The organism is Komarekiella delphini-convector SJRDD-AB1, from assembly GCF_014831675.1.
Taxonomy (GTDB): Bacteria; Cyanobacteriota; Cyanobacteriia; order Cyanobacteriales; family Nostocaceae; genus Komarekiella.
This window is the reverse complement of record NZ_VJXY01000010.1, coordinates 44,185-101,855: the sequence shown is the minus strand read 5'-3', so window position 1 is coordinate 101,855 and position 57,671 is coordinate 44,185. Positions and strand designations below refer to the sequence as shown.

Here is a 57,671-nt window from a genome sequence, read left to right as displayed (position 1 = left end):
TGGATGATTGCTGCGGGAAATGCTATAAGAATTCCTGCGGGAGCGGTGTTGTTTCATGCTGGCAGACCCGTTGACGCTCTCTATATTTTATTGGATGGGAAGATGGTGGCTTCAAGCGCTGAGGATATGGACAATCCTCTGACGCGTGCCTTTTCAAATTTGGAAGAGACAGATCGTATAGAACGAGAGTTTGCTAAATTATCGCGGGGTGACATAGTTGGTGAAACACCCTTTGTGGAAGCAAGTCCACCTGCAATGACGATTCGGGCGGTTGAGGATGCGATCGTGCTATCGATTCCTCGGTGGCGACTGGCGGCCAAATTGCTGCATGATGTTGGGTTTGCTGCTCGATTCTATCGAGTGTTAGCAATTTTGTTAACAGACAAACAGCAAGCAATAATTAATCGGTTGGGTTACGGCAGAATTACGTATAGCTCAGGTCAATCTTTGGATGAACGCTTGACCTATGAGGATGAACTGAGTTCTGGCTTTTTGGCTCAAGTGACGCTGGCGGGTACGCGATTTGACTGGATGCTCAAACAAATTCGCGGTAGTTGAAGATAGGGCATTGGGAATTGGGCATTTGTCATTTGTCATTGGGCATTGATTATTTATTCACCTTATCCCCAGTCCCCAATCCCCAGCCCCCAGTCCCCAGTCCCCAGTCCCCAACCCTCAGCCGCTATTTTTATGCAAATTTCTATAACTTGAATGGAGTCAGTATGGTTTCGACCAACAAAAATAACTTATTCCGAAAAGAAGCACTTGATCGTTTATCTTCCCCGGAGCGACTCGATCAGCTGATGCAGGTGGTTCAGCCGCAGAAGTGGATTCCGTTGGCCGCGATGGGATCTCTGATTGCTGTTGGACTTGCGTGGAGTGTTTTTGGTCGCATTCCCATTACTATTGCTGGGCAAGGCGTGGTGGTTTATCCTAGCAAGGTTACGGCGTTTCAGTCCCCTAGTTCGGGGCAGGTTCTCATTCTTTATGTTCGTCCGGGCGATCGCGTCAAGAAGGGGCAGGTACTCGCAACAATTGACCAAACTGAACTTCAAGAAAATTTGAAACTGGCGCGGATTAAGCTTGTTCAACTTCAAGAACAAGACCGCGATGCCAATTCTCTGCAACTTCAGCGAACGGTTTTAGATAAAGGTGCGATTCATCAACAACGTCAAGCGCTCCAGCAAACTTTAAAGACAACCCAATCGGTAACGCCAATTCTGCGCGATAAAGGTCTGGAGTCAATTCGCAAAGAGCGTCAGTCTTTACAGGAACAGTTGCAGACGACGCGGGATTTAGTACCCACTTTCAAAGATCGATTTGAACTACGTCAGCAGTTACGCCGAGAGGGAGCTGTTTCGAGTGATACTGTCCTTCAGGCGCAACAAGAATTTCTCAACAGCAAAAGCAGAATCAACGAAATCGAATCGCAACTGAAACAACTTGATGTCAAAGAAGCGGATGCAGAACGACAATTCTTAGCAAATTTAAATGCAACCAAAGAACTGCAAGCTCAGTTAGCAACACTGGATACTAAATTAGCTAGTCAAGCAGAACAAGATTTAGGTATTTCTACTAATCGTAAAAAAGAAATTCAAGAGACAGAGCGAGCGATCGCTCAATTAGAATCACAATTAAAAGGAAAAAACCAGGTTACTAGCAATTTCAACGGACGAGTTTTAGAAGTTTCTGCTGTTCCTGGACAAACGCTGGCAGAAGGTGCTCGCATCGGTACAATCGAAGCTCAAGACTCTGCGAATAAGTTAGTCGCTGTAGCATTCTTCCCGGTGAGCGAAGGTAAAAAGATTCAAAAAGGCATGGAGTTGCAAGTCACTCCTTCTACCGTTAAAAGAGAACGGTTTGGGGGCATTGTAGCGAAGGTAACAAATGTCTCTGCATTCCCGGTAACACAAGAGGGTGCATCGAGCGTTGTGGGTGGTCTGGAAGTTTTGCAAGGATTAACCACAGAAGGGCCACAAATTCAAGTTTTTGCTGAACTCCAGCCAGACCCTTCGACTAAAAGCCGTTTTAAGTGGTCGTCGTCTAAGGGGCCAGAAACCGAAGTTACCTCTGGAACCACTACCTCAGTGCGCGTCAAAGTCGATGAACAATCTCCGATTTCCTTTGTGTTTCCAATTTTGCGATCGTGGAGTGGAATGTACTAATTATGCGGCGAATTCAATCCCAAATTGGGCGTACATTTAGACAAATTCGGCGGGTCATCAGCCGTCCTGATCGCCGCCGTCGGACTCCCACCGTCTTACAAATGGAGGCAGTGGAATGTGGTGCAGCAGCACTGGGTATTGTTTTAGGGTATTATGATCGCATTGTGCCCCTGGCAGAACTCCGCCAAGCTTGTGGTGTTTCACGAGATGGAAGTAAAGCCTCAAATATTATCAACGCTGCTCGCAGATATGGGTTGCAGGCCAAAGGTTTTAAGGTCGATTTGGATGGGTTACATAAACTGGAATGTCCTTATATTGTCTTTTGGAATTTTAACCATTTCCTAGTAGTCGAGGGATTTGCCAAAGACAAGGTTTATCTTAACGATCCTGCTACCGGGCCCCGGACGATTTCGCCAGCAGAATTCGATCAGTCCTTTACTGGGGTGGTGCTAGTTGTTGAACCGAGTGCAGAATTCCAGCCAGGAGGACGTAAACCGAGCCTGACAGTAGCGTTATGGGATCGATTGCAGAGTTCGCTTGGGGCACTTGTTTATTGTGTAATCGCCGGATTGCTTTTAGTAATTCCTGGATTAGCCATCCCTGCATTCTCCCAAGCATTTGTTGATAATGTCTTGATTGAAGGCAGAAATGATTGGTTACGTCCTTTAATTCTCGGCATGATTCTCGTAGCAATATTGAATGGTTTTCTAACGTTGCTTCAACTTCAATTTCTGCGTCGCATGAAAATTAAGTTGGCAGTGGGGATGTCCAGTCGATTTTTGTGGCATATTCTGCGACTGCCAGTCAGTTTTTATGATCAGCGATTTGCGGGAGAAATCAGCAGCCGTGTCCGTCTCAACGACAGCTTAGCAAATCTGCTTTCAGGAAGATTAGCAACCACGGTTATCTCAGCCGTTACCGTTGTCTTTTATGCCGCAGTAATGCTGCAATATGATGTCGTTCTCACCTTAATCGGCATTGGCTTTGTTGTGGTGAATGTCAGCGTGTGGCGATGGGTTTCGCGGCAGCGCGTCGATGCGAATCTGCGATTAATGCAAGAACAGGGCAAAGTCAGCGGGGTAGCAATTTCTGGGCTGCAAAGTATGGAAACGCTCAAAGCATCCGGGTTAGAATCAGAATTCTTTTCTCGCTGGGCAGGCTATTACGCCAAAGCGATTAATGCCCGTCAGGAAATGGATACGACTAATCAAACTCTGGGCGTATTGCCGTCATTTCTAACCTCGATTACATCCATGCTTTTATTGGCGGTAGGAGGGTTACGGGTGATGGATGGCGCACTTAGTATTGGGATGCTGATTGCCTTTCAAGCCTTGATGCAAAGGTTTCTAGAGCCTGTGAATAATCTGGTAGGTCTAGCGGGTGAACTCCAGGAAATGGAAGGTAATCTGAGCCGACTGGATGACGTGTTACGCAATGCGATCGATCCTGCTGTGGAACGAGAAAGAAGTATGCCACCAACTCATACCCTTCCTGCTGCGAATGTGCGGCTTCAGGGCTATGTTGAACTCCGCAATATCACCTTTGGCTATAATCGCTCTGCACCTCCCTTAATTGAAAATCTCAATCTTTCACTTAAACCCGGTCAACGAGTTGCTCTGGTGGGTGGCAGTGGTTCTGGCAAATCAACCGTAGCCAAGCTGGTGTGTGGATTATACGAACCGTGGGCAGGGGAGATTTTATTTGATGGTCAACCCAGAGCAGATATTCCGCGACCAATTATCACCAATTCAGTTGCGCTAGTTGAGCAAGATATCTCGCTATTTGCAGGAAGTGTGCGCGACAATCTCACCCTTTGGGATTCGACTGTTCCCTTTAGTAACTTGGTTCGCGCTTGCAAAGATGCCGCCATTCAAGATGTCGTGCTTTCGATGCCCGGAGGCTACAACGCTGACCTTGCAGAAGGAGCAACTAATATGAGTGGTGGGCAGCGACAGCGATTAGAAATTGCCCGGACTCTAGTGAACAATCCGGCGATTTTGGTAATGGATGAAGCCACTAGTGCCCTCGATGCTGAGGCAGAAAAGATCATCGATCAAAAACTCCGGGAGCGCGGCTGCACTTGTGTAATTGTGGCGCATCGGTTGAGCACCATTCGGGATTGTGACGAAATTATTGTTTTTGAGCGCGGCAAGGTGGTGCAACGGGGTACGCATGAGGAGTTACAGCAGATGGAAGGTAAGTATTTGCAATTAATTCGCAGTGAAGGGGAAGCACTTCAGGAGGCATAATACTAATTCGTAATTCGTAATTCGTAATTAAGAAAGTTAGGTTTTATCTAGGTTTGCGGATTTGAAGGCGAAATAAAAAAGTACGATAACTCAATCTTTCTCTCTGCGACTCTGTCTTGAAAAGTTTCCTAGGTCGGGCTAACCCTCCTTCAGAACTTTTCGCTGCGTCTGTGCGTGAAATTTTTCATATTTTTATAGAGCAGGAATAGATTATGTTAGATCAAATTCGGATTGTCAGCCTGCCGGGTGAGTACTATAAATTCAAAGGCAATGAGCCAATTATTCTCAATGACCCGGAGACGATTTGGGTGGTGAAATCGGGTTCTTTGGCGCTGTTTGCGATTCCTATGAAGGAGGGGATTGCTGAAGGTACTCGCCGCTATTTATTTACTACCAGAACGAGACAGGCTATGTTTGGCATCGCTGGCGATTCTGAGCCGATGCCTTATCAACTGCTGGCGGTGTCGATTGAAGAAACTGAACTTCTCAAAGTCTCGGTTAAAGATTTTCGTGAATTTATTGCGGATGGTAGTGGCGAAGCACTGACTTTAGTTGAGGGATGGATTGAGCAACTGGGATTGGCGTTGTCTTCGATTATTCCACCTGTGCTACCGTTTCTAGAGGAAGGGGTTCGCTATTTCTCGCTCACCAATGGTCAGGTTTTCCAACCGCAGAGAGAGCTGGTATCTTGGGTGGAAATTCAGCAAGGGTATGCAACCTGGATGGGGTTTGAGGAACTGTTGCTGATGCCGCAATCAGGATTGCTGCCGTTGAGTGCAGATATGTGGTTTCAAGCCGAGGATGCAATCGAGTTGGAAACTCTGAGTACGGCTGAGATCGATAATCCTGATACTTTGCTCACGGGGATCTTCCGACTTCATGTCTACTTTCTTCAAAGCCTGAATCTTCTGGAACAGCAAGAAAAAGAGGCAGAATCACACCGCTTTCAAGAACGGCAACAGCTCAATCATCAAGTGATGGAGGAGACGCTGGGTGAGTTATCTTCGTTGCTGCAATCTCGGCAAATTGCCACTTCTGCTCAAGTTGGAGCTAATGACCCTGACCAAGCTTTACTCGTGGCTGCGGGGGCAGTTGGGCGGACTTTGGGCATAACGATTCGACCGCCAGCGAAGTCTGAAGACCTGAAACGAGTTCAAGATCCTCTACAAGCGATCGCCCGTGCTTCTCGTTTACGAACTCGAACGATCGCTTTGCAAGGTCAGTGGTGGAAGAAGGATTGCGGTGCGATGCTCGCTTACACGATGGAGGATAACCATCCTGTGGCGCTGTTGCCTGTATCTGATACGCGTTATGAGATTTTTGATCCAATTGAGCGATCGCGCACTCTGGTTAATACTAAAAGTGCTACTAAACTCGCGCTGACTGGGTACACTTTCTATCGCCCGTTGCCAGATAAAGTCCTCACTACGTTCGATCTGCTGAAATTTGCCCTGCAAGGACACTACAAAGAATTAATGATTGTCCTAATTGCGGGTGTGGCAACAACTTTATTAGGGATGATCACCCCGCAAGCTACCGCCGTGTTGATTGACAGTGCGATTCCTGATGCTAATCGCGGTTTATTGGTGCAAATTGCCTTGGCGCTGCTAGCAACTGCATTTGGCAGCACTTTGTTTCAACTTGCTCAAGGTTTCGCTATCATGCGCGTAGAAACCTTTGCCGATGCTTCGACCCAAGCAGCAGTCTGGGATCGACTGTTGAATCTCAAAGCATCGTTCTTCCGTCAGTACTCAATTGGAGACTTGAACTCACGCGTTAGCGCTATCAGTCAAATCCGCCAAAAGCTCAGTAGCACGGTTCTCAGAAGTATTTTTACCAGCTTGTTCGCCCTGCTTAACTTAGGACTGCTTTTTTACTACAACGGTTCGCTAGCGTTAATTGCTACTTTTGTCGCATTTATAAACATTACTATTACTCTTGTTTCGGGAATTTCCACTCTGCGTAAAGTTCGTCCTTTACTAGAGTTACAGGGACAACTCTTTGGGGTGATGGTGCAGTTAATCAACGGCGTTACCAAACTCCGAGTAGCTGGAGCTGAAGCCCGCGCCTTTGCTTTTTGGGGAAAACAGTATAGCCAGCAAATCAAATGGATGTTGAGTACCCAAGGTATTGAAGATTTTCTAGCTGTAGTTAATAAAATCTTACCTGTATTAACCACAGCGACACTCTTCTGGTTTGCAGCAAGTTTACTTGAGCAAGCCCCTTCACAAGATGGCGGTTTATCTACAGGTGTATTTTTAGCTTTTAATGCGGCATTTGGGACGTTTATCAGTGGAGCCACCAGCCTCAGCAGCACGATTATCGATGTCCTGAAAGTTGTGCCGTTGTGGGAACGAGCGCAGCCTATTCTTGAAGCCAAGCCGGAAGTAGACTCTGAAAAAGCTGATCCAGGTCGGCTTTCCGGTCGCGTAGTTGTCGATCATGTGATTTTCCGCTATCGAGATGACGGGCCACTAACGTTGGATGATGTCAGCATTCACGCTGAACCTGGCGAGTTTATCGCTTTTGTGGGAGCTTCTGGCAGTGGAAAATCAACGCTGTTCCGGTTATTACTAGGGTTTGATGTTCCCGAATCTGGCACGATCTACTACGATGGACAAGATTTAGCGGGGCTGGATGTTCATGCGGTGCGGCGGCAATTAGGAGTTGTGATGCAAAATAGCCGCTTGACATCTGCGTCCATCTTCGAGAATATCGCCAGTGGGGCGATGATTACGATGGATGAAGCTTGGGAAGCGGCGCGGATGGCTGGCTTTGCCGAGGATGTCGAATCAATGCCGATGGGAATGCACACGGTGATTAGTGAGGGGGGAACCAATATTTCTGGCGGACAACGGCAACGGTTATTGATTGCCCGATCGCTAGTATTAAAACCCAAAATCTTGTTATTTGATGAAGCCACCAGTGCTTTAGATAATCGCACCCAAGCGATCGTTAGTCAAAGCTTGGAGCGTTTGAAGGTAACACGGATTGCGATCGCTCATCGTCTAAGTACGATTCGTAACGCTGATCGCATCTATGTATTTCAAAACGGTCGTGTGGTACAAGAAGGCAATTTTAATCAACTTGCCAATCAAGCGGGATTGTTTGCCCAACTTATGGCACGGCAAAAGCTTTAAATTTGAGCGAATGTTAGCAACGCATGGGAAACGGATGAAACAAATCACAGAATTAAACCGTGCTGTTCATTCGTTTCATTTCCTTTCAAGCTTATAGCATTTCCTAATCTGCTGAGGTACTAATTCATCTGTGTTTAACCGTGTTCGTCTGTGGTTAATTACTTCTTTCTATACCTCACTGAAGCGAGAAACGTTATATATGACAAAAGTCATAGTAAAACATAGTTTTAGAATAACGAAAGTTGTAGATAAGTTCCCTATTTAGTTGAAGCCAAACCATGACCTTATTCAGAAGTTTATCCTAGATAAAATCTCTACAATAAAACTATTATAGTTGAGGATAGATTGATGAATTCACTACTTTTGTCTCAGAAAACTGATTTATTATTACCCATCAAACAATGGCTTGAATCAAGAGAAATTAGCCAGCCAAACGTAGCTCGATTACTGTGTAGAATAATTCCTGCTAGTTGTCCATTTGAGCAAGAAATTAAGCTCTTTAATCGCACGATCGCTTACATTCCACCACTCTGTAAACTGAATCCTTTTTATGACCAAATCGTTGCAATTCGCTTCAAGTCTCTCTGTTACTTAGCTAACGAGTGTAATGAGGATATTACACTTTACTGTTAAAGGATAAATCATTATGTCGGTTACTTTTTCCGAAATTATTAAGCTCAATTTTAGCCTCGTTTTTTCTTTGCTGGCGTTGAGTACGTCTAATGTTAGTGAAGAGACTGCGATCGCCCAATATACCCAAAATGCAAATTCATCTCTTATACCGAATAGTCTCAAAGTCCCAAGCGGTCAGCAACTTCTTTTAAAATCATCTGCCAAGGGTACACAAATCTATGTCTGCAAAGCGAAATCAGCAGAATATCCTGTTGAGTATGAGTGGACGCTTAAGGCTCCCGATGCCGTTTTGCTGAATGAGCAAGGGCAAGATTTGGGCAAGCATTATACAGGCCCGACGTGGGAAGCGAAAGATGGTAGCAAAGTTGTAGCAAAGGTGAAATCTAAGGCAAATGCACCACAAGCCAGTGCAATTCCTTGGCTCTTGTTAGAAGCGCGCTCGCATGAGGAAAATGGTATCTTCCACCGAGTCAATTGGATTCAACGGATCAATACTGTTGGTGGGAAACCTCCTATACAAGGGTGTGATCAGTCCTCTCAAAACCGCGATATCCGCGTCAACTATACGGCTGATTACTTATTTTATGGAGGCGAAACCACTAGCAGTTTGTTTCAGAACAAACATTACTGATGATCTAATAGAGTAGAAACTTAGTTTAGCTGAAGTTTCTCTATTGGTGTTCAGGATTAAGTTAGTGTGAGATTGCCGATGAGGCAATGTTTTAAGGTTGGTAGTAGGATGATCGCAGATCGCTTAAAAGTACCCTTGTGGGTAATAGCAAAACTAAGGCACGTTTTGCATACTAGAGTCTGCTGCTGAACGAGACAACCGCTGACTGGATCTCGAAGAAATGGACTGTAGGGGATGTTTGCACAGATGTCTTACCATGTTCGCAATACTACTCAAGATGACATTCCAGACCTGGAAAAATTGCTAGTAGCCTTTATGCAAGAAACGTTTCAGCGAACATGGGGAGGAACAACCCAAAAACTTGCACAAGACGGTTTTGGTGCTGAATTTGAAATGGTGGTTGCAGAAGCTAAAAATCAACAGTTAACCGCGTTTGCAGCCTGGGCATCATCCTATGATCTGCACTACTGCCTGAAAGGTGGTGAGGTGATTGACTTGTTTGTTGATCCTGCCTATCAGGGGTGGGGTGTAGCAACAAAGCTAATTTTTGCGATCGCCACTCAAATTCAGCAGCAGGGCGGCTTGTACATTAAAGGACAGGCATCGAGAACCCAAGCGTTCAACGTCTCTATCAGCGGTGTGCGCGATGTTTTCCGGGAGCCGATTGTTATGTGTCTGGACGCGCTTTTCGGCGACTGGCAGAGCTATCAGGTCAAAGTCTGCGCGACGTAGTGAGAAACCTACCGGAATCGGCATGGAACTACGAGCCTTAGACAGAGCGCCTCTTGATGAATAAAGACGGAGTGTGAGCGATGTCAGCACTAGAACCAATAGAATTTGATTCAAATCATCCGAATTGTTTACCGGATATCTTTGAGCCAGCACCCATTCTCGCAAGCCACAGCGCCGGATGGAGCAACATCACCTTGGAAGCTCATCATCTACCACCGGGAGAAACTCCCGAATACTGTCTCGATCACTACGTTGTCAGCATAAATATGGGGCAAAGACTTCAGATACAGCATGTTGTAGAAGGGAAATCCCATAAAGCAACCTACTTGCACGGTACGGTTGTGATTTGTCCAATCCACAGTCCTCACTTTTTCTGCTGGAACCAAGAGCTTCAAACGCTCTCTCTGAACCTGAAGCCAGAGTTATTGAGCCGAAACGCGATCGAGCTACTGGAAACGGATCGCGTAGAATTAATCTCTCACTTTGCCATTCAAGATAAACTAATTCACCAAATTGGATTGGCGCTTCAGGAAGAATTGCGATCGCAATTCTGCGGCGGTCGTTTGTATGCCGAGACGATGGCAAATGCGCTTGCGGTTCATTTGCTGCGGCATTATGCCACCCAGCAATTCAGCACCCCAGTTTACACAGGCGGACTTCCTCAGCATCGATTGCAGCTTGTGACAGATTATGTCAACGATTATTTGGAGCGTGAGTTAAGTTTGAATGAACTGGCGGCGATCGCCCACTTGAGCCAGTATCATTTCTCTCGCGCCTTCAAACAGGCTACGGGGCTGAGTCCCCATCAGTATTTAATTCAACAACGAGTAGAACGGGCAAAGCAATTGTTGAAGCAAAGTGAAATGACCATTGCAGAAGTGGCGATCGCCTGTGGTTTTACTCACCAAAGTCATCTGCATCGTCACTTTAAACGCTTGACAGGCGTGACCCCTAAAACCTGGCTTAACTCATAGCAAAACTGTGCAAAAAAAGCAAGATAATGCAAGACATCCAAGGGGAGAATTTGCCAGTGTTAAGTCAGACTGAAAACTAAGGGTACTTAAAAGCACGCAACCTAACACTAATAATTGAAACAAGATGGAGGATTTGAAGATGCAAATTCGAGAACTTGAACTTTGGCAAGAATTAGACAACAAACAAGCCGAAAAGATTTCCGGCGGTAGCGAAGGTTGCCTAGCTTGGAGCATTGGATTTTCTGATGTTGTGCGTCCAACCAGTTCACAGGCTCCAGGCACGATCTTGCCAGCGAACGGAAAGATTAGAGGAACCTTACTGTTCTGAGCGATACTCATAACCAGTATTGAGCAGTATTAAATGCGGCTCTCTAATTTAGCTGTTTTTTTAAGTAATTTGCGATTTTGTCAGCTCATTTTGAGGTCATTCCCAATGTCCCCTCCTGTTTTCGCTACAAAGATTTCAATGGCTGGACACCAAGAACTCTGGGTAGAAACATTCGGAGAGCCTCAGATTTGTATCGCTGTTTTAGATGGTTGGGTGGATCAATCCCACCCAAGCCTTGTGAGTGCAAAGCTTACTCCACTAGAGCCGCTAACCCCAAATATTTCTGCTCAAGGTTCGGCAGCCCAACACGGTACTCACGTTACGAGCATTATCTTTGGACAACATCATGGGTCAGTTCAAGGAATAGCGCCTCAATGTCGGGGTTTATTGATTCCTATCTTTACCGATGGCAAGGGAGATGCGATTGCGCCTTGTTCTCAACTGGATCTCGCCAGAGCAATCCTTTTAGCCGCCAATCATGGTGCTCATATTATCAACATCAGTGGCGGACAACTGACCCCCAGTGGAGAAGCCGATCCGCTCTTAACTAACGCTGTTCGTCATTGTACAAACCAGAACATCCTGATTGTGGCGGCGGCTGGTAATGATGGCTGCAACTGCTTACATATTCCTGGTGCGCTGCCCTCTGTTTTGGCGGTGGGTGCCATGAACACTGAAGGATTGCCATTGGATTTCAGCAATTGGGGTGAACAGTACCGTACACAAGGGATTCTGGCACTGGGTGAAAACATCCCCGGAGCCGCTCCTGGAGGAGGCATTACAACTAGTAGTGGAACAAGTTACGCCACGGCGGTTGTCTCTGGCGTTGCGGCTTTGCTGCTGAGTCTTCAAGTTAAACGGGGTCAAGCTCCCAATCCTCAAGCGGTTCGAGATGCCATTCTACGGAGTGCGATCGCCTGTGATGACCAACCTGCCCCTGATTGTCGCCGTCTTTTAGCGGGTCGTCTCAATGTCAAAGGAGCCATGTCGCTCATTCTTCAACCAGGAGAAACCATGAATGAAAATATAGAATTAGCAACGGTTCAATCCGCACCGATTGGGGAAACAAATCTGCCGCCACCGCCACAACGACAAAACCCTGCTGTTCAAGCAGCAGCCTACAGTGCCCCAACTTCTGAAGTCGCTTCTCAGGTGGTGCAACCTTTACTTTCATCACCTCAATTGAAAGAACAGGTAAACTCTGGTGGAATACAACCTGCAGCTTGTAGTTGTGGTGGTGGCAACGGCACACCTGTACAGTTAGTCTATGCCCTAGGACAATTGGGGTTTGATTTCGGCACAGAAACCCGCCGAGATTCTATTCAACAGCACATGGGTGCAGGGGCAAATCCTCAAGATCACCGACAACTGTTGGCGTATCTCGACAGAAATCTTTGGGATACGGGAGCGATTATTTGGACGCTGAACTTGGACGCGACACCCATTTATGCAATACAACCTCAAGGAGCTTATGCTGAACAGGCTTATGAACGGTTGCGTCAGTTTCTCACAGAGCAATTGACAGAAGGTGTTGAACGGATTTCGATTCCGGGTGTGGTCGTAGGAAAAGTCATGCTAATGTCGGGTCAGGTAGTGCCTGTGATTCTGCCCACGCTTCGATGTATGTATAGCTGGACAACAGCAGCATTAATCGAAGCTGTTTGTGGAACTCCCCCAGCTGAGTCTGCATCAGAGCAAGACCGAGGTGTGTATGGGCAGCGATCGCAATCCGTCATCAACTTCTTGGAGCGGGTTTACTACGAGCTTCGCAATCTCGGCATGACTCCTCAAGAGCGAGCGATTAATTATGCGGCAACCAATGCCTTCAACGTCGAACGCATCTTCGAGTCCGCTATTCAGGAAGAAATGGATCTCGACACCATTGAAGTGGAACGTAGTCCGTTGTGTCGCTCTGGTTCTGAGTGCTGGGATGTCAAGCTGACATTTTTTAATCCCAGACGAGTGTTTGAACAAGCTCGAAAAGTATATCGATTTACTGTTGATGTCAGTGATGTTTGTCCGGTAAGTGTGGGGAGAGTGCGATCGTGGTTTGTGAGATAAAAGAGTTTATTTGAAGAGTAACGATTATGCGATGACTAAAAACAAATTTTTGATTTTTAGGAGGATAAAAAATGAAGCTTCCCTATCAATGTTCAGGTAAAATTCGTAGCAGTCTAACCAACCTCAATACCAATCAAAGAGTGAAAACAGGTTTAGGCTCCAGCCGATTCTCTCCCGAATTTCCGTTAGCAATTCCGCCCTACCGTCCATCAGCAGCTTTCGAGGTGACATGCAATCACTCACTGCCAGGAACCGTTTGTCATGACTTCTACTATTTCACTTGGTGGTGTACTTATAGCGCTAAAGGAGGCTTATCGAACAATCCTGATGGCAGTGTGACGTGTTCTATACCTTAAAAGGTGTTGTCAAATTAAGATGGCATAAAAAGCTAAGCAGTTGAGGCAAGCTAATTCATTGAGCCTATGGTTTTAGGAGGATATTAAAAGATGAGACTCCCTAATCAATCTCCAGGTTTGTCGAAGTCTATGTTAAGCATGACATCAAACAAATCTACAGGTATTACCCCTCTGCAAGTTATTCAATTCTTACCGTCTGCTGCATTACCTGAGTCTTTTTGGCTTTGCTACTGGTCTTGCCTATTTACTAGCGGTAACCGTATTCATTGCTTCACAGGGTGTTTGCCTATACAGTGGTTCTCTTTTCGCCCGTAATATTCAGCTTTCAGTAGCTCTGGACAGGACTAAGGATATTTATTAGGTGAGTGTGGGGAGAGTGCAAATCACGATTGCACTGTGAGAAATTTCCATAGTTTCATGGTAGTGGCGCAACCACAATAAATTGAGGAAATTTAATGCTTAAGGGAGAGAAAAACAATGAGAATTCCAAACCAGTCAGTGAATACTATCTGTGATGCTTCCATCAGCTCAAAAACTTCAATGGCTGCTTATGGTAGGGAAATTTCCCCTGCTCAAGGTAGGCAAACTATTACCACTCTTAGACAACTTACTACTCTAAATCCATTGCCTAGCAACCCTCTAGGGGGAGTGAATGATTTTGCTATCGAGGAGCGTGGCAACAAGATATTGTGCTGCGCTAGTGTCAACCCAGAAACTGGTACTGGAACAGGCTGTGCTTTCTTAGCACCTGGAAAGACATGTTATGGAGATATGATCGCTTGTACTTGTGAAGTACTCAATTCAGATGGGAGTGGGAGATGCTGCGATTAATTTAGAGTTGTAGCTGAATGTTAGGGTGACCTCGCAAGCCTTATCTGGACTCGCTGCTACTACAAAATCTGGTACAAGTGACAAATCTTTGTGAGCTGCTTCGCAGATTTCATGCCGTTAGGTGTGAGTGGCGTAGTCGGACATTAATGATCTCGTACCTGAACCAATTCGTTTTAGGAGGATGAAGAGATGAGACTTCCGCAAAATTCACAAGGCATCCAACGTAGTGTACTTGGAAATCCGAGTAATCGAGAGATACATCCGTCTCAGTATGTGTCTTATATTCCCCGTTCTGCCTTTTTTCCTGGGGTAGATGGGACTCTTCTATGGATTGTTGCCAACTGTACGTTTTTCGGTTCAATGATCTGTTGTCCCATGAGGGATTCTTCTGTACGTTGTTTCCCTAGAAGTTGACATTTGCTCTGTAACAGTTGGGGATATGGTTCTGTGTGGTAGCGACTGCGGGTTATCTCCACAACAGCAGGGTGGGCACTACCTCTAAATTTGGCACTCTACAGTGAGTTGATATTCGTTCACAAATATTTGCAGTTGTTTTCACAGTAGCCGCAACTCAAAAACCTTAATTTTAGAAAGAGGACATAATGAGACTTCCAGTTCAGTGCAGTTATGTTACCCACAGCACAAGCAAAATGCCTTCCCATGCTGGTATTTCTGCATCTAGAGTGTGCCATGTAGGTACAGATTGTTGCTCAGTTACTTATTGCCCGGCAGGCTTTAGCTGTCACCAGACCACAGCATATATTGGTGGATTTCTCTTTGCTCTCTCGTTTTGCATAGCTAATAGATTTAGGCTAGGTACTTGAGTAACTGTTGTTTAACCCTCACACCAAGTTCTTGGTGCATAAAGCGGCAAAACCTTGGACTCCAGATAGTTCAGTTAAAATGTGCGATCGCCTTAACAAGAGTAGAACTTACGCACTGAATCCTGAAACCTAGATCCCCCCTAGCCCACGCCAGTCGCTCATGGGGAGCCACCCCCTTGCGGAGGTTCCCGACGCTCAATGACTCGCTCTAAGCGTTGGCGCAGCCTCAAAGTAGCGAAGCCTCTGTCTACGACACGCTACGCGAACGAACAGAAGGCTTTACGCTGCGCTATCCGTTGTGGGGAGTGGCGTGGAAACCCCCTTGGCGCTAGCCTCTCCCTTTGGGAGAAGACCGCGCTGGCTCCCCTTAAAAAGGAGGGAACTTCTAAAGCTCCCTTTTTAAGGGGGTTGGGGGATCTGAGTGCGTAAGTCCTGAAGAGTATAAATATTGAGGATGTAATTGGGTTAACACAATAGCTTGGTTGTGGATTGCGATAAGTTCCTATAGCTGCCCAGATAATTTGTTTTCTTCATTGAGAGCAGTATTTGCATAAATGGCAAGTTGCGATCGATTTTTGAGATTGAGGCGGCTAAGAATACTTGTCACATGAGTTTTTACAGTTCCTTCGGTAATGTAAAGCTGTTGGGCAATTTCGCGGTTTGTTGCGCCAACGCCAATCAAACGTAAAACTTCTTGTTCTCGTGCAGTGATTTCCGATGGCTTTGATGAGGCGGAGTCTTGATTAGTTGGAGTTGAAGCAGCTTTCGTAGCCAACAATTTATCAAATAACCCTGGCCCAAATTGAGTATAGCCATAATGTCCAAAGCGAATCGCATCTGCTAACTCACGTGAGGGCATATCCTTGAGCAAATATCCTTTTGCGCCTGCCCGCATTGCCCCTGTCAGATAAGAGTCATCATCAAATGTGCTCAAGACGAGAACTTTAACATTGGGAAAGTTTTGCACAATCAGTTTTGTTGCGGTTCGTCCATCCATTTCGGGCATCCGAATATCCATTAGCACCACATCGGGCTGGAGTGCAGCAACAAGCTCTAGTGCAACTTTGCCATTCTCGGCATCACCAACGACTTGCAAATCAGGCTCCTGTTCTAGTATTGCTTTAAGTCCTTGACGAATGAGGCTCTGGTCGTCAACGATTAACAGGCGAATTGGAGAAGATTCATCATTTTTCATCGGGATTACCTCATATTAATTCGTAATTCGTAATTCGTAATTCGTAATTTGTAATGGGCTGCGCTGTCGTAATTGAGAAAGTCTGATTTAATCTGGGTTCTTACATGATTGTATTTGTGGTTTTATTTTGGAAAGTTGGTTTAACTTATCAAAATTTAAAGGTGTTTGCATCGAATGAATGTCACAACTTAAGCATGAAATTTATCATGAGGTCAGATGAAATTAAATTAGTGGCTTTATATTAATTACAAATTCCGAATCTCAAATTCCGCATTTATAACTCAGTTATTTCACGGTTTACGATTGGGCGTTCTCTAGCCAGCACCTCCTGCAATCAATTGCAAAATCTCTTGTCATTTGTTTTTTGTCTTTTTTATCCCCGACTACTTCCCGTGATTTTCTCTGGGAAAGTTAACGACAATCTGACAGCCAGCACCCGGTTTACTGACAATTTCTAGCTGTCCGCCTACCGTAGCTGTTCGTTCTTGCATTCCTTGGAGTCCGTATCCCGCCACGGCTTGATCTGACTGAAAGCCTTGGCCGTTATCTTGGAGTGTCAATGATAGTCCTGTAACCGCTGTTTGAATTTTGATCTTAACGCTCGTGGCTTTGGCATGTTTATAAATGTTGGTTAGTCCCTCCTGGATAATGCGATACACTACATGATTTACTGAGTCGGAAAGCGGTTGTGATAAATCAATTTGGCAGTCTGGTAAGATATCGGTGAGGTGATAGAATTCCTCTGCAAGGTTGACGATCGCACCTTCGAGTAATTGTCCGTGGAGTGGGTCTGAACGAATGGCGGAAACTGATTCCCGCACTGCTTGCAGAGCTTCGGAACCCAGTTTTTTCGCCTCTACTAAAAACGATCGCGATCGCTCAAGATCAACTTGCCAAAGTGTCAGCGCTGTTTCCATTTGCACATTCAGCGCTACAAGAGAATGTCCTAGGGAGTCGTGGATATCACGCGCAATTCGATTGCGTTCTTCTAACGCCGCCATTTCCTCGATGCGTTGATTCAGTGCTCGTTCTTGCTCAAGCGATCGCCTCAGATCTGCTTCTGTTTGCTGCAAGCGACGATTTTGCTCTTGGAGTTGCAGTTGTAAGCGGCAAAGTTTGAGTTGATGCTCAATCCTGGCCAAAACCTCCTCAATCTGAAAAGGTTTGTGAATAAAATCAACGCCTCCAACCGAGAAGGCTTTCACCTTATCAAATACCTCATTCAAAGCGCTAATAAAAATGACGGGAATCTCCTGGGTTTGGGGATTAGACTTTAGGCGCTGACACACCTCATAGCCGGTCATTCCGGGCATATTGATGTCCAGCAGAATCAAATCTGGAGGTTGAGCCTGTATGCCGATCAAGGCGATCGAACCATTGGTGACACTCCGAACTTCATAACCTTGTTCATCAAGCATTGCTGATAAAAGGCGGAGATTATCTAGAGTGTCGTCAACGATCAGAATATCTCCCTTGGTTGATTGGGTGAATTCCATACTTCTCAAAGGGCTAAGAGAATCGTCAATTATTACGCTATTGCTAGGACATTCTACAAAAATTGTGGATGATGAGTGATGCAAAATCAAAGCTGTGCAATAAATCTATTGATGATGTTAGTTATTTCCAAGGTACAACGCGTATAAATAAATCGATGAGAATAAACAATTCTTTGTTAATATTGGGCATCAAGCATAAAACTTTATTAGTAAATTAATAATTTACATTCCTTAATATGGTTTATTTTATTTCCGTCTACCTAGTGAAATTAATTTTATAAGCAGCGATTTCCAACAAATTTATAACGTAAAAAACATTACTTTTGACCGCTGTATATAATCTTTGCCACGTTTGTAGAATTAAGTTTTAACTCTATTGTTGGATATTTTCCTACTTTGCTATTACCCATGAGGGTAATTTTATTTGAAACAGATCATCCTCTATATTATGCTAAGCCTCATTGGAATTGAAAAGCTTCTGGGTCAGCATTAGCACCCTAGCATTGCTGTTTAATTTAAGGAGTTCGGACATGCGTCCTCTCACCCATCAGGTTTTAAAGCTTGCTAAAAGTGTGCCTTTGCGCCATATTCTTGTGGTACCTTTTATACTGCAAATTTCTCTAGCCGTGGGGTTAACTGGGTGGCTATCAATTCAGAATGGGCAAAGAGCAGTTAATGAGGTAGCAATTCAACTCCGCAGTGAAATCACGGCTCGAATCCAACAGTATCTTCAAACCTATGTTGAAACGCCTCATAAAATCAATCAACTGAATGCTAATGCGATCCGGCTGGGCGAAGTTAATGTGCAAGATTTATCAGCATTAGAACGACACCTTTGGTATCAACTTGAGACGTTTGACACAGTGACGGCGGTTTATATTGGGTCAGAATATCGAGAACATGTTGCAGTTGAAAGAGCGGATGATGGTCGGTTTCAGGTGAAACTTTCGGGGAAGTCCACCGGGGATGAGATACGGATTTATGCAGCACAGCAACCGGGACGTTACACTAAACTTTTGAGATCCAGACCCAATTACGATCCTCGAACTCGTCCTTGGTATCAATCAGCAGTCAAGTCTCAAACAGCCAACTGGGGCGGAATTTATAAACTGTTTGCTACACCCAGATATGTACTCAATGCCAGCTTGCCAATCTATGACGATCGCAATAATCTATTAGGCGTTGCTGCCGTAGATTTTTCACTGACTGGGATTAGTCAATTTCTGCGGAGTTTGGAAATCGGGCGATCGGGCGAAACCTTTATCCTGGAACGGCGCACAGGATTGCTGGTTGGTAGTTCCGCCACTCAACAACCTTACGTGATTGAAAATCCCACAGCGCCTTTTACATTACAGAATCCCATCCGAGTCCAGGCGATCGCAAGCAATGATATTTTGACACGACGCACCACCGAATATTTGCTGCAACGCTTTGGAAACCTAACCCAAATTGACAAAAAACAACAACTAGATTTTGACATTCAGGGCCAACGGCAATTTTTACAGGTTGTGCCCATGAAAAATGATCAAGGCTTGGACTGGTTGATCATTGTCGTTGTCCCGGAACGGGATTTCATGGATCAAATCAATGCCAATACTCGCACAACAATTGTGCTTTGTCTGATTGCGTTTGCACTCGCAACTGGATTGGGCATTTTTACGGCTCGCTGGATTACGCAGCCGATTTTGCAACTGGGGAGCGCAGCCAAAGCGATCGCCGCCGGAAACTTAGACCAAAGAGTTTCTGTGAACAACGCAATCGAGTTAAACGAGTTAGCGCAGTCTTTTAACCAAATGGCGCAACAGTTGCGTGAATCTTTTTTAGCCCTAGCACAAACCAACGAGAGATTAGAAAGCCGAGTTAAGAAACGCACGACAGAACTCGACGAGAAAAATGCCCAACTTCAGCGGGAAATTCGGGATCGTCAAAAAGTAGAGGCGGCACTGAAAACATCGGAGGCAGAACTCCGATTAATGTTCGCTGCTATGACCGACATGGTAGTGATTTTTGATGCGGAAGGTCGTTACCTAAAGTATGTGCAAACCAAGTATGTGCTAACACAATCCTTCGCTTACAAACCTGATGTAGATCGTCTTGGCAAAAAAGTTCATGAAGTTTTACCTAAAGAAATTGCCAATCTAATAGTCGATGCCATTCAGCAAGCGTTGGAACTGAAAGAGGAACCCAGAAACCTTGATGGCACTCGCAAGAATGTTTTTGTTGAATACCACTTGTCGATCAAGAATCGAGAAACTTGGTTTTTGGCTAGTGTCTCGCCGTTATCTGACCGGACAGTGCTTTGGGTTGCTCGTGATATCACCAAGCTCAAAAAAACTGAAGTCGCGCTTAAAAAAGCCAAAGAAGCCGCAGATGCCGCCAACCTTGCTAAAAGTCAGTTTCTCTCTAACATGAGCCATGAACTGCGAACTCCCCTCAACATCATCCTCGGCTTTACCCAATTGCTGCTGCGGAATCGATCGCTTAACTCGCAGCAGCAGGAATACTTGGATACCATCAACCGCAGTGGCGAAGACTTGCTGACCTTAATCAATGATGTGTTGGAGATGTCCAAAATTGAAGCGGGTCGAGTCACACTCAACGAAACAAATTTTGACCTCTACGGGCTGCTTGATCGCCTCCAGCAGATGTTTGGTCTGAAAGCTCAATCAAGAGGTTTACAGCTCATTTTTGAGCGCTCAAGTACAATTCCACAATACATCTGTGCCGATGAGAGTAAATTACGCCAGGTTCTCGTTAATCTGTTAGGAAATGCAATTAAGTTTACACAGGTCGGTCAAGTGACGTTGCGGGTGGAAACTCTTAGCCAAACCATCACGCCTGATCATTGTGTTACTCTCCGCTTCAGTGTTGAAGATACGGGTTGCGGCATTGCTGCTACTGACTTTAATCGTTTATTTGAACCGTTTGTGCAGACGGAGGCAGGGCATAAAGCTCAAGAAGGAACTGGACTCGGATTACCCATTAGCCAGCGATTTGTCCGGCTCATGGGTGGAGAGATCACGGTGAATAGCACATTAGGAGAAGGCTCAACTTTTACGTTTGATATCCAAACTCGTGCAGTAATTCTGGATACCTTGCCAATGCCTGCACCGAGTCGGCAAGTCATTGGTTTAGAAACAGGACAACCCACCTATCGCATTCTAATTGTTGAGGATAAACTAGAAAATCGGCGGCTTCTAGTTGAGTTATTGACCCCTATTGGTTTTGAGGTACAAGAAGCAGTAAACGGTCAAGCTGCGATCGACCTCTGGCAAAGTTGGTCGCCTAACTTAATCTGGATGGATCTGCGAATGCCGATCATGAATGGATTTGAGGCAACTCAGCACATTAAAACGGCAGGCGGCTCTCAAGCCCCAGTGATCATCGCGTTAACTGGAAGCGCCTTTGAGGAAGACCGCTTGACAGCGCTATCTATGGGCTTTGATGACTTTGTGCGTAAGCCATTTCAGACGACCGTGATTTTTGAAAAGATGGCTGAATACTTGGGCGTTCGCTACGTTTATGCTGACGTGGACAATCAGGAAACCAAGGAAGGAGCAGCTTGGCTTTCTAATGCATCCTTTACGCCTATGCTAACGGTTGCAGACTTAGAGATAATGCCAAGTGACTGGATCGACCAACTACATCAGGCGGCGCTCCGAATCAATGCCAAGGAAATTCTCATGCTAATTGAGCAAATTCCTGAGCAGTATGATCACCTTGTGAAAGCGCTGACCGATCTAGTTGACCGTTTCTGTTTTGAAGAAATTATCGCATTAACTAAAAAAGGGACTGGGTAGTGGGGATTGGGGACTGGGGATTGGGCATGTGAGAGTCAGTACTGTGGACGGGTTTCCTGACTTGAGGAGCCGCTGCGTTGCCTCTTTTCCTCCGGTTGTTCGCTCTTAGCGTTCCCTTAGGGTAGCAAGTGGCGTGCAACTGGCGTTATTGGGCATTAATGAAAGAGACAAGGTAGACAACAGAGAGACTTCTTTAATAATTCCTCCCAGTCCCCAATCCCTAATCCCTAATCCCTAATCCCCAGTCCCTTAAATGTAATACATCAATTCTTTGTGTTTTCGGATTGCTCGTCGTTCACAAAGGTCTTGGAGTGTATATTTTTGCAACACGGCATTAGCAGCCTGACGGGCTTCTTGCCAAACTTCTTGAATCACTTCGCTTTCTACTGTGTTGACATTTGGCTCACAATTAGAAACAGCAACGTCTGCTCCTTCCATGCAGTTAAAAGCATCCAAGACTGTAATCGTCCGTGGATCTCGTGCCAGGACGTAGCCACCTTTGGCTCCGCGTATACTCTTAATTAGGCCTTGACGCCTTAAGGTTGCCAGGAGTTGCTCCAAATAGCGGTTTGGGATATCTTGTAATGCCGCTATCTCTCGAATTTGTAAGGATTCACCGCTAGGGTAGCAGGTTGCCAACTCTAACAGGGCTAGAAGTGCATATTCTGATTTGTTAGAGATTACCACGGGCGTAACATTTTAAATTCAAACCTAAAGCTATGAGTTCACTGCTTCAGTTTTCTTAAGCTACTGCCAAAGGAAATAGAACAGTTAAGTTTTTCTAATTAGCTGGTACTAGTGTAAAGACTTTTAGCAATCGAAGCAAATATTCTTTTTTTTAAATTTAATAAACAAAAGTTATTAATTATTCTACTGTTATCCTAGCGCGATCGCCCAGGCTGACCTGAGCTTCTAACGAAAGGTATTTATTATATCATGCCTCAAAAGAAACAATCTGCTTTCCCAGGAGTCCCGCCTTGAAATTGATTCCAAGGCTAGATATCGGTAGACGCCATACTTAGGCTGTGACAAAAATCTGTTCAGTCAGTACTAACTCTAAACTCCTTTGCCACTCTGGCAGAACCAGATCAAAAGTATTAGATAATTTCTGACTATTTAATAAAGAATAAGCTGGTCTACTAGCTGCTGTTGGATAATCCTTAGAGGTAATTGCTATTAACCTCTGTAGCTTACGCTCACTCTGCTGGAAATTATGGTCAAAAATCGCTTTAGCAAAACCATACCAGCTAGTCTGGCCATTGGCTGTTAAGTGATAAATTCCACTCTTGCTAGCGAGAAAACCAGATACATCCTGTCGAGCTTGAGATAAAATCTGGGCTGTAACTTCAGCAATTAGGCGGCTCCAAGTAGGCGCACCAATTTGGTTATTAACAACTCTAATTTCTTCCCGTTCCTGAGCCAGCTTTTGCATAGTCAGTAAAAAATTTTTACCTCGCAAACCATAGATCCAACTAGTGCGTAAAATCAAGTGTGGCACACCTACAGCCATGATTGCCTGCTCACCCGCTAGTTTTGTCATACCATAGATATTTTGCGGGTTAGGTTTATCTGCTTCAGTGTAGGGAGTTGTATTTAAACCATCAAATACATAATCAGTAGAATAGTGAATCATGGCTGCACCCAGCCGCTTTGCTTCCTCTGCGATCGCACCCGGAGCAATACCATTAATAGCCATTACTAAATCTGGTTCTGACTCTGCTTGATCTACTGCTGTGTAAGCGGCTGGATTAATAATTAAGTCTGGTTGGATTTCTCGGATAATACGGCGAATAGTATTTAGTTGAGCTAAATCCATCTGACTGCGCCCTACAGAAATCACTTCACCTAAAGTTATCAAAGTGCGTTGCAATTCCCAACCCACTTGTCCAGTTGCACCTGTCAGTAGGATTTTCATGTAAACACCTCTGCATCTCGCAGCAACTTAGCAACTTGATCTTTAGCAGAGAGTATTGGTTCTTCTTGAATTGGCCAAGCAATCATTAAATCAGGATCATTCCACAATATAGTACGCTCGTACTGTGGTGCATAGTAGTTTGTCGTTTTGTACAAAACTTCAGCATACTCTGAAAGCACCAAAAAACCGTGAGCAAAACCTGATGGTATCCACACCTGTCGTTTATTTTCGGCTGTCAGATATATACCCACCCATTGACAGAAAGTCTGAGAACTTTTTCTCAAATCGACAGCTACATCAAAGACTGTACCTGATATTACTCTTACTAGTTTTCCTTGAGATTGCTGGATTTGATAGTGCAAGCCACGTAATACGTTTCTAGCGGAAAGAGAATGATTATCTTGGACGAAATGCTCAGCAATTCCTGCTTTTTCTAGTAAGGTTTTTTCGTTATAACTTTCATAAAATAAACCACGATTATCACTAAAAATTTGTGGTTCAATCACTAATAAATCAGGAATTTCTGTCTGTATAATATTCATTGCAATTCCATTTTTGCTATATAATTTTTGCTTTAAATAATTAGCTAACCTCATTTTTGTAGATAATATTATAGTTTTGGTGGGCGATACCTGTGGCAAGCTGCTAAAAAGCCTCTACGTATAAGCTAAAACATTCATTAAATTGAGGTTTTAACTTACTCGATTTCATAAAAACTAATCATTCAAAAAAACTTTCTATCACAAAGTCAGAAAATTCGCAATATTTTAAGCGTTACATTCTTGGATTTGGATAAAGTCGAGCTTAGCTTATAGAAGCTGTAAATTTATATCCGAAGGCGATTGATTGACAGAAAATAATTCTGTTTTATCATTTTGTATAATTGATTCATAGTTCTGATTATTCTCTAAAATTGTCATTAGGTAATGACCATAGCTACTCTTAGCCATAGACTCAGCTAAGTGACGAAGTTGGCATGAGTCAATATATCCTTGGTTATAAGCAATTTCTTCAATACAGGCTATTTTTAAACCCTGCCGTTCTTCTAGAGTTTGAATAAAACTACTTGCCTGATGTAAAAATTCATGAGTACCAGTGTCTAACCATGCATATCCTCTTCCTAAAAGTTCTACTTGCAGTTGACCCCGCTGCAAATAAATCAGGTTCAAATCAGTAATTTCTAACTCGTTGCGAGTAGAAGGTTTGAGACTAGAAGCAATTTCTACAACTTGGCTATCATAAAAGTAAATACCAGGAATCACGTACTTAGATTTAGGAATTAGTGGTTTTTCTTCTATATCAATTACACGCATGTGTTTGTCAAATTCGATTACACCATATTGTTCAGGATGTTTGACTTGATAGCCAAATACCAATCCGCCTTTCTTCAAATTTGCTGCTCGATTCAGTACTTCTGTCAAACCATGTCCATAAAAGATATTGTCACCTAAAATTAAACATACTGGCTCGTTAGCAATAAAGTCTTTGCCCAAAATAAAGGCTTGAGCTAAACCTTCCGGCTTTGGTTGTTTGACATAACTAAACTTTAATCCCCACTGACTACCATCTTTTAATAGTTTTTTAAATAATGGCAAATCACTAGGTGTGGAAATAATTAAAATTTCCCTAATGCCAGCTAACATTAATACAGATAATGAGTAATAAATCATTGGCTTATCATAAACAGGCACTAGTTGTTTACTGATAACATGAGTTATTGGATAAAGACGAGTACCGGAACCACCAGCCAAAATAATGCCTTTCATGATCTACTCCTTATATAGCAATCCTATTTGAGTTGTAAGATATTTTATTAAGGCTGTCATTACACATAGCGTATCCCTTAAGAGAAAGGAAATTTCCTGGCAATCCAGGAAACTAGCGTTAGCGTAGGTTTAGCGATCGCGCAGCGTAAAAAGAAGCTTGTCTGCAACACACTACGTAGCCTAGAGCGATTACAACTAGGAGTTTTCTCCCTCCCCCCCCAAACCCTTACACCCCTACACCTTTAATTTCAGTCACCTGTAAAGGACATGAGTGATTTCTCACAAATTTAGGAATACTATAATAAAGCTTGCTGTTAATATTAATGGTCATATTTAATATTTTCATAGTTTTATTTTGACTAGTTTTGGTAGACTCATGAACGTATCTGATTTACACAATTAGAGTTACTAAGATACTAAAATTCAACTTTCTGCTAGTCCTACTTTTTCTCCTATAAGTCTGAGAAATCCCGTTCCAAAGTGCTGAATCTCTAGAAAACTTGCTTGCTCTGGAGCTGTTTTGTAAACTCGAAATGTCTTCATTATTCCTAATGTTGCAGCACTTTCTAAAGGACTAATAAAGCTGGTATTGCGGTCAAGAAAATAAGATTGGCTAGCCCAGTAAGCCATCTGATTAGCATTCAAAAAGTAACAGCCAGAGTGAGGATTAAGGGCGCGACGAAATAAAATTGGCATCCCTAGAATTTTACCCTGAAGTTTTGGTTGCTCGTTTACATTCTGAAAAGGTGCGGTTACTCTTGCTGCTAAATCACCATCAATGTAAGCTTTATATGTTAGATTGTGAGTGCAGACTTCATAACGATTCGGTTGAAGCAGACTCAGATCATTTGCTTGCTGAGTAAACCAATTTAATTTGATAAATAACCAGGGATCATGAAGAATTAGGTCATCTTCAAGGAAACAATAGTAATCATACTGACCAAGATAATCACGCAGTAATGCTTCGCACTCAAACCCCAACAATAAAGGTTCTGCCTGGGTAGGATGGTGCTTATAAAAATGGGAAGGTAAAGGTAACTGATTCAGAAGATGATTATCTTTGGTTGTACAAATAATAATATCTAGTTCGTGGGCTTGCAGTTGATTCGCGGGGAAAGCCAGTCGCCGTTCAATGTTGATAATACGTTGAGATTTGCCAAATAGCTGATGCAAAGCAGCAAGGCTTTGGCTTAATGCCAGCAAGCGAGGTTGGGGGTCTTTTCTTTGGGAAGCGTGCTTACCCTTGTTGTCAGGATTAAAAAAGTGGGCAATGGTAAAAAGAATCCGCATTGAAGTTTCAATATTTTGAAGTTATGAGTATTCATCTGTTGCTGTCCTACACATAAGATCAGCAACAGATGAAAACAATGATTGTGAACAATGGCTTAGTAATACTTGGAGTATCTCATCAAACGTGTGTTCAGCTAACGAGCCGAACATTAACAAACGTATCTTTCTGATATCTAGAAAACAACAATGTCATTCCTAGTAATCGAAGGATTGTTAGAGAATCTAGCTAGTTCTACCTGCGAAGTACTACCTGTACCATCGATGTCAAAGTAGAGTACATCAATACTTGTGTCGTAGATAAATCGGTCTGAGGAATCGTTAGCTAACGAACCTAAGTGAAATTGGCTTGCTGGAAGTACACCAGCTACCAACCCGCCGCCGAAACCAGCAGCAGAAACAAGGATGGTGTCATCAATAACAGAAAAGTTTGTGATGATATCAATGCCTTCAGTGGAAGCATTAAATTGAAATCTATCAGCACCAGCACCGCCAGTTAGAGTATCACTACCACCACCACCAATTAAGGTGTCGTTGCCATCCCCACCTTCGATCGCGTCATTGTCTTCTTGACCATCAAGAATATCATTACCGATACCGCCACTGAGGGTGTCATTGCCTAAACCACCAACTAAGCTATCAGCACCAGCCTCGCCGTTGAGAGTGTCATCACCGGCATCGCCATTGAGGGTATCAGCATCAGCCCCGCCATTGATTAAGTCACTACCATCTCCACCAAGTAATCTGTCAAGACCTACCCCACCCAGAAGGGTGTCATCTCCATCCCAGCCATCAAGAGTATCATTGCCGACTCCACCGTCGAGGAAGTCATTAGCGAACTCGCCTTCGAGATTACCTTGGTTGTCAACTCTGAACCCACCTAGAAAATCATTTCCACCTAAGCCAAGAAGGGTGTCGTCTCCAGTCTCACCAAAGAGGGTATCATTGCCATCACCACCATTGAGGTAATCGTTGCCGTTAGCACCATCAAGAAGATCACTACCTGCCTGACCAAAGAGGGTATCATTGCCGTCATCGCCATTGAGGGAATCTGCACCATCTCCGCCCAAGAGGCTATCATCACCGTCATCTCCTACAAGGGTATCGTTGCCTAATCCCCCAACAAGGGTGTCAGTTCCATCTTGACCGTCAATAAAGTCATTGCCACCTAGACCATCGATATGGTCATCAAGACCAGTACCTAAGATGTTATCGTTACCTGGGGTTCCAATGATACTCATATTTATTGCCTTTTGATTTTCAAAGTGGTTGAGAGTTTAAGGATTCAAGCTCAGATGTATATGTTCTGGGATGCATCCTTATGAAAACTGGAAGACAGGGCTGTTGGTTGGATCAATGTTGGTGCTGATATCAGCCTGGGTAAAGGAAGTATTGACGAGGGTGACTAACAAAGAGCCTGTGCCAAAGTTTGCGTTGCCAGCAATGCCATCTCCAAGTCGGAATTGGGTATTAGCGTTGACTATTCGTACATCAATTGCATTAATGTCACTGAAGGAAAGGATATCTCCGCCTGTTCCTGTTACAAATCCGTTGATTCGGTCTTGACCATCGCCACTGCTGTAGCGAATGGTATCAATTCCGGCGCTGCCAGTGAGGGTATCATTTCCGGCATTACCAATTAAGAAATCATTTCCAGCACCGCCAGTGAGAATGTCACTGCCTGCACCACCACTGAGAGTGTCACTGCCACCACCGCCGGTGAGCATATCATTGCCTAGCCCCCCGTCGAGATAATCATTACCGGCATCACCGTTGAGGATATCATCGCCAGCATTACCAAAGAGGTTATCGTTACTGCTTGTTCCATTGAAGGTGTTGTTAATTGCATCTCCAACAGTTAGACCAATGGCATCAACTGCGATCGCACCAGTCAGATCTGCTCCCACGAAGGTGGCATTGGTGAAGTCACCTTTAGACAGATCAGCATTTTTCAGATTGGTATTTGTGAAATTCGCGCCAACGGCAAGCCCATTGATGAAAACGCCTTCTGCGTTAGCTTGCGTAAAGTTAGCTCCACTCAAATCAGTATCATCAAATTTGGCTCCACTCAGATTCGTTACGGTAACATCGCCATTGGCAGCTACAAAAGGACTAAAATCAGCACCCGTCAAAACAGCGTCATCTGCAAGAAAGTTGCTTAGATTAGCGCCACGAAACTTGACATTGCCCGTCTGGCCTGGTTCGAGTGGAGCATCACTTAAAGAATTACCGCTGAAATTAGCTAGGTCAAAGATAGAGTCTTGCAGAGTCAGATCTGTGAGTTTTGCCAACCGGAAATCAGCACCCGTTGCATCAACGTTGATTAAGAGAGCGTCTTCCAGCTCAGTTTCTTCCAGGTTGACATTCACTAGCTTTGCGCCCGTTAAGTCAGCAGCTTTTAACTTTGCCTTAAATAAATCTGCTCCGGTAAAGTTAGCACCTCTAAGATTCGGTCGCTCGGATTGTTCACCACCGAGATTAGCTTCCCGCAGATTAGCATTTGTCAGATTAGCGTTTGACAGGTTGATGAATTTCGTGTCAATTAGGGACAGATTAGCCTCTCTCAGGTTGGCTCCACTGAGATTAACATTTTCCAATTTCGCCTTAAAAAAATTAGCTGGTTGAGGAAAGCTAGCATTAGGGGCAAAAATGGCATTTGATGCATCAACGTTAATCAGAACTGCTTCTTCAAAGTTAGTGCTTCTCAGTTGTGTGCGTGTGCCCTGAGCGTTGGGAGTGAATAGGACGTTTGTGAGGGTGGCTTTGAAAAAATTGGAACCATTCAAGTTTTGACCGCTAAAGTCATTTCCCACCAGATTTTGTTCACTAAAGTTGAAAGCTGGCATGCTATTTACCTAAAAAATCTGCTCGGTTTAAAGGTTGTGAATTCAAGCTGGTTTTTGTACTTCCACTTGTTTCTGAGAATTTTGTTGTTGCAGTTGCTCTTTTAACCAGGAAGAGAAGAGTTCGTTGAGCAGCTTTTGCTGCATGGGTTCGTCAAGTTGAGCTGGCATATATTTTTCTGGTCGCACAATCACCCACCAATCTCCTACACGAGTTGGGGGAGATAATTGCCCTGGTTGATTTACAGCAAGAATTCGAGCTAGTTTGGGATGAGGTGTACTCATTGCAACCGGGCCTATTAAGCCTCCAACCTGGGCTTCTGAGCCTTGAGAGTATTGCGCTGCTAGTTCAGCAAAAGGCTGTTCGTTTTCTAGAAGACGGAAGTAAAGTTCTTGGGCAGCAGCAGCATCATGAGTGCGGATTAAGGAGTAAACAACTTGGTCTAGTTGCTTCTTTCTTTGGTAAAAGTAAGATTCTAGTTGGCTACCCCAAGTAGCTTGTTTAAATTTCTCGATTTTCAGGTTCCGGGTTGCAAGGTCTAAAAATTGTGTTTCAGTCATACCTTGCTGCTCTAGCCAACTTAGGCGTTCAGACTCCGACATTAACTGATGTTTTGTACAGAAATCTTGACAACATTTAGCTTGTTCTTCTGGTGTGCAGTTAAAGGGTGCGTAGGCAAAGCCCGTCGTAGACATCGCTTCGTCAATCAAAAGTTCTTGCTGGAGCTTTGGTAGTAGTTGGTATCGACTCAAGAGGGGAATAATTTCTTGAGCTGTTACTGTCTGGTTATTGACTTGTATAAGTGCTGGGTTTTTGTGTTTCCCATTTGAGCCGTTCTCTTGAGTCGTAGTTATTAACTCAAGCTGAGTTTTTTTATATAGAAATAGGTTGCTTTTATCATCTTCTTGCTGCTGTATCCATTGCATCTGCTGGGGTAATAACTGCGCCAAGTCGTAGCGCTTCAAAATTGTTTCTCTTGCTTGAGCGCGAATCAACGCCATCTGCTCTGGATTTGTAAGCGCTTCTTCAATGCGATCAGCAATTTCTTGAGGTGAGAAAAAGTCTACTAATAGACCATTGACGCCATCTTGGATTACCTCGGTTACAGGGGCAGTTTTAGAAGCTATCAACAAACAACCTGCTGATAAAGTCTCCAACATTGACCAAGACAGGACGAAGGGACGCGTTAAATAAACATGTACAGAAGAAGCTTGGAGAACTTGCAGATATTCAGCATAAGGCAACCAGCCTGTAAAATGAACTCTGCCCAGATCGAGAGCATATTTTTCTAGCATCACCTCTTTGTAGGTTTTGCCATCAGGAAGCTGTTTGCCGTAAGCTACGCGATTTTCTCCCACAATCACTACATGACATTGAGGACGTTTTTGTTGGAGTAAAGCAACTGCCTCTATAAATTGCGGAAATCCCCGATAAGGCTCCATACCCCGCGCCACATAAGTGACGATTTCTGTGGCGTGAGAAAGGTCTAGATTGATGCGTGGGAGAACTAACTTTGCTCCTGGCTTGGGGCAAAAGAATTGCGTATCAATGCCATCATGAAGCACATTTATCTTATTGTGATACTCCGGCGGAAATTGCTGGCGCTGCCAATAGGTAGGAGAAAGACCGCGATCGCAACTATATAAATCCTGCAAAATCGGAGCGTTTTTAATCCGAATCCTGGCTTCATCGTCAGCAGTGAGCGGTTCATTAGGATCAAAGTCTGCGTCGGAACCATGAGCATGATAAAACCACTCGAAATAACACAGTAACTTACTGTTGGGAAAAATATCTTTGATAAATAGGGTCGGGCCCCAACCCGAATGGCCATAGACTACATCAGGAATAAATTTTCGAGCTTTGAGTTGTTCTGCCAATCTATAAACACCTTGACCCTGAAGGACGGCATTTTCTAGGGGTCTGACATAGTGGTGGGTTTCGGGCCGGGCCTCTCGTGTAGGGCTATAGATGACATTATTAACGCCTGGTAAATTACCTTCTTTACGAGCAGTTCCAAAGAAGACTTGATTACGTTTGTCTTTGGCTAGAGCGACAGCTAGATGACGAAATTGGGCAGGAAAATTCGGATGCAAAAATAAAATTCGCATGGCTGTTTAATTATTGGTTTTTTGCTGTCCCCAATTAAAGGGACAGCAAGAGATATAAAATTGAGACAATCAATCCAAAGAGTAGCTCAGTACGTTATGGTGACGCTGCGGCTGCTCCATTGATTTTTGGGTAACTTATCAGGCACGTGTTAATTGGAGGATTTCCAAATACACCGCCTGGTTGCCCATTTCCTAGACGACAGGTTCGACAACAAAATCTGATGCGTCGAACCGTCCTGGAAGTAACCCTTGCACAACGGCTAGCGTTTCAGATTGAGCAGGAGTAATGCCAGAGCCAGCTTCAGGAGCAATGTAGATCCGAGTATTATTCGTCGTAGTAGCACCATTAACAACGAGATTGACGCGGGCGAATGCCAACTGCTCAAATTCAACACCCTCAAGCAAGAAGAAGTCAAAACCATCCTGGAAGTCAGTTACCCAGTCACCAGCAGGAACAGGTATGACTGGCTCACCAGGCTGGGGTGGCTCAAATTCAAAGTCTTGGAATAACAATTGGAAGTAATCAGTTTCTTCAGCTACAGCCCCGCCAGTCAGGGTGTCGCGTCCGCTTTGGGTTTCTAAGTCTTCGCCGCCAAACACAATGTCAATGCCAGCTCCACCAATGATGCGGTCAACACCTGCGCCGCCGTCTAGGAAATCATCGCCAGCACCGCCATTGAGCACGTCATTGCCAGAGAGTGTGTCAACTGCATCAAAGTCGCCGTAGATGGTATCATTACCGCCGAGCCCATTGAGGTTATCATCACCTTCTCCACCATCGATGAAGTCACCATCAAGACCTCCCCTGATGGTTTCTAAGCCAGCGCCACCCAAGAGGGTGCTTGAACCTTCTCCGCCATCAAGAACGTCGTTGCCATCTCCGCCGTCGAGTGTGTCGAAACCTTCTCCACCTAACAAAGAGTCATCACCGGCAAAGCCATAAAGAATGTCATCGCCAGCCCCACCCACAAGGGTATCGTTACCACCACTACTTAAGGTGTCTGCTTCGCCATAGAGAGTGTCATTACCTTCTGCGCCATCGATAAAATCAGCACCCCCTGGAAGAGTTCCTTCTGTGTCATCACCATACAGCAAGTCATCAGAGAAGCTACCAATTAATGTGTCATTACCAGCACCACCCTGCACAGTATCCTCGAAGCCACCATAGAGCCAGTCAGCACCAGCACCACCATCAAGGAGGTCTTTGCCATCGAGAACGTCATCGATGTTCTGGCCACCATAGAGGGTGTCATTGCCGGCCTCACCAAACAGCGAGTCCTCGCCTGCATCCCCAAATAGTCTGTCGGCACCAGCTCCACCATACAGCTCGTCCTTATCGTCTCCACCTCGGAGGAGGTCATTACCACCTAAGCCAAATAGAGTGTCTTCACCAGCAAAACCTCGCAACGTATCAGCTTGAGCGGTACCTGTAAGGGTATCCTTGTCCGGTGTTCCGTTTCTAATTGCCATAAACTGATCCTTGTTTTAAAACAGTACTTTGCTAGCTCGCTTGAACATGCTTAATGCACGCACGATACTCAGTCAGTCGTTGTAACTCTCACTACTCCCCTCTCCCAAATTTGGAAGAGGGGCGCCAAAGGCATAGTGAGAGGATATAGTACAAAGTCATTAAACGTAGATTGCATAACAACAAGATTCAACATATATGCAAATCACATCCTTGAAATTGCTTGAACAATCACAATGTCATTTGTAAATCGAAATAGTAATGGTTGCGTACTTTAGCTAATACAAAGTTGCCAGAGATATTATTTGTTTCAAAAAATAATACTTTTGGATCACTTAATGGTTATTAGAGATTTCATTGAATCAAGTCAATGATTCAATGTTGTCAATAAAGGGAACAATTAACTCAATTGTCGTCAAGGAAAGCCACAAGAGTTTCTTTTGCAACTTTGTATAATCCAGCAGCGCAAAGATGGATAACTTTAACCTATCAAAACAATTCAGAGCATCAATGCAGATATTAATACTTCTGCGTTAAAGGAGAAAAAAGCTTGAATTGCATCCTTGCTCTTTGCCCCAATAACATATCTCCCACATCATAAAAGAAGTGAAGAGTGCTTATCAGTTAAGCTCATCCCATCCTCAACAAGGGGATGGAATTTCACGTTGACTGTTAACTGTTAACCGTCAACGGCATCGGGACGTCTTTCATCCCATCCTTAGAAGGAATGGGTTTTCTCGACGCCTTTTTATAAGTAAAGATGAAAGTACACCAAAATAAAACGTCATCTTACATCTTCACTGACTATACTATTGATTTAATTGTTCTTAACTAAGAACTTACCTTCTAGATGAAGCAAAAGTGAAGATTCTGGCTTGTGGCTAAACAAGTCTTTCAACCTTTAATTTCTGCCGAAAACAAAAGATGCTTCAACCTGATTTGGTGATGCACATTTGCTATGTGGCATGTAGCGGTTTAAAATTTAGCCTCAGTAGCAAACTATGATGGCATAGTTACTTTACCTGCCTGATTTCTGTAGCACTCAGAATTCACATAATTATATTTTTGCAGTTAGGTTAAATCGATACACACACTACTGAAAATTAGCCGAGACAATTTCTGGGAGCCTGTAAGCTTTTAATTAGATCCCATACAGGCAAAACACTAGCTGTCAAAGCAATGAACTTTTGTATTGAATTTTAGAAGAATTTCGCTTTCAAGCTATCAGATTACAGGATATCAACATCATAGTAAACCGTATAAGCACATATAAGTTTGTGCTTAATCGTACAGACTATGTTACTAAAGTAAGAGTCTTGATATCGAATTTAAGGCTAGTTGCTCTGAAGTGGAAAAAATTTAGCGTAAGTCTTGCCTACATCAGTATTGTCTAATTTTTTAGTACTTTAGGTTAGAGCAAGAACCTATCATTTTATGTATCAACTATGACGTCTATCATTTGCTTTTAGATATTTAGATAAGGTTGGCTCGTTTCTATAATCTCACTGTCAAAACTAATACGCAAGGACAAATAAGACAGTTAAGGAAATTTTTAAGACAGTTAAGACAGTTAAGACAGTTAACGAAATAATAGGCGTTAAGCTACAGTCGCCAACAAACAACAATCCTTTTTTGTTCTGCGTGCTAAAATTCTTTGATTGTATGGTTATTTATAGGTGCTATTAGATGCCAAGGGTAGATTTTTCTTGGTGTCTTCTCTGCGAGACGCTTTACGAACGTGTCTTGGTTTCTTAGTAACGCATTAGAGACGTTGCATTGCAACGTCTCTACATGTTCTGTCTGTCACATTGTTTTTTTAATTGGTATAAAATTGCCTGACTCTTGTTATTTTTTTTGTGTAGTAATACTATTCAATTTAGCTTTGAGGTCTGTCCATTTGACGCCTGCTAGGTTGGGTAGGACAACATGAGCTGCGCCAACTCGTTCGGCTGGGCCGAGTCCTACCGTCCACATACCAGCGGCTAAAGCGGCCTCAACGCCTGCTGTTGCATCTTCTACGACTACACATTGCTCTGGTTTGAGTTTTAGCAGGTTGGCTGCGTATAGAAAGAGGTCGGGTGCTGGTTTGGGTTTCTGCACGCTATAACCGTCAGCGATCGCATCTATTTTGTCGGCAATACCTAATCGCTCTACTACTGTGCGGGCATTTTTGCTAGCTGAGCCAATTGCTATCTTAATACCAGCTTGCCGCAGTTCATTTAAAAGTTCAATTGCTCCTAATGACAAATCCCTGGACGTCATATTTTGGATTAAGTCTACATAGTAACCGTTCTTGCGCTCCATCATCTCTTCAAGTTGTGCTTCCGAATACGGTCTATCTCCAACTATCAGCATTAGAGAAGCACGACGGGATATACCTCGCAGTGCTTCGTTAGCCTGTCGATTAAAAGGTATACCCTCTTGATCTGCTAATCTTTGCCAAGCTAGGTAGTGGAATTCTGCTGTATCTGTGAGCACACCATCCAGATCGAAGATGAATCCCTGGATGTCGGAGCTATGGGGAGAAGTTTCCATTTGGTATTTTGGGGAATTAGGGTAACTCACTGAGGAGCCAGCATCGTGGGGAGTCAGTACTACGGGAGATCCTAACTCAGGTGACTGGGATTGGGGATTAGGGGAGAAGGAAAGTTGGAGAAATTCTAATTGGTGAGTTATTTCCTGAGCAACCTGTTCTTGGTGTAGGTCGAACTCGTGCCATTTACCACGCCATTGCAGTTTAAACTTGAGGCGCGTCCAGCCAGGGGGTAAGTGGGGGTTGGCTATGGGCCCATCTTCTGTAAGTTGTATACCACCGAACCCTAAAATTACAGCCTGCCAAATGCCACCAGCGCTAGCTCCGTGAATTCCATCGGCGGTGTTACCTCTGGTATCTTCGAGATCTACCATAACTGCTTGCATAAACCGTTCGTAAGCTTCTGCTGATTTGCTCAAATCTGAGGCTAAGATGGCGTGAATTGCTGGACCAAGGGAGGAACCGTATGTAATATCAGTGCGGGGTGCGTAGTAGTCCCAGTTTGCCTGCAATGCTTTTTGGTTATAAGGAAAATCTTCTGATTGACGCATCAAATAGAGGAGCATCAGCACATCTGGCTGTTTGAGCACCTGTCGCTTGTTAGCTCCTTCGATGCCTAAAATAGCTTGCATGGAGCGATCGCGTGGTTCATAGTCTGCTAAATTAATATCTTCCAGCTGGAAAAATCCCTCGAACTGCTCGATTAATCCTGTTGACGAGTCGTAGAAAATCAATAATTTAGCAGCGATCTCTTGCCAGTGCGTTCGCTGTTCTGGACTAAGTTGCAGTTTTTGCTCTAACTCGATAGCGCGCTCAGGAAAGTTTTTTTCAAGCCAATTATAAACTGCGATCGCTTTTTCCAAATGCCATTGCACCATTCGGTTAGTGAAGGTGTTGTTGTGAACGAACTCGTGGTATTCATCTGCGCCAATTACCCCACGAATTTCATACTGTTGGGACTCTCGATTAAACTCAACCCGGCTTTCCCAGAACACAGCGGTATCTAAAATAATCTCTGCGCCACAGTCTCGCATCCACTCATCATCGTCAGTAGCTTGCCAGTAGTACCAGACAGCATAGGCGATATCTGCACTGATGTGAATTTCGCGATCGCGACACCAAATCCGCACATCGTCCGCATAAAAATCATTAGGTAGTGACCAACGAGGTGTTACCTCATCTCCAGTCACAGCACTTTCCCAAGCAAACATTGCTCCTTTATACCCATCATGAAATGCTTTGCGTCGCGCTCCATTTAATGTGTGGTAGCGATAACTGAGCAAGTTACGGGCTATAGCTGGTTGAACATAAGTAAAAAAGGGCAGAATAAAAATTTCTGTATCCCAAAATACATGACCGCGATAGCCAAACCCGGAAAGGGTTTTCGCGGGAATACTAATGTCATCTTGCCGTGGTGCGGCGATTAGCAGCTGAAACAGATTGTAACGCACGGCAAAAGCCGCTGTACTATCTCCTTCAATGATAATGTCACTTTGCTGCCAAACCTTATCCCATACCTGCTTGTGGGCATCAAGCAGCGTTGTATAATCTGGCAGGTGCGCGAGTTTTTCTTGAGCTGTTGCGACTGGTGTATCAATCTCCCGTGAGGTAAAAACTGTGACAATTTTTTCTATGGTTACAGTCTGTTGTGATACAGCGAAGAAGTTCGCGCTTGTTGTCGGATAGCCAGGTGCGCTGTTGAATTGCAACGCTGCCTCAGTTCCCGATATTGTCGTCTTAGCAGCCATGCCGATTTCAATTCGGGAGTTACGGGTGCGACGATACAACCAAAAACCTTGATCTGTTTTACCTTGGTCTAGCCCTTCCCAATGATTAAAACCCTGATTTTCGGGATAGCCGTTGATGCTAGCCTGAACTTCAATCAACCCATCGAAATCTACTGGCGTTAACTGGCAGCGTTGCCCTAATATATGTTGATCTGCCAGACTAGCAAAGCGTTCAAAGTGGATGTCTATAGTCTTACCACTGGGAGAACGCCAACGCAGAGATCGGCTGAGAATACCTTGGCGTAGGTCAAGTTGGCGATCATATCTTAATATCTCACCTTGATCGAGGCGGAAGCGTTCGCCATTGACAATTACTACCAATGGTAGCCAGTCAGGACAATTGGCGAGTTCGGTGTACACCACAGGAACATCATCATAGACACCGTGGATAAAAGTAGCTGGCAATGCATTAGTATACCCTTCCTCAAAGCTGCCCCTTGTTCCCAAGTATCCATTGCCGATTGTAAAGACGGTTTCTTTAGAGTGCAACTGCTTAGGGTCAAACTGGGTTTCGATTAATATCCAATCTGTGTAGATAAAATGGCGAGAACGACCGTTGGTATCCATAGAGATGGGGATTGGGGATTGGGGATTGGGGGATGGGGATTGGGGATTGGGGAATTAGAACTAAGAAAGAGTTTTGTTGATAGCCTGTCCTCTATTCTTTAATTACCTGTTCCCTTCATATTCATATGTTGTTCTAAAATCTTTTCTGCTCTGGGTTTATAAATAAGATGAAATAAGGTTTCCATGTAGCGATCTCTCGCTTCGTTATTTTCCGGCATGACAAAATTCCAAAAGCTGAAAATTTTCGCTAGCAATAATAACTGATTAGTATGTAGTTGCCAATTGTACCTATTCCGAATTCGCTGACTCATCCACTCAGAAGTTTCTTCCCAATGTTCGGGATGGGTGTCACATTGGTCAAGGAAGTCCAAAATTTTCTTTGCTGTTCCTGCTAAATCGGTGGGGTTGAGATTAAATCCATTTTCTCGATTTTCAATAATTTCTAAAGCGCCGCCAAATTGAGTGGCGAAAGTAGGCAAGCCAGAAATCATTGCTTCTAAAATGCTTCGTCCAAAAGCTTCAAAAAGAGCAAAGTGAACATAAATTCCCTTGCGATCGCCAATTATTCGGTAGGCTTCGCCGAGGTCACGACTAGGTAAGCGCATTCCTAGCCAGCGAATATTTCCGTGGAGACGATATTGATCAATAATGTCATAAACTTTTTGAATTTCTCCTGCTTCTTCTGGATTTGTAGCTTCATCTGAATGTAGTTTACTAGTCAATAAAATCAGGTTGCAATGCTCTTGTAAAGCCTGACTTTTGCCAAAGCATTCAGCCAAACCAGTGAGATTTTTGATTGAGGTGATGGGAGCGACGGCAAAGATTGGTCGCTTGTTGGGGTTATCTAAATGACCAAGTATTTGGGGGTCTTCGCGGTTAAATAGTAGTTCATTAACTTGTTGACACAGGCTTGGATCTCGGTCTTCTTTTTGGCTGTAGGGAAAGAAGATGTTTTCATTTACTCCCGGCGGCACCATATTGAACTTAGGACTGAACAAATCTATCCCATCAACTACATGATACAAATGAGGCATAGTAAATAACTTATACGACTCGTACTGACCTATGGTTTCTGGTGTACCGACAATTTCCTGGTAGGACGAGGTGATAATGAAGTCGGCTGCATTCATGCTGATTAAATCAGCGGTAAATTGTGCCGAAAAATGGTATTGGTCTTCTAAGTCTTGCCAATATAAATTACTAAATAAATATTTCGGTTTTTCCAATGAGTGAGCAATGTTGCATTGAGTGACTTTCATCCGGCGGGAGAGAAGAAAGGCTACTAAATTGCCGTCGCTGTAGTTACCAATAATCAGATTAGGACGACCTTTGAATTGAGTTAACAGATCTCTTTCTGCATCAAGAGCAAATTGTTCTAAATAGGGCCAAATTTCAAATTTAGAAATCCAATTGTTGGTTACTTCAGGGTTGAATTCAGAAAAAGGAACTCGCAAAATCCAGGCATTTTCGGTATCATGAACTTTTTCTAGGCGTAGGTTGCAGAATGTACCTTCGCAATTAGGAATGAGCCGGGTGAGAATAATTACATGAGGTTTAATACCCAGTAGATCTAGTCCAGCAAGTTTGATTTCTTGATGCAGTTTGTTTTCTAAGCTGCGAGCTTGTTCAAGGACGTAGATGACTTGACCAAGTGTTTCATCTCGCCCTAACACGTCCTCTTGAGCAACCCAGCCATGTATAGAAATCAGGACAACGCGAAAAACAGCGGGGACACGGGCCACAAATGCTTCGAGAATGGCTGGTTGTGGAGTATCGATAAGTCGCTCAAGGAGTTCTAGGGTTTCGCGGACTCGCGCGGCTGTATTACCCCAACCTGGTTCAAAACCGAGTTCTTGGAATTCTGAGCGAAATTTCTCGTAAGGTTCGTTTGGGTGTCGCTCACTGAGGAAATGCAGGGCTAGTTTAACTTGTTTAGCTAACTGAATACCAGAGGGAATGCGATTATTGAGTAGTAGACGAATCCCATTGTGCTCAAGTCTGTCTAGGGCTAGATACAAAAGGTCTAACCAATACTGGGGGTCAGTCAGTAATTGACTGCACAGGTAACGGTTGAGAAAGGCTAAACCTTGACCAATATTTCTGGGGTCGTCGATATTGGGAGAACTCTTGTAAAAGGGATGAAGGTCTATTTCGAGGATGTGGGGTTGGTAGCGGTTAACTAGGCGATCGCTCACATCTAGCAGCGCTTGAGGCTTCATCAGCTCGAACCTATTCAAATCGGCTGTCAGTCGCCAAACTTCTGGGCTAGCAATCCTGGGTCGAATCACAAACCAGGTATTTTCCTCTTCCAAAATTATCTCATGAGTGTAGTTTATTAGTTTGCCAACCGAGGAAGAGTGATAAAAGTAAGCTGGTTTTTCGGATTGCTGACAGTAGTCGGCAAAAGTTTGCAAAATTTCATTTCTCAGGAAGTATCGTTTACCTGATGTACTTAACGCATAGATCAACTGACGCAGAGCAGTTTTCTCATCACTATCAAAGACAGATTGAACTAGTTCATGCATGACGAACTCCAGAAGTCTAACTGGGTTACAACCTCATTTTTCTCTCCTCAACAACTTTGCTTTTGTATGACACGTTCTATGAGGCACAATTCCCTCTTAAGAATAGTTAAACTTGCAAATCTTCGCTTCTAACTATGGGATGAAACCAATTCGCAATTAAACTAAGCCACCCACTTTCTTGTGGGGTTTACTGAATGAATTTAGTTGTGTTGTCGGAGATTTACAATCTTCCTCACTAACTCCTCTGGTTTTAATGGCTTGGTGATGTGAGCTTGAAATCCAGCAGCCAGGGCTTTTTGCTGGTCAATATCTCCGGCATAAGCAGTTAATGCGATCGCCGGAATTGTTCCCCCCTGATTGGGTGGGCGTGAACGAATTTGCTGGATCAGCATGTAGCCATCCATCTGGGCCATGCCTATATCACTCACAATTACATCAGGAATAAAACAATCAAGTACTTGCAATGCTTCTAGCCCAGACGCTACGGCTGTCACCTTTGCGCCACTTTGTTCTAGCAAAAATGCTTGAAACTCACGAGTATCAGCATCATCATCCACGAGCAAAATTTGCAGGTTGCTTAAAGGAGTCTGGGCGCTTTCTGCTTCAACGTGGGCTGGCTCAAGTATAATTGGTGATTCCTGGTTCAAGATAGGTATTTGAACTGTGAAGGTTGCGCCTTGATTCTCACCCAAGCTTTCTGCTTGGACTGTGCCACCGTGCATTTCCACAATTTGGCGCACGATCGCAAGCCCTAGCCCCAACCCTCCAAATCTGCGGGTTGTCGAGCTATCCTCTTGCCGGAAATACTCAAACACATGCGGGAGAAATTTCGGTTGAATGCCAATGCCAGTATCTATCACCCGGATCTGAGCCAGTCGAGCAATTTGCCTGAGTTCAACGATGACTTGTCCGTCATCTGGTGTGAATTTGACGGCATTGGTAAGCAAGTTCCACACCACTTGCTGCAAGCGGGCAGCGTCACCAGAGATAGGTGCAGTCAGAGCAAGATCAATCTCTAAGTTAATATTCTTTGCTTGTGCTGCTAAACGCACCGTTTCGACAGCAGCAGAAATAACAGAGGTTAAATCAACGGGAGCCACCCTTAAGGACAGCTTGCCCTGCATAATGCGCGAAATGTCAAGTAAGTCTTCAATTAATTGTGATTGCAGTTTGGCATTGCGCTGGATTGTTGCCAATGCTTCGCGTTGACGGTCGGCATTGAGCTTGCCGTTTTGCAGCAGTTGTGTCCAGCCCAAAATGGGGTTAAGGGGCGATCGCAACTCATGAGACAGCACCGCTAAAAACTCGTCTTTAATCTGGTTAGCTCGTTGCAACTGTTCTGCGTGCTGCTGAATCGAGACAATTAGGTTTGCTCGATCAAGGGCGATCGCTACTTGCTCAGACATCAATTGCAGCAAATCGATTTCTTCTGAAGTAAAGCGAGTGCGCGTACAGCTACCAAACGAGATGGTTCCCAATAACCGTTCCTGCACAATCAACGGTTGACTAACATAAGCGGTGGTATTCAGGTCACGGAGGATTTGAGCATCAGAATGAGTGGCAATTTGGGCGTGGTCGAGAACGACGGCAGATCGTTCTTGAGCCACCCATCCACAGATGTGTTCACCAAACTCAATCGACTTGATCACCTCAGCCACCTCTTGAGCATTACCCTCATAGTTTTTCAAATGCAAGATGGGGCGATTGTCTTTTTCCTCTACGATGTAGTTGTAGTAATAGTCCAACCCTAACTGGAGTGAAAGTTTGCTAAATAGGTTGTGCATGAGCGTCATGGGTTGCTCGACCGCAAGTAGATCGCTGGTGATGTCATAGAGCAACCGAAAACGAGCTTCACTTTGTTTGAGGGCGATTTCGATTTGTTTGCGATCAGTAATGTCGTAGGACATTGCCAGCACAGCATCAACTCTCCCAATATCGTTGCGTAAGGGTGTGCCATGAGAGATATAGTAGCGATTGTGGCTAGAATGCTCTAAGCTAAACGATTCGCCATTGAGAGCTTGACGGTAGTAGGGTTCGTAGTTTGCTGCGAGGGTGGGTTCAAGCGCTTCCCAGAGTGTTTTGCCGACAAAATTTTGAGTGGTCATGCCGACTTGCTCCAGCGCTTCGCCTTCTGCAAGCAGGTAGCGCAAATCGCGATCCAAAATAAACACAGCACCATGAGGCAGGTTTGCCGCAACTTGACGAAGGCGGATTTCGCTTTGGTGTAGTGCTGCTTCGGCAAATTGGCGATCGCACTTTTCTTGGGCTTCTTGCAATGCTCGTTGGATACAGGGCACCAACCGCCCTAAGTTGCGCTTCAGCACATAGTCGGTGGCTCCCAATTTGAGGGCTTCGATCACCAATTCTTCGCCTATACTGGCAGAGACGAAAATAAAAGGCGTGTCAGGACAAAAGTTTTGGGCAATTTCCAAGGCCGAAATGCCATCAAAACCGGGCAAAGAATAATCTGCCAAAATCAAATCAAACGCATTGGTTTCTAATGCCCTCATAAAGTCAGCGCGAGTTTCCACCCGTAGCAGTTCACAGTCAACGCCGCTATCGCTCAGCATGAGATATATCACCTGTGCATCCAGAGGATTGCCTTCGAGCAGAAGAAATCGGAGTGCTGTCATAACTGTGCCTCATGCTTTGAGAGCGAAAAGTATAACGTTGTGCGCCCTGGTCGGTCACGCCTTCTGCCCAGATGCGTCCGCCATGTCGATGAATGAGGCGATCGCGGGTGTACTTGATTGCATTCCACAATAAATTTTGCAGCACTAACCACAGTAGCACTGGGTCGCCCTCTACCGCTGCCAATGGCTCGATCTGCCAGTGAAGCGATCGCCCGACCAGTTCCGCCTGCAACTGCGATTGTACCTGCTTGCTGCACCAATTGACTGATAATAACGGTTGTGGAACGCATTTCTGTCTGCCCTAGGCGTGAAAATTCTAGTAGATCGTCTCCCATCCCATTTTTTTGCTTGAAGTCCCCTCTGACCGATAACTAATCCGGCGCAAGCCCCTGGCTTTAGACATGGGGTCAATTACCTGAGAAAAATTTGGTATTTTAAGAATTAGCTATGCTTGTATTTATATTTACCTTTTTTTAATTAAGTGAAGTTGGTTATTGTGTGGCAACTCGCATCAACTCGCGCCAAATGCATCTGAGATTTTCTCAAGACATTAAGTCCCTGCTGCAACGCCTATCTGAACAGTCGTTGACTCTAGGCGATATTCTGGCAGAAACTTCTGAACGGGGATTTAGCCTAGTAATTGCATTATTAGTTTTGCCGTTTTTGTTTCCTATGCCACCGGGATTAGCTGGGCCGTTTGGTGCTGCTTGCTTGCTGTTATCAGTACAAATGGTCTTGGGGAGGCGATCGCCTTGGCTACCCAGAAGAATCGCTAACTACAAATTTCCTCGCTCTTTTGCCAAGTTACTTTTGCAAAACCTGGGACGTCTTACCAAGGTGTTACAAAAAATCGCCCGTCCTCGGTTAGCGAAAATAGCCCATCATCCTTTAACTTGGCGAATTAATGGGCTTTGTATTTCTTGGTTAACACTGTTGCTCATGTCACCAATTCCCTTTACAAATCCCATCCCCACTGTAGGTATTTTACTTTTAGCAGTTGCCACTATCGAATCTGACGGTTTATTAATTTGCATAAGTTACGTAATCACTGCTTTGATTACCTTACTATTTGCCTTCATTGGTTATGCACTTTGGTTAGCTCCCAGTTGGCTACCATCTATATTTAAATAATAAAAGCCCTCAGCCAAAGGCTGAGAGCAATAATTTTTAAGGGTGCATCTACTATTTATTTATCCATCTCACTTATTGCCGCATCCGGGAAAATCTTACCCATTGCAAAATTATTTTTTATGCACAAAATTATAAATTATTACTTATTATAAGTTGATACAATAAAAGCCCCCAGCCAAAGGCTGAGAGCAATAATTTTTAAGGGTGCATCTACTATTTACTTATCCATCTTAGTTATTGCTGCATCAGGATAAACTGGGTTTTTTATTTGTCGTAATTACAAAAATGTTAAAACTTAACAATGAAAAGTTGGCAAAAAAAAAGCCTTCAACTAAAAGCTGAGGGCTTTGATTTAATTAAGGTGCATCTACTATCTATATCTCCGCTTTGGTTATGCCTGCATCAGGAAGAATTGAAAAAACAAGCGCTTTTAGAGATGGAAAAATGAGGTTATTTGTTGCTGGGGAAGTGGCGATAGCTCTGATTCTGGTATGATTCGAATATAGGAAAACACTCAGTAAACTCTCTGTCAAATAAATTTAAAGTTGCTCGGTGTGATAGATGATGCTTGATAGTAGTAAGCTAAAACGCAATAATTTCAGATATAGAAATTAGCCATATTTTAAATCATGCCTTATACAGTACTTCTGCACGCGCTTGCAGATTTCATGAATTCTAATTGTGCAGTCAGTGATTTATCTGTTAGCTATTACTACGAAGGATATTGTCCTCAAACTGGTAAAACTTTAAGACTGCCCCGCACCCCAATGGCCGAAGCGATCGCTCACGGTTTAATGCAACACCTCGCCAAAAATGACCTTTATAATCGTGAGGGCAAGATGTATGGCATATTACTAGTTGAACTACCTACTGGCGAACAACGTGTACTAAAAGCTTTCTCTGGTCTTCTAAATGGTTATGCTATTTTTGATGGCTGGGTGCCGCCAATTCCCGGACGAAGTCAAGTTGCTCTAGAGGAAGCTCGCACATTAGCCCAATTGGATGCTATCAAGCAAGAACTTATTACCCTGAAGCAGTTGACCGAACGGCAGCAGTACGAAGTGCTCTTGCGCGAGTTTGAGCAACAGTTACAACAAATGAGCGATCGCCATCGATATTGCAAACATCAACGGCAGGAAAAACGTCAGCTACTATACGAGAAGTTGCAAGGAGGAGCCAGCACTGCGAAGAGAAGTTGGAGCGGAGGCTTCCTCCGATCCAAACTTCGGGGATGGTCTCCCTCCGCAGGCGACTGGCGTCGGTTTCCCTCCGGGCAAACTTCGGAGGAAACTCTCACTGCGGAAGCACTGACTATTGCCTTAGAACAACTCGACGCCGAAAGCCGTTTGCATGGAATTGAGCGACGGCAGCTCAAACGCCAGCAAAATGAAGTGTTACAGCCGCTCAAGCAGCTGATTACAACGACCGATGAACGGATGCGTGAACTCAAACAACAGCGTAAAGCGCTATCCCAGCAATTGCAGGCTCAGATGCACGCAGCCTACAGCCTGACTAATTTTTCCAGGCAATCTCTATCGTTGCAGCAATTGATGCCATTCGGTATGCCTACTGGCACAGGAGACTGTTGTGCTCCAAAACTATTGCACTATGCAGCAACACATGAGCTAAAACCATTAGCAATGGCAGAGTTTTGGTGGGGAGCGTCTTCAATGAATCAAAACAAAGTCCAAGGAGAGTTCTATGGAGCTTGTGTAGAGCGCTGTCAGCCATTGATGGGGTTTCTGCTTTCAGGATTAAAACCTAATTTACCTCGTCGGGAAGGAGAAGTTTTAAGCTCCTTTAGCAGGGGAGGAGTCATACCCATTGTTTATGAAGACGAATGGCTGATTGCTGTGAACAAACCCCCAGGACTACTTTCAGTACCCGGTCGTTATCGCGATCGCCAAGATAGCGTCGTCAGTCGGTTACGTCATTTATTACCTGATGGCATAGCGCTGGCGGCTGTGCATCGCCTGGATCAGGAAACTTCAGGGATTTTACTGCTAGCTTGCGATCGCCAAACCCATCGCCAGCTAAGTCGGCAATTTCAACAACGACAAATTTACAAGGTTTATGAAGCTGTAGTTACCGGCTCCGTAACAACTGCTCAAGGTGTGATTGAACTACCCTTGTGGGGAGATCCTCAAAATCGCCCTTATCAGCAAGTCGATTGGCAGCGCGGTAAACCCAGCTTGACTAAATTTCAGGTAATAGCCAGAGAAGGGGACTACACTCGTGTAGAGTTTATACCACTTACAGGACGCACCCATCAATTGCGGGTTCACGCTGCCGATTCGCAAGGACTTGGGGTAACAATTTTAGGCGATCGCCTCTATGGATGTGATGCCGTTGCCAATCGCTTACATCTTCATGCAAGGGAACTTCGCTTTGAGCATCCCCAATCGGGACAAACACTACATCTCAGAACAAAGACGCCGTTTTAACCGTTTTTCACAAGAGTGAAGGTTCTGTTGCAACAATCATCTAATTTTTAACGAACCGCCTTCTCTACAAGAGGCTTCCGCCAACGCGTAGCGGACGCACCAGAAGGACGCAAAGGACGCAAAGAGAAGGAAGAAATGCTTGACTGAACTGTATTGATATAAGAACAAGCAATTGACCAAATAATTACGAATTATGTTGACTTGACAAGTTTTAAGGCAGGTCTATTACTTTTCTGGGTGTAAATTGTACCAGCCATACCAATGGCGAACTGCTAGCCAGACCACTGAGAGTAAGCCGGCTACGCTAAGGGTGAGTCCGCTGAACGGTACTAGTAAACCAAAGACGGGTAATACTGCACCAGCAATAGTGCAGATAATGGCAGCTAGGGAAGCACTGCGGTTTGCTCCCAACCCCCATGTTAAAAAGAGTAAGACTAGGGAAATCAAAGTCCAAGCTAACTGAGCATTCATCAAGCGACCCAAATAGGTTAAAGCCAGCAGACAAGCAAAGAAAATACCGCCTGCGATCGCAACATTTTTGAGACTCATGGGTAGCGACCAATATAGTAATAATATCCACCACAAAAATAATGCTGGTGCTAGCAATAAAATTCGGGGAATGATGCCAGTGTGGCGAATGGGTTCGGTATTGGTAAATACTCCAAATGGGTTTTTTACAGAAACATTGTCATCAAATATCCAAGTAAATTGGGTACTGCGTCCGTCAGCTTTAATCTCATTGGGTACAATACCACTCGCAAAATCAGCAGGAGCGAAGTTAGCGATCGCCGTTAAGCGGAAATTAGAAAGCAACTGACTCGTTGCACTATAAACCCAACGGGGCCCTCCTTGAGCTTGATAGGTGACTCGAAAGCTAGTTTCTTCACCTGGTTGCAGGCGGAAAGGAAAGCTATATTCCCCCGGATTAGTTTGCTGGAGTCGAGTCCGGTCACGCTCTACTTTATAGCTGGCAAGTAGCGTGTAGCCATTGGGCGGCGGTACTTCAAAAAAGAAACTACTAATATTTTTGAGTTGATTGACAACTTTATAATCAGCCGTGTAATCTGCGCGATAAATTGAGCTGCGACCTTGAACATCTGTGCTTTGGTCAAGCTTGACCTGAATTTGTGAGCCAGCTAGCGTTAGGTAGCGGTTGACTTCTCGCGTCTCATTTACTTGGACTATCTTGCCATTAACTTGGGTGGTATAGGTGTATGGTTCTTGCGTAACGTAGCGTACTTGGGGCGCAAATTGTTCGAGTTTCTCGCCTGCAACACTTTGGGTTACTTGAGCCACCTTTGCCTGTTCCCAGTGGTGGTAGCGATTGCTCAAAGTTGAACAAAAGAAAAATCCAGTCACTAATAGAATTAATACCAGAGCTAAATGCTGCAATCCCCGTAAAAGTTGGGAATAACGAACAGCCCATTCACCAATGAATATCAATTGTTCTGGGTGATTTCGACGTAGAGAAAAACTTATCAGAGCGATCGCAACTCCCAAAGCTACGATCAAAAATACTAATAATAGTGAACCTTTGAGCACTTGAGTTCCAAATTGGACTAGCTCAGTTGGATGTGTCAGATCGGGCAATCCGGGGATGCCTTGAGCAAAAGATGACATTATCGGGTGTTTGCAGAATTTGGAGTACCAGACTGATAAAATCCCTCAAAGGTTTCTGAAAAAATGTCTTATATAATACCCGATATTATGCTCAAGTGCGGCTTTCACTGCCACGCTGACTTATACGATTTCACGTTAATCACGACCTGCAGAGACGTTGCAATGCAACCTCTCTACTACAACGGGCGTGTATTAAAAATCAAAAGCCTGATCGCGAAGATCAGGCTTTTGAAGGAAAGAAATGGGGCAATATTCCCCAAAGTTTAGTTATAGATGGTAAACATAAAATCGATAGTCTGATCAGGGATACCACCCCAACCGGATCAATTCCAGAAAATTAGCGAGGAAATTTGAAATAACTTTTTTCTTATTGTGCTCAGCAAAATACAGCCCCAAGCTGGCTCATACCACAACGTGTATGTATCAAAAATCAAAAGCTCAGTCGTGAAGACCGAGCTTTTGAGAAAAGATGAGGCAATATTCCCCGAAGTTTAGTTATAGATGGTAAACATAAAATCGATAGTCTGATCAGGGATACCACCCCAACCGGATCAATTCCGGAAAATTAGCTAAAAGATTTTGAATAGCCTTTGTCATCAACATTATGAGCAATACAGTAACCGACTGATAGCGTGAGCGTGTAGGATTTAGAGGTGAAAAAAATTACCTTTATTTATTTTTCGGCTTTTACTAATGAATGATACATTTAGTAGCTGGCAAGAGTGGCTAACGGTATTAGCCTATCTAAGTTTTACGGTTTTCATCATCTGGCGCGTATTTACCGCACAGAAGAATTGAAAAAACTGCATATTAGCTTACCAGGGTCTTTTTGTTTAAATGGCAAAACAGTCCCGTCTTGTTGCACTTTGACTTGCTCACGACAGTTGTAGACCTCAATAGGCCTTCTGACTCCATTCACACTCACAGTTGCTCTGTATTCCCAATAATTTTTGGCACTTCGGTTGATACTAAGAATGCAAATCTGCTGACCACCATGATTACGGCACACAGACGCATAAGATGGCAGTGCCACTGAGATCGAGAGTATCAATAGCAGCACAAAAATAACGTATTTATTCATGGTCATATTTGAAAGATTAACGCTATTTTCCGGTAGAGTTTACTAAGCTGAGTTGATCCATGCTGAAACATTATCCTCAAAATTTGAGGGCAAGCAGCGTCTATTCATGAACCACGCCTTAACATAGGTGCAAAAAAAGTCAGTCTTAATGGCGATTAAATTGCAACCCCAAAAAAAATTCGAGCAGTCCTGCATTGTACGCTGTTTTGCTGCAATACTCCTTTGTGGTCAAGTCTGGCTGCATTTACTCCAAGGAAAAACTTACTACCGCAAGATTCTGCAACACATGGTGACTGCTGGGCCAACTTCTATCTCTCCAGTTCTGCTTGTGAGTGGTTTTGCAGGTATGATTTTTACGATTCAAACTGCAAGAGAATTAGTGAGATTTGGGGCTGTCAATGCGGTGGGAGGTGCTTTTGCATTAGCTTTTTGCAGAGAACTGGCTCCAATTTTGACTGCTAGTATTCTTGCGGGACAAGTAGGCTCTGCTTATGCAGCTGAAATAGGAGCAATGCGGGTGACAGAGCAAATTGATGCACTGTATATGCTCAAAACTGATCCAATTGATTATTTAGTACTTCCGAGAGTAATTGCTTGTTGTTTAATGATGCCTTTTATGACAGTTTTTGCTTTATTTATGGGTATCATTGGTGGAGTTTTTGCCGGTTCACAGTTTTACCAAATTCTGCCAGAAACTTTTTTAGAGTCAGTCAGAAATTTTTTAGAACCATCAGATTTGTTTATTGTTTTGCTTAAAGGGTTTATTTTTGGAGCTTTAGTTGCTATCAACGGTTGTAGTTGGGGTTTAACAACAAAAGGAGGAGCCAAAGAAGTAGGAGAATCAGCAACAAAAGCAGTTGTCACTACTTGGATATCGATTTTTATCATGGATTTTTTCCTTTCTTTGTTGCTGTTTGAGCATCCTACATTTTGACTCTAAGTGTCAAAATTTCTCGTCTTTGATCGCACCAACAATAGCATGCTCGATCAAGAAACAAATTAAACTTGAAAAAGATCCGATTGTAGATGCTCTCTATCCCATTATTGTCAGCACCATTTTAATTTCTTGGCGTATTTGGCAAAAGCGCAAATTGCCAATATCTCAGCCGAATATCAACAAGTTCAAACTGCCTTAGAGCAATGACGCCGAAAGTATCAAAATTGATAGTAAATTTCGGAAATTTACTTGATATCAAATTAACTTGTAGACTAGCGCACCCAAAGCTAAACCTGCCAATGAAAAGATAGATGTAATCACAAAACCTAGGCCTTCTCTAAAACCAGCTGTTTGAAAGTCTATCTTGACTAATATAGTCGCAGAAAGGATGAGTAAGGTATCAAGAAATACCCGAAACCAGGCAAGCATGACGAAGAACAAGAAAGCCGCTAAAACGGCAACACCAAAAGACCTAGTATTTGATTTAAACAAAATAGTATAATAGCGTGCCATCTTCGACCAAGGAGTGGTTAACGTTATCAGTAAAAGTAAGATCGCAACTACAACTACCAACCACACAAACAAAGGGGGACGTGTTTCAGATATTACCCAGCCCAAGGTACTGTAGCTAAGCAATACTAGTGCCAAAGAAACCCAGGGAACTCTTTTTAAAATTGACATGGGTTTATATCTGTACTGGGTCAAGCTATTATTCCACAACTTTGTAGGGTAATTAAAGGCTCTATTTTACTTGAGGATTTGATGAGTTGCTGACATTTGTCCACCCTCAACCATATTCAGGTATAAAACGCCTCTGAGTATCAGTAAGACAAGAAACCCAAAGCAAACCAAACGAAGTTATGTATATCTTGACTATCTTGGCTTAGACTGGTAAGTCTATCATCATATTTTTTATTGCTTCAATCAATAGGCTGTTATGCTCTGCCCAACCAAGCCAAACAAGTTTGCTCCAGAATTGCGACATAAAGTGTTTAAATATGTTCTTAAACATTTGTAAACTATTAGCAGCCGAGTAGCCGCGTATCACATCTTGTTAAGGAATAATCATGAGACAACTTGTTATTGCTGAGCGCGTATGCCTCATTGGTCATATCGTGTCAAAGGCATTTGGACTGGTAGGGATGCTACTTGTAGTACCTCATGCCGAAATAATTTTAAACTTATCGCAGGTTGGAGAAACTGCCATACAGTTAAGTATGGCTGGTGGTGGTGTAGTTGATATCATTTTGGGGACGATCGCTGTCTCTATTTATGCCTACCGATCGCTAGGATTGGGAGCTTGGCTGGCTTTTATGCTGCCGGCTGTGTTTATATCTTTGGGCAGTGAACTACTGGGAACCAGCACGGGTTTTCCATTTGGTGATTATAGCTACTTGAGTGGCTTGGGTTATAAAATTGCGGGGCTAGTTCCTTTCACAATTCCTTTATCTTGGTTTTATGTTGGGCTGTCGTCTTACCTAATTGCTAGATCTGGTTTGAAAGTGGCTCAAAAACCCAGTTGGGGTCGCCATATTGCTGCTATAGCTGTTGGTGCTTTGCTGTTTACTTGCTGGGACTTTGCCCTTGAGCCAGCTATGAGTCAATCGGCTTTGCCTTTCTGGTACTGGGAAAAACCAGGAGCTTTCTTTGGCACACCTTACCAAAACTATGCAGGTTGGTTTGGTACTAGTGCATTGTTTATGAGTGTGGCAGGATTATTGTGGAGAAATACCTCAATTAAATTAAAGCGATCGCAGCTCAATCTGCCCTTGGTTGTTTATTTAACTAACTTTGCCTTCGCCGCCGGACTGAGCTTGGCTGCTGGGTTCTCCATACCTGTGTTACTAGGCTTATTTCTAGGTGTGGCTCCCGCTGTGGTGCTGTGGTTAAGAAGCTCAACCACACCCGCTCAAGTTGCTGTTGAACCAGCAACCAATGAAGTCTCAGTAGCAAGCATCAAAGTTGCTTTGAAGTAAGTCCATAAATTGGGGATTGGGGATTGGGGGCTGGGGACTGGGGACTGGGGATTGGGGAGCAAAAGAATAATTATCTTTACCAATGCCCAATTGACATTTTTATAGTCGGGATTTTAATTGTTAAGTATTTTGATAGTGGACAACGCCTTGACAGTAGAAAGCGCCATATCGCTTTTCTTGCTACTTATCCAAATACCAGCAACGGCGATTTTGCTTTCGCGCTTGCTGAAGGGGCCAAGACGCCATCCTCCGATAGAACCCCAACAGCCAACACCGGAGCTTTTGGGTAGTGTTAGCGTTGTCGTTCCTACATTGAATGAGGTTCTTCGTATTAGCCCTCTGTTAGCTGGCTTAAGTCGGCAAAGCTACGAAGTCCGGGAAATTATCGTTGTAGACAGCAAGTCTCAGGATGGCACTCCCGATTTAGTTAAAGCAGCACAGCAGCAAGATCCCCGCTTTCGCCTAATGACAGATGACCCTTTACCATCGGGTTGGGTGGGGCGTCCTTGGGCGTTGCATAATGGCTTTTTGCATAGTTCAGAAGACAGTCAGTGGTTTATGGGACTGGATGCTGATATTCAACCCCATCCTGGTTTGATTGCTGGTTTAGTGAAGACAGCCGAAGCACAAGGCTATGATCTGGTTTCTCTTTCGCCCCAGTTTATCCTCAAATATCCAGGGGAGTGCTGGTTACAACCGGCTTTGTTAATGACTCTGCTTTATCGGTTTGACCCAGCGGGGATCAATACGGAGCAGCCAGAAAGGGTAATGGCTAATGGACAGTGCTTTTTGTGCCGTCGTTCTGTTTTAGCGACTGTGGGTGGTTATACGAGTGCGCGTAGTTCTTTTTGCGATGATGTCACCTTGGCACGGAATATTGCTGCTCAAGGGTTTAAGGTAGGCTTCTTAGATGGTGCGAAAGTATTGAAGGTGCGGATGTATGAGGGAGCTATGGAGACATGGAAAGAATGGGGGCGGAGTCTCGACCTCAAAGATGCATCTTCTCCTGCTCAGATTTGGGGAGATTTATGGCTACTCTTTGCAGTCCAAGGTTTACCCCTTGTAATTGTCCTTGCTTACCTCTTTTCCCCTCTTCCCCTCTTCCCCTCTTCCCCTCTGCTCCTCTTATTGGGACTAAATTTATTTCTACTACTGATTCGCTTTGCAATGCTATTAGCGATCGCACCCTCTTATGATCGTAAAAGCGTCAAAGGTGGCTGGTTATTCTGGCTTTCCCCTTTAGCTGACCCCCTAGCAGTACTACGAATCTTCTTGTCTGCGTTCCGCACCCCACGCGAATGGCGGGGACGCAAATACAGTGCTGAGTAGTTAGTCAACAGTCAACAGTCAACAGTCAACAGTCAACAGTCAACAGTCAACAGTCAACAGTCACTATTTGTTCTCCCCCTGCACCCTAACTCCTCACTCCTCACCTTCACCTCCCACTTTATCGCCGCGTTCCAGTTCCCAAAGAATTTGATTACCTTCACGACGTACCCGTGATACTATCCAGTTTCGCCAGCGCCACTGATCTCCTCGACTAGTGACGGCGCTAGCGTGGACATCCATCAAGTCTGCTAGTTCAGAACTGGTGATTAAATAACCTTTTTCGGAAATTTCATCAGCAATACGCAGAGTTTCGATTAAGTTGCGGAGTTGCGAAACCCTCATCTCAGGCAGTTTTTCGTCATTTGTGGCTGCGGCTGTCCCAGTTGATGGTTCCATAATGGTTATTTCTGATGTAGAAATACTGATTTGCTGTGTGCTTTTGTCAATTATTGTAGAGTTTGCTTTAAAGTCAGATACTTTTGCTACATTTAGTTCACTTTGGGAATATAAAGATTTATGAGAATGTTTAGGGAATAATTGCTGTAGGGATGGGGTTTTGCCACTAGCATAAGTGCGAGCAATCACATCACAACGTTCGTTACCTATGTTACCAGAATGTCCTCGGACGTGTTGCCACTTTACTAATCGGCTATTGAGTTTATCAAGGGTTTCCAAAAGGTCTTGATTTTGGACTGGGTTGCCATCTGACTTTTTCCAACCTTTTTTTTTCCAGCCTGTAATCCACTTGGTAACGCAGTTAATCAGGTATTCGCTATCGGTATAAAGGGTTACGGGTTGAGTTTGTCCAGACGTTTCCAAGAACTTTAAAGCTGCGATCGCAGCTTGCATTTCCATCTTATTGTTGGTGGTATGGGGGGATGCATCGCCCATTTCGTGAATTGAGCCATCACTAAAGTAAACAACGACACCCCAACCGCCAGGCCCAGGATTACCAGTGCAAGCGCCATCAGTATATATGCTTTGGATTATATGTTGGGTGGACATGGTGAGAATATGGAACTGCAAAGGACATACAGAGAAGTTTGATTAGCGGATTTTGGTAAATAATATTCAGGTTATTATACTGGTTAATACTCAAGCTAGTTAATAATCGATATTTTGAACTTTTTGTAAAAGTTGTGTAACTGCTTGTAGAATTATTTCTCGCTGATCTATCCAAACAAAATGACCGCTCTTTTCTGCTAATAATTGTTGGCAGTCAGTTGAAAGCAATAGTAAATTAGAGTGCATTTTGTTACGAAGTTTATCGGCTGATTGTATCGAAAAATAAAGCCTCCCTAAGGAAGGCTTTAGAAAAGTATTTGCTTTGATATTAATAATTGGAATCATGCCAAAATTCTTAGCTTTTTGGACTTGATAACTACTGGTATTTAAACTCCACATTTCTCTAAACATAGTTAGCCAATGTTTTGCAGAGTAAAAAGATGTTTTAACGATTTTTAATGATGTAGGCGAAAACTGGCGAAGTTCTTTTTTGATAATTTCAAATGTACCCAGTATACCTAAAAAGCGAACAATTCCTAATGTAGCCCCAAGGGATGCGATCGCAAAAGAAATTGAGAAAAATAATTTCAATATCTGGAGACTAATAGGCATCGCCAACATCAATTTTTCATGCAAACCATCTGTTAAAACCATTCCTACTACTTCTTCACGAAAATGATGAGCATATAGACGCATATTATAAGTACCGAATGAGTTACCTACTAAAATGTAAGGCGGCTTAATTTCTGCTTTGATTAGAAGACTGTGTAATTCTTTGACAATCTGTTCACTAGTACGCGGTTTCCAATTTGATTGACTCCAACCATATCCGGCTCTGTCATATATACAAACCCGTGTAAGTTTAGCTAATTCTTCTACCAGTAAATATCCCTCTATTCCTCCAAGGCTATGATCTAAAACTATCGTTGTATTTCCTTCACCAGCGCAATATAGATGTAATTGATGACCTTCCACATCAATCAACTTACCTAATGGCTTCGTATACAATTTTTCTTGTCTGCTAGCAATTGTATGATATGCAGTTATGCCTAGTAAAAAGAATAGTTTCCAGTTAAATAAGGCGAATAAAGTTGATATCAAAAATTTAATTTCTCCAGATGAATATACTTTTTTATAGCTTCTATGAATGATAATTATCAATCACTTCTTGCATAAACTTACTCCAGATTTCATTAGGAATCCAAATCTGATTCAAATCCTGCTTAGCCTCTTGATCATTCATGCCTTGATGAAGGCGACGATAAAGATACATAAAAGCTGAAACTCTCTTATTAGCAGCACAATGGACTAATATTTTTTTATTGGCGTTTGCTTCTAAGGTGTTAAAAAACTCTGTTACATCCTTAATAGTAGGATTTTCCCAAAGCACAGGAATGTGTGCATACTCCATGCCTTGAGATTCCACAATTTGTTTTTCATTAAGTAAAGCATTACTCGATGTTGACAGTGCTAAATTCACAATTAATTGGTATCCTGATTGTTTAATTGCTGCAAACTGTTCTGCGGTTGGTTGTCCGCAAGTAGCAATTACATCTGATAGCTGAAGAAAGCTGTCTATATCTTCAAGACGCTTGGTAGACATATTTACAATTTCCTTGATTTTTGTAGTTTAACTTTCGTACAACGTTCCATCTTTGTGTGTGAAAATTCGACCGCCATCAGCAGCAGATTTAGCAATCAAGTCATCATCTGGATAGTAAGCTTCATCATTGGGGCTTCTATCTCCAACTTCTAAATACACTACCACTGCATTGGAATGATTCACTAGATGGTGTCCATCTGCTTCCCCTGCTGGAAAAGCTGCCATCATTCCCGGTTTAAGGATTTGTTTTCCTGCATTATTAACTAGCGTCACTTCACCTTCTATGACATAAATAAACTCATCTTGGCAAGTATGCCAATGTCTGAGAGCAGAACAGCTTCCTGGTGCAAGAGTGACTAAGTTGACACCAAAATTTTTCAATCCTGCCACATTTCCTAATGCTTGTTTTGCTCGTCCTACTACGAGAGGCTTAAATTCATTTGGGTAAATCGAAGTTGTCCGACTTGGTATATTTTCTGGTTTAATAATCATTTGTAACTTCTTTAGGTAATTGGTTTTCCCCTATACATTAACTGAATTTGTCCCATATTAGTTGTAAAACCCCAACGTTCATAAAATGGGATCATTTCTGGTAAACAGTAAAGAGCAACATTTTCAACTGCGCTTAACTGGGGATGATTAATCACTGCATCTAGTAATTTATTGCCAAGTCCCATCTTTCTATAGTTCGGCTTGATGATGACATCATAAATAGTTGCTCTATATACAAAGTCAGTGAGAACGCGAGTAAACCCAATCAATTGTTCGCTGTCATCTACTAAACCAATAATAATATTTGATGCGTTCAACATTTTAACAACTTGCTGATATGTACGGTTTTTAGTCCAAAATTCATTTTTGTACAATTCTACTAGTTCTAGAATATGATTTTCATTCAACTTGGCAATAATTTTGTAAGTCATGAGCAATTTACAAGTAAAAATAAAATGTGTGTGAAAGCAGACTTTATTTATTTAACCTCAAGTTTTGAAAATACAAAACTTGTTATATTCTGAAAAAGTCATTTAAAACTCTACAAAGAGCGATAGACCGCTCACTACGAACATAAGTTTTATCTGATATTTAATTACGTCTACCCACCTACCATCTGTAGAAATACCTAAATAACGTTCATATCTCAAGAATGTGCAGTTTGCTGCTTGTCCTTTGCATAGATGGTGTTGCAAAGAGTTTTTTGCGTTACAATGATAACGATTCTCATTATTTACAGGCTATGGTCAGTTCTTTAATCCAGTTCCGGGAAGCATTAACTTGTACAAATTCGCCACACCTGCCTTCACATCTTGGCGATCGCTATGCAAAATTCCTTTCCGGGAACTCAACTTAATAGCGATCGCCAACGACCAATTAAGCTAATACGCGTCTAAATTGCATAACTACTCTTTGTAGCTGTTAACTGTTGACTGTTAACTGTTGACAGTCAACCTTAATATCGAGGTAATGTGCAATTTAAATGCATATGATTCATTGAGCAGTTTTTAGTTCATTGGAGAGATTTTTTGGGATATTGAGCGATAATTCCGCTGGAGATTTTCCTTTTAAGCTAATGCGCGTCTAAATTGCATAACTACTCTTTGTAGCTGTTAACTGTTGACTGTTAACTGTTGACAGTCAACCTTAATATCGAGGTAATGTGCAATTTAAATGCATATGATTCATTGAGCAGTTTTTAGTTC

Annotated in this window: 43 protein-coding genes (1 of these 43 running past the window's edge); 19 read left to right on the top strand and 24 right to left on the bottom strand. The window is 43.6% G+C overall.

What is annotated here, in order from left to right:
- The 12 genes from FNW02_RS11605 to FNW02_RS11550 form a co-directional block, all read left to right on the top strand.
- Nucleotides 1-558: the 3' portion of a cyclic nucleotide-binding domain-containing protein gene (locus FNW02_RS11605; protein ID WP_191757701.1), read on the top strand. The gene continues 540 nt to the left of window position 1, outside the view; 558 of the gene's 1,098 nt are visible here — the last part of the coding sequence; its start codon lies beyond the left edge, outside the window; the stop codon is at nucleotides 556-558.
- Nucleotides 559-722: 164 nt separating this feature from the next.
- Nucleotides 723-2,165 carry an NHLP bacteriocin system secretion protein gene (locus FNW02_RS11600; RefSeq protein WP_191757700.1) on the top strand — a complete coding sequence of 481 codons (1,443 nt, stop codon included), beginning with the start codon at nucleotides 723-725 and terminating at the stop codon, nucleotides 2,163-2,165.
- Nucleotides 2,166-2,167: 2 nt separating this feature from the next.
- Nucleotides 2,168-4,414, top strand: a complete 2,247-nt coding sequence (locus FNW02_RS11595; RefSeq protein ID WP_191757699.1) for an NHLP family bacteriocin export ABC transporter peptidase/permease/ATPase subunit — start codon at nucleotides 2,168-2,170, stop codon at nucleotides 4,412-4,414.
- 212 nt (nucleotides 4,415-4,626) lie between these two features.
- Entirely contained in the window at nucleotides 4,627-7,554 is a 2,928-nt protein-coding gene (locus FNW02_RS11590; RefSeq protein WP_191757698.1) for an NHLP bacteriocin export ABC transporter permease/ATPase subunit, read from the top strand.
- 348 nt (nucleotides 7,555-7,902) lie between these two features.
- Nucleotides 7,903-8,187 carry a Mo-dependent nitrogenase C-terminal domain-containing protein gene (locus FNW02_RS11585; protein ID WP_191757697.1) on the top strand — a complete coding sequence of 95 codons (285 nt, stop codon included), beginning with the start codon at nucleotides 7,903-7,905 and terminating at the stop codon, nucleotides 8,185-8,187.
- A gap of 13 nt (nucleotides 8,188-8,200) precedes the next feature.
- The gene (locus FNW02_RS11580) at nucleotides 8,201-8,818 is read left to right on the top strand and encodes a DUF3455 domain-containing protein (protein ID WP_191757696.1); all 618 of its coding nucleotides are present in this window, start codon (nucleotides 8,201-8,203) and stop codon (nucleotides 8,816-8,818) included.
- Nucleotides 8,819-9,064: 246 nt separating this feature from the next.
- Nucleotides 9,065-9,550: a GNAT family N-acetyltransferase gene (locus tag FNW02_RS11575; protein WP_191757695.1), complete on the top strand. Its 486-nt coding sequence runs from the start codon at nucleotides 9,065-9,067 to the stop codon at nucleotides 9,548-9,550.
- Nucleotides 9,551-9,630: 80 nt separating this feature from the next.
- Complete coding sequence (locus FNW02_RS11570; protein ID WP_191757694.1) at nucleotides 9,631-10,524, top strand: helix-turn-helix domain-containing protein; 894 nt, start codon at nucleotides 9,631-9,633, stop codon at nucleotides 10,522-10,524.
- Nucleotides 10,525-10,663: 139 nt separating this feature from the next.
- The gene (locus FNW02_RS11565) at nucleotides 10,664-10,852 is read left to right on the top strand and encodes a hypothetical protein (RefSeq protein WP_191757693.1); all 189 of its coding nucleotides are present in this window, start codon (nucleotides 10,664-10,666) and stop codon (nucleotides 10,850-10,852) included.
- 105 nt (nucleotides 10,853-10,957) lie between these two features.
- The gene (locus FNW02_RS11560; RefSeq protein WP_191757692.1) at nucleotides 10,958-12,913 is read left to right on the top strand and encodes a PatA/PatG family cyanobactin maturation protease; all 1,956 of its coding nucleotides are present in this window, start codon (nucleotides 10,958-10,960) and stop codon (nucleotides 12,911-12,913) included.
- A 71-nt stretch (nucleotides 12,914-12,984) separates the two neighbouring features.
- A complete protein-coding gene (locus tag FNW02_RS11555) occupies nucleotides 12,985-13,269 on the top strand; it encodes a hypothetical protein (protein WP_191757691.1) in 285 nt (94 codons plus the stop codon).
- A gap of 477 nt (nucleotides 13,270-13,746) precedes the next feature.
- Complete coding sequence (locus FNW02_RS11550) at nucleotides 13,747-14,100, top strand: hypothetical protein (RefSeq protein WP_191757690.1); 354 nt, start codon at nucleotides 13,747-13,749, stop codon at nucleotides 14,098-14,100.
- A 278-nt stretch (nucleotides 14,101-14,378) separates the two neighbouring features.
- Here FNW02_RS11550 and FNW02_RS11545 read toward each other — a convergent pair whose 3' ends face one another.
- The 3 genes from FNW02_RS11545 to FNW02_RS11535 all read right to left on the bottom strand — a co-directional run bounded on the left by FNW02_RS11545 (nucleotide 14,379) and on the right by FNW02_RS11535 (nucleotide 17,615).
- Nucleotides 14,379-14,576 (bottom strand): hypothetical protein, encoded by a 198-nt coding sequence (locus tag FNW02_RS11545; RefSeq protein WP_191757689.1) that lies wholly within the window; start codon nucleotides 14,574-14,576, stop codon nucleotides 14,379-14,381.
- Nucleotides 14,577-15,426: 850 nt separating this feature from the next.
- Complete coding sequence (locus FNW02_RS11540; RefSeq protein ID WP_191757688.1) at nucleotides 15,427-16,119, bottom strand: response regulator transcription factor; 693 nt, start codon at nucleotides 16,117-16,119, stop codon at nucleotides 15,427-15,429.
- Between the two features lie 383 nt (nucleotides 16,120-16,502).
- Entirely contained in the window at nucleotides 16,503-17,615 is a 1,113-nt protein-coding gene (locus tag FNW02_RS11535; protein ID WP_191757687.1) for an ATP-binding response regulator, read from the bottom strand.
- Nucleotides 17,616-18,145: 530 nt separating this feature from the next.
- Here FNW02_RS11535 and FNW02_RS11530 point away from each other — a divergent pair.
- Nucleotides 18,146-21,415 (top strand): ATP-binding protein, encoded by a 3,270-nt coding sequence (locus FNW02_RS11530; RefSeq protein WP_191757686.1) that lies wholly within the window; start codon nucleotides 18,146-18,148, stop codon nucleotides 21,413-21,415.
- Nucleotides 21,416-21,664: 249 nt separating this feature from the next.
- Here FNW02_RS11530 and FNW02_RS11525 read toward each other — a convergent pair whose 3' ends face one another.
- From FNW02_RS11525 to FNW02_RS11465, 13 genes are all read right to left on the bottom strand, one after another.
- Complete coding sequence (locus FNW02_RS11525) at nucleotides 21,665-22,102, bottom strand: Rrf2 family transcriptional regulator (protein ID WP_191757685.1); 438 nt, start codon at nucleotides 22,100-22,102, stop codon at nucleotides 21,665-21,667.
- A 331-nt stretch (nucleotides 22,103-22,433) separates the two neighbouring features.
- On the bottom strand, nucleotides 22,434-23,330 hold the full coding sequence (gene rfbD / locus FNW02_RS11520; RefSeq protein WP_191757684.1) for a dTDP-4-dehydrorhamnose reductase: 897 nt from the start codon (nucleotides 23,328-23,330) through the stop codon (nucleotides 22,434-22,436).
- On the bottom strand, nucleotides 23,327-23,872 hold the full coding sequence (gene rfbC, locus FNW02_RS11515; protein ID WP_191757683.1) for a dTDP-4-dehydrorhamnose 3,5-epimerase: 546 nt from the start codon (nucleotides 23,870-23,872) through the stop codon (nucleotides 23,327-23,329). The genes rfbD and rfbC overlap by 4 nt, the downstream gene beginning before the upstream one ends.
- 267 nt (nucleotides 23,873-24,139) lie before the next feature.
- Nucleotides 24,140-25,096, bottom strand: a complete 957-nt coding sequence (gene rfbA, locus FNW02_RS11510; protein WP_191757682.1) for a glucose-1-phosphate thymidylyltransferase RfbA — start codon at nucleotides 25,094-25,096, stop codon at nucleotides 24,140-24,142.
- A gap of 423 nt (nucleotides 25,097-25,519) precedes the next feature.
- On the bottom strand, nucleotides 25,520-26,386 hold the full coding sequence (locus FNW02_RS11505) for a calcium-binding protein (RefSeq protein ID WP_191757681.1): 867 nt from the start codon (nucleotides 26,384-26,386) through the stop codon (nucleotides 25,520-25,522).
- 173 nt (nucleotides 26,387-26,559) lie between these two features.
- On the bottom strand, nucleotides 26,560-27,624 hold the full coding sequence (locus tag FNW02_RS11500) for a calcium-binding protein (protein ID WP_191757680.1): 1,065 nt from the start codon (nucleotides 27,622-27,624) through the stop codon (nucleotides 26,560-26,562).
- A gap of 78 nt (nucleotides 27,625-27,702) precedes the next feature.
- Nucleotides 27,703-29,229 (bottom strand): pentapeptide repeat-containing protein, encoded by a 1,527-nt coding sequence (locus FNW02_RS11495; RefSeq protein ID WP_191757679.1) that lies wholly within the window; start codon nucleotides 29,227-29,229, stop codon nucleotides 27,703-27,705.
- A gap of 42 nt (nucleotides 29,230-29,271) precedes the next feature.
- Nucleotides 29,272-31,335 carry a glycosyltransferase gene (locus FNW02_RS11490; RefSeq protein WP_191757678.1) on the bottom strand — a complete coding sequence of 688 codons (2,064 nt, stop codon included), beginning with the start codon at nucleotides 31,333-31,335 and terminating at the stop codon, nucleotides 29,272-29,274.
- Nucleotides 31,336-31,527: 192 nt separating this feature from the next.
- On the bottom strand, nucleotides 31,528-32,805 hold the full coding sequence (locus FNW02_RS11485; protein WP_191757677.1) for a calcium-binding protein: 1,278 nt from the start codon (nucleotides 32,803-32,805) through the stop codon (nucleotides 31,528-31,530).
- A gap of 1,843 nt (nucleotides 32,806-34,648) precedes the next feature.
- On the bottom strand, nucleotides 34,649-37,690 hold the full coding sequence (pgmB, locus tag FNW02_RS11480; RefSeq protein ID WP_191757676.1) for a beta-phosphoglucomutase: 3,042 nt from the start codon (nucleotides 37,688-37,690) through the stop codon (nucleotides 34,649-34,651).
- Between the two features lie 98 nt (nucleotides 37,691-37,788).
- A complete protein-coding gene (locus FNW02_RS11475; RefSeq protein WP_191757675.1) occupies nucleotides 37,789-40,215 on the bottom strand; it encodes a sucrose synthase in 2,427 nt (808 codons plus the stop codon).
- A 200-nt stretch (nucleotides 40,216-40,415) separates the two neighbouring features.
- On the bottom strand, nucleotides 40,416-42,848 hold the full coding sequence (locus FNW02_RS11470; RefSeq protein WP_191757674.1) for a response regulator: 2,433 nt from the start codon (nucleotides 42,846-42,848) through the stop codon (nucleotides 40,416-40,418).
- The gene (locus FNW02_RS11465; protein WP_191757673.1) at nucleotides 42,845-43,183 is read right to left on the bottom strand and encodes a hypothetical protein; all 339 of its coding nucleotides are present in this window, start codon (nucleotides 43,181-43,183) and stop codon (nucleotides 42,845-42,847) included. The genes FNW02_RS11470 and FNW02_RS11465 overlap by 4 nt, the downstream gene beginning before the upstream one ends.
- Nucleotides 43,184-43,373: 190 nt before the next feature.
- Between FNW02_RS11465 and FNW02_RS11460 the strand changes: the two genes are divergently transcribed.
- From FNW02_RS11460 to FNW02_RS11450, 3 genes are all read left to right on the top strand, one after another.
- Nucleotides 43,374-43,979, top strand: a complete 606-nt coding sequence (locus tag FNW02_RS11460; protein ID WP_191757781.1) for an exopolysaccharide biosynthesis protein — start codon at nucleotides 43,374-43,376, stop codon at nucleotides 43,977-43,979.
- 301 nt (nucleotides 43,980-44,280) lie between these two features.
- Nucleotides 44,281-44,427: a hypothetical protein gene (locus FNW02_RS11455; protein WP_191757672.1), complete on the top strand. Its 147-nt coding sequence runs from the start codon at nucleotides 44,281-44,283 to the stop codon at nucleotides 44,425-44,427.
- Between the two features lie 181 nt (nucleotides 44,428-44,608).
- Nucleotides 44,609-46,423 carry an RluA family pseudouridine synthase gene (locus tag FNW02_RS11450; RefSeq protein ID WP_191757671.1) on the top strand — a complete coding sequence of 605 codons (1,815 nt, stop codon included), beginning with the start codon at nucleotides 44,609-44,611 and terminating at the stop codon, nucleotides 46,421-46,423.
- Nucleotides 46,424-46,648: 225 nt separating this feature from the next.
- Here the strand turns inward: FNW02_RS11450 and FNW02_RS11445 are convergent, their stop codons facing one another.
- Both FNW02_RS11445 and FNW02_RS11440 read right to left on the bottom strand, forming a co-directional pair.
- A complete protein-coding gene (locus tag FNW02_RS11445; protein ID WP_191757670.1) occupies nucleotides 46,649-48,043 on the bottom strand; it encodes a hypothetical protein in 1,395 nt (464 codons plus the stop codon).
- Between the two features lie 778 nt (nucleotides 48,044-48,821).
- Nucleotides 48,822-49,124 carry a hypothetical protein gene (locus FNW02_RS11440; RefSeq protein ID WP_191757669.1) on the bottom strand — a complete coding sequence of 101 codons (303 nt, stop codon included), beginning with the start codon at nucleotides 49,122-49,124 and terminating at the stop codon, nucleotides 48,822-48,824.
- Between the two features lie 148 nt (nucleotides 49,125-49,272).
- On the opposite strand from FNW02_RS11440, the gene FNW02_RS11435 reads away from it, so the two are divergent.
- Nucleotides 49,273-50,058: an MlaE family ABC transporter permease gene (locus FNW02_RS11435; RefSeq protein ID WP_191757780.1), complete on the top strand. Its 786-nt coding sequence runs from the start codon at nucleotides 49,273-49,275 to the stop codon at nucleotides 50,056-50,058.
- 258 nt (nucleotides 50,059-50,316) lie between these two features.
- On the opposite strand, the gene FNW02_RS11430 is transcribed toward FNW02_RS11435, so the two are convergent.
- A complete protein-coding gene (locus FNW02_RS11430) occupies nucleotides 50,317-50,742 on the bottom strand; it encodes a hypothetical protein (RefSeq protein WP_191757668.1) in 426 nt (141 codons plus the stop codon).
- Nucleotides 50,743-51,128: 386 nt separating this feature from the next.
- On the opposite strand from FNW02_RS11430, the gene cruF reads away from it, so the two are divergent.
- Together cruF and cruG are read left to right on the top strand one after the other, a co-directional pair.
- Nucleotides 51,129-52,037, top strand: a complete 909-nt coding sequence (cruF, locus tag FNW02_RS11425; RefSeq protein WP_191757667.1) for a gamma-carotene 1'-hydroxylase CruF — start codon at nucleotides 51,129-51,131, stop codon at nucleotides 52,035-52,037.
- Between the two features lie 135 nt (nucleotides 52,038-52,172).
- Complete coding sequence (gene cruG, locus FNW02_RS11420) at nucleotides 52,173-53,366, top strand: 2'-O-glycosyltransferase CruG (protein ID WP_191757666.1); 1,194 nt, start codon at nucleotides 52,173-52,175, stop codon at nucleotides 53,364-53,366.
- Between the two features lie 93 nt (nucleotides 53,367-53,459).
- Here cruG and rnhA read toward each other — a convergent pair whose 3' ends face one another.
- From rnhA to FNW02_RS11395, 5 genes are all read right to left on the bottom strand, one after another.
- Nucleotides 53,460-54,371, bottom strand: coding sequence for a ribonuclease HI (rnhA, locus tag FNW02_RS11415; RefSeq protein WP_191757665.1), 912 nt, complete (start codon nucleotides 54,369-54,371; stop codon nucleotides 53,460-53,462).
- 99 nt (nucleotides 54,372-54,470) lie between these two features.
- A complete protein-coding gene (locus tag FNW02_RS11410) occupies nucleotides 54,471-55,532 on the bottom strand; it encodes an alpha/beta fold hydrolase (protein ID WP_225225586.1) in 1,062 nt (353 codons plus the stop codon).
- Nucleotides 55,513-55,974 carry a protein tyrosine phosphatase family protein gene (locus FNW02_RS11405; protein ID WP_191757664.1) on the bottom strand — a complete coding sequence of 154 codons (462 nt, stop codon included), beginning with the start codon at nucleotides 55,972-55,974 and terminating at the stop codon, nucleotides 55,513-55,515. The genes FNW02_RS11410 and FNW02_RS11405 overlap by 20 nt, the downstream gene beginning before the upstream one ends.
- Nucleotides 55,975-56,001: 27 nt before the next feature.
- Nucleotides 56,002-56,466: a cupin domain-containing protein gene (locus FNW02_RS11400; protein WP_191757663.1), complete on the bottom strand. Its 465-nt coding sequence runs from the start codon at nucleotides 56,464-56,466 to the stop codon at nucleotides 56,002-56,004.
- An 11-nt stretch (nucleotides 56,467-56,477) separates the two neighbouring features.
- Complete coding sequence (locus FNW02_RS11395; RefSeq protein WP_191757662.1) at nucleotides 56,478-56,897, bottom strand: GNAT family N-acetyltransferase; 420 nt, start codon at nucleotides 56,895-56,897, stop codon at nucleotides 56,478-56,480.
- Nucleotides 56,898-57,671: the final 774 nt, after the last annotated feature.

Excerpts from the sequence above, each read along its gene's own strand:
- FNW02_RS11600 (WP_191757700.1), top strand. The coding sequence starts at position 723 with ATGGTTTCGACCAACAAAAATAACTTATTCCGAAAAGAAGCACTTGAT.
- FNW02_RS11595 (WP_191757699.1), top strand. The coding sequence starts at position 2,168 with ATGCGGCGAATTCAATCCCAAATTGGGCGTACATTTAGACAAATTCGG.
- FNW02_RS11590 (WP_191757698.1), top strand. The coding sequence starts at position 4,627 with ATGTTAGATCAAATTCGGATTGTCAGCCTGCCGGGTGAGTACTATAAA.
- FNW02_RS11585 (WP_191757697.1), top strand. The coding sequence starts at position 7,903 with ATGAATTCACTACTTTTGTCTCAGAAAACTGATTTATTATTACCCATC.
- FNW02_RS11580 (WP_191757696.1), top strand. The coding sequence starts at position 8,201 with ATGTCGGTTACTTTTTCCGAAATTATTAAGCTCAATTTTAGCCTCGTT.
- FNW02_RS11575 (WP_191757695.1), top strand. The coding sequence starts at position 9,065 with ATGTCTTACCATGTTCGCAATACTACTCAAGATGACATTCCAGACCTG.
- FNW02_RS11570 (WP_191757694.1), top strand. The coding sequence starts at position 9,631 with ATGTCAGCACTAGAACCAATAGAATTTGATTCAAATCATCCGAATTGT.
- FNW02_RS11565 (WP_191757693.1), top strand. The coding sequence starts at position 10,664 with ATGCAAATTCGAGAACTTGAACTTTGGCAAGAATTAGACAACAAACAA.
- FNW02_RS11560 (WP_191757692.1), top strand. The coding sequence starts at position 10,958 with ATGTCCCCTCCTGTTTTCGCTACAAAGATTTCAATGGCTGGACACCAA.
- FNW02_RS11555 (WP_191757691.1), top strand. The coding sequence starts at position 12,985 with ATGAAGCTTCCCTATCAATGTTCAGGTAAAATTCGTAGCAGTCTAACC.
- FNW02_RS11550 (WP_191757690.1), top strand. The coding sequence starts at position 13,747 with ATGAGAATTCCAAACCAGTCAGTGAATACTATCTGTGATGCTTCCATC.
- FNW02_RS11540 (WP_191757688.1), bottom strand. The coding sequence starts at position 16,119 with ATGAAAAATGATGAATCTTCTCCAATTCGCCTGTTAATCGTTGACGAC.
- FNW02_RS11535 (WP_191757687.1), bottom strand. The coding sequence starts at position 17,615 with ATGGAATTCACCCAATCAACCAAGGGAGATATTCTGATCGTTGACGAC.
- FNW02_RS11530 (WP_191757686.1), top strand. The coding sequence starts at position 18,146 with ATGCGTCCTCTCACCCATCAGGTTTTAAAGCTTGCTAAAAGTGTGCCT.
- rfbD (WP_191757684.1), bottom strand. The coding sequence starts at position 23,330 with ATGAAAATCCTACTGACAGGTGCAACTGGACAAGTGGGTTGGGAATTG.
- rfbC (WP_191757683.1), bottom strand. The coding sequence starts at position 23,872 with ATGAATATTATACAGACAGAAATTCCTGATTTATTAGTGATTGAACCA.
- rfbA (WP_191757682.1), bottom strand. The coding sequence starts at position 25,096 with ATGAAAGGCATTATTTTGGCTGGTGGTTCCGGTACTCGTCTTTATCCA.
- FNW02_RS11505 (WP_191757681.1), bottom strand. The coding sequence starts at position 26,386 with ATGCGGATTCTTTTTACCATTGCCCACTTTTTTAATCCTGACAACAAG.
- FNW02_RS11500 (WP_191757680.1), bottom strand. The coding sequence starts at position 27,624 with ATGAGTATCATTGGAACCCCAGGTAACGATAACATCTTAGGTACTGGT.
- FNW02_RS11495 (WP_191757679.1), bottom strand. The coding sequence starts at position 29,229 with ATGCCAGCTTTCAACTTTAGTGAACAAAATCTGGTGGGAAATGACTTT.
- FNW02_RS11490 (WP_191757678.1), bottom strand. The coding sequence starts at position 31,335 with ATGCGAATTTTATTTTTGCATCCGAATTTTCCTGCCCAATTTCGTCAT.
- FNW02_RS11485 (WP_191757677.1), bottom strand. The coding sequence starts at position 32,805 with ATGGCAATTAGAAACGGAACACCGGACAAGGATACCCTTACAGGTACC.
- pgmB (WP_191757676.1), bottom strand. The coding sequence starts at position 37,690 with ATGGATACCAACGGTCGTTCTCGCCATTTTATCTACACAGATTGGATA.
- FNW02_RS11475 (WP_191757675.1), bottom strand. The coding sequence starts at position 40,215 with ATGCATGAACTAGTTCAATCTGTCTTTGATAGTGATGAGAAAACTGCT.
- FNW02_RS11470 (WP_191757674.1), bottom strand. The coding sequence starts at position 42,848 with ATGACAGCACTCCGATTTCTTCTGCTCGAAGGCAATCCTCTGGATGCA.
- FNW02_RS11465 (WP_191757673.1), bottom strand. The coding sequence starts at position 43,183 with ATGGGAGACGATCTACTAGAATTTTCACGCCTAGGGCAGACAGAAATG.
- FNW02_RS11460 (WP_191757781.1), top strand. The coding sequence starts at position 43,374 with ATGCATCTGAGATTTTCTCAAGACATTAAGTCCCTGCTGCAACGCCTA.
- FNW02_RS11455 (WP_191757672.1), top strand. The coding sequence starts at position 44,281 with ATGAAAAGTTGGCAAAAAAAAAGCCTTCAACTAAAAGCTGAGGGCTTT.
- FNW02_RS11450 (WP_191757671.1), top strand. The coding sequence starts at position 44,609 with ATGCCTTATACAGTACTTCTGCACGCGCTTGCAGATTTCATGAATTCT.
- FNW02_RS11445 (WP_191757670.1), bottom strand. The coding sequence starts at position 48,043 with ATGTCATCTTTTGCTCAAGGCATCCCCGGATTGCCCGATCTGACACAT.
- FNW02_RS11440 (WP_191757669.1), bottom strand. The coding sequence starts at position 49,124 with ATGAATAAATACGTTATTTTTGTGCTGCTATTGATACTCTCGATCTCA.
- FNW02_RS11435 (WP_191757780.1), top strand. The coding sequence starts at position 49,273 with ATGGCGATTAAATTGCAACCCCAAAAAAAATTCGAGCAGTCCTGCATT.
- FNW02_RS11430 (WP_191757668.1), bottom strand. The coding sequence starts at position 50,742 with ATGTCAATTTTAAAAAGAGTTCCCTGGGTTTCTTTGGCACTAGTATTG.
- cruF (WP_191757667.1), top strand. The coding sequence starts at position 51,129 with ATGAGACAACTTGTTATTGCTGAGCGCGTATGCCTCATTGGTCATATC.
- rnhA (WP_191757665.1), bottom strand. The coding sequence starts at position 54,371 with ATGTCCACCCAACATATAATCCAAAGCATATATACTGATGGCGCTTGC.
- FNW02_RS11405 (WP_191757664.1), bottom strand. The coding sequence starts at position 55,974 with ATGTCTACCAAGCGTCTTGAAGATATAGACAGCTTTCTTCAGCTATCA.
- FNW02_RS11400 (WP_191757663.1), bottom strand. The coding sequence starts at position 56,466 with ATGATTATTAAACCAGAAAATATACCAAGTCGGACAACTTCGATTTAC.
- FNW02_RS11395 (WP_191757662.1), bottom strand. The coding sequence starts at position 56,897 with ATGACTTACAAAATTATTGCCAAGTTGAATGAAAATCATATTCTAGAA.